At 74.4% G+C, this 56,435-nt stretch carries 49 protein-coding genes, 3 tRNA genes and 1 pseudogene (1 of these 53 running past the window's edge); 26 read left to right on the forward strand and 27 right to left on the reverse strand.

Going from position 1 to position 56,435, the window contains the following annotated elements; translation table 11 throughout:
• Positions 1-786: 786 nt before the first annotated feature.
• Positions 787-1,473 (reverse strand): response regulator transcription factor, encoded by a 687-nt coding sequence (locus tag D7294_RS25590; RefSeq protein ID WP_120683817.1) that lies wholly within the window; start codon positions 1,471-1,473, stop codon positions 787-789.
• A gap of 418 nt (positions 1,474-1,891) precedes the next feature.
• On the opposite strand from D7294_RS25590, the gene D7294_RS32075 reads away from it, so the two are divergent.
• The 3 genes from D7294_RS32075 to D7294_RS25600 all read left to right on the forward strand — a co-directional run bounded on the left by D7294_RS32075 (position 1,892) and on the right by D7294_RS25600 (position 4,178).
• The gene (locus D7294_RS32075) at positions 1,892-2,062 is read left to right on the forward strand and encodes a hypothetical protein (protein ID WP_158674693.1); all 171 of its coding nucleotides are present in this window, start codon (positions 1,892-1,894) and stop codon (positions 2,060-2,062) included.
• A 210-nt stretch (positions 2,063-2,272) separates the two neighbouring features.
• Entirely contained in the window at positions 2,273-3,055 is a 783-nt protein-coding gene (locus D7294_RS25595; RefSeq protein WP_422070741.1) for an RNA polymerase sigma factor SigF, read from the forward strand.
• 250 nt (positions 3,056-3,305) lie between these two features.
• The gene (locus D7294_RS25600) at positions 3,306-4,178 is read left to right on the forward strand and encodes an RNA polymerase sigma factor SigF (RefSeq protein ID WP_120683819.1); all 873 of its coding nucleotides are present in this window, start codon (positions 3,306-3,308) and stop codon (positions 4,176-4,178) included.
• A 195-nt stretch (positions 4,179-4,373) separates the two neighbouring features.
• Here D7294_RS25600 and D7294_RS25605 read toward each other — a convergent pair whose 3' ends face one another.
• Positions 4,374-4,580 (reverse strand): hypothetical protein, encoded by a 207-nt coding sequence (locus tag D7294_RS25605; RefSeq protein WP_120683821.1) that lies wholly within the window; start codon positions 4,578-4,580, stop codon positions 4,374-4,376.
• Positions 4,581-4,729: 149 nt separating this feature from the next.
• On the opposite strand from D7294_RS25605, the gene D7294_RS25610 reads away from it, so the two are divergent.
• Positions 4,730-6,031, forward strand: a complete 1,302-nt coding sequence (locus tag D7294_RS25610; protein ID WP_174248443.1) for a glycoside hydrolase family 16 protein — start codon at positions 4,730-4,732, stop codon at positions 6,029-6,031.
• 61 nt (positions 6,032-6,092) lie between these two features.
• On the opposite strand, the gene D7294_RS25615 is transcribed toward D7294_RS25610, so the two are convergent.
• The 3 genes from D7294_RS25615 to D7294_RS25625 are packed head-to-tail and all read right to left on the reverse strand — an operon-like array spanning position 6,093 to position 7,719.
• Complete coding sequence (locus tag D7294_RS25615; RefSeq protein ID WP_120683823.1) at positions 6,093-6,818, reverse strand: zf-HC2 domain-containing protein; 726 nt, start codon at positions 6,816-6,818, stop codon at positions 6,093-6,095.
• Positions 6,815-7,327, reverse strand: coding sequence for a sigma-70 family RNA polymerase sigma factor (locus D7294_RS25620; protein WP_120683825.1), 513 nt, complete (start codon positions 7,325-7,327; stop codon positions 6,815-6,817). Before D7294_RS25620 ends, D7294_RS25615 begins: the two co-directional genes overlap by 4 nt.
• Complete coding sequence (locus tag D7294_RS25625; protein ID WP_206619568.1) at positions 7,324-7,719, reverse strand: hypothetical protein; 396 nt, start codon at positions 7,717-7,719, stop codon at positions 7,324-7,326. Before D7294_RS25625 ends, D7294_RS25620 begins: the two co-directional genes overlap by 4 nt.
• Before the next feature lie 105 nt (positions 7,720-7,824).
• Here D7294_RS25625 and D7294_RS25630 point away from each other — a divergent pair, with 105 nt between their 5' ends.
• The 6 genes from D7294_RS25630 (at position 7,825) to D7294_RS25655 (ending at position 12,671) form a co-directional block, all read left to right on the forward strand.
• The gene (locus tag D7294_RS25630; RefSeq protein ID WP_120683827.1) at positions 7,825-8,262 is read left to right on the forward strand and encodes a QcrA and Rieske domain-containing protein; all 438 of its coding nucleotides are present in this window, start codon (positions 7,825-7,827) and stop codon (positions 8,260-8,262) included.
• Between the two features lie 30 nt (positions 8,263-8,292).
• Positions 8,293-9,177, forward strand: coding sequence for an LLM class F420-dependent oxidoreductase (locus D7294_RS25635; protein ID WP_120683829.1), 885 nt, complete (start codon positions 8,293-8,295; stop codon positions 9,175-9,177).
• A 90-nt stretch (positions 9,178-9,267) separates the two neighbouring features.
• Positions 9,268-9,933 (forward strand): phosphotransferase, encoded by a 666-nt coding sequence (locus D7294_RS25640; protein WP_120683831.1) that lies wholly within the window; start codon positions 9,268-9,270, stop codon positions 9,931-9,933.
• A gap of 88 nt (positions 9,934-10,021) precedes the next feature.
• Entirely contained in the window at positions 10,022-10,276 is a 255-nt protein-coding gene (locus D7294_RS25645) for a hypothetical protein (protein ID WP_241562618.1), read from the forward strand.
• Positions 10,277-10,557: 281 nt separating this feature from the next.
• Positions 10,558-11,361: an alpha/beta fold hydrolase gene (locus D7294_RS25650; RefSeq protein WP_120683833.1), complete on the forward strand. Its 804-nt coding sequence runs from the start codon at positions 10,558-10,560 to the stop codon at positions 11,359-11,361.
• Positions 11,362-11,501: 140 nt separating this feature from the next.
• Positions 11,502-12,671 (forward strand): excalibur calcium-binding domain-containing protein, encoded by a 1,170-nt coding sequence (locus D7294_RS25655; protein WP_147450909.1) that lies wholly within the window; start codon positions 11,502-11,504, stop codon positions 12,669-12,671.
• Positions 12,672-12,788: 117 nt separating this feature from the next.
• Here the strand turns inward: D7294_RS25655 and D7294_RS25660 are convergent, their stop codons facing one another.
• Together D7294_RS25660 and D7294_RS25670 are read right to left on the reverse strand one after the other, a co-directional pair.
• The gene (locus D7294_RS25660; RefSeq protein WP_338325696.1) at positions 12,789-13,472 is read right to left on the reverse strand and encodes a GNAT family N-acetyltransferase; all 684 of its coding nucleotides are present in this window, start codon (positions 13,470-13,472) and stop codon (positions 12,789-12,791) included.
• Between the two features lie 411 nt (positions 13,473-13,883).
• The gene (locus D7294_RS25670) at positions 13,884-14,333 is read right to left on the reverse strand and encodes a MarR family winged helix-turn-helix transcriptional regulator (RefSeq protein WP_120683837.1); all 450 of its coding nucleotides are present in this window, start codon (positions 14,331-14,333) and stop codon (positions 13,884-13,886) included.
• Between the two features lie 63 nt (positions 14,334-14,396).
• On the opposite strand from D7294_RS25670, the gene D7294_RS25675 reads away from it, so the two are divergent.
• The gene (locus D7294_RS25675) at positions 14,397-15,872 is read left to right on the forward strand and encodes an FUSC family protein (RefSeq protein ID WP_147450910.1); all 1,476 of its coding nucleotides are present in this window, start codon (positions 14,397-14,399) and stop codon (positions 15,870-15,872) included.
• Between the two features lie 159 nt (positions 15,873-16,031).
• Here D7294_RS25675 and D7294_RS25680 read toward each other — a convergent pair whose 3' ends face one another.
• The 5 genes from D7294_RS25680 to D7294_RS25700 all read right to left on the reverse strand — a co-directional run bounded on the left by D7294_RS25680 (position 16,032) and on the right by D7294_RS25700 (position 20,044).
• Complete coding sequence (locus D7294_RS25680; protein ID WP_120683841.1) at positions 16,032-16,877, reverse strand: LURP-one-related family protein; 846 nt, start codon at positions 16,875-16,877, stop codon at positions 16,032-16,034.
• A gap of 134 nt (positions 16,878-17,011) precedes the next feature.
• A complete protein-coding gene (locus D7294_RS25685) occupies positions 17,012-17,953 on the reverse strand; it encodes an aminoglycoside phosphotransferase (RefSeq protein WP_120683843.1) in 942 nt (313 codons plus the stop codon).
• Positions 17,954-18,363: 410 nt separating this feature from the next.
• Complete coding sequence (locus tag D7294_RS25690) at positions 18,364-19,272, reverse strand: alpha/beta fold hydrolase (protein ID WP_120683845.1); 909 nt, start codon at positions 19,270-19,272, stop codon at positions 18,364-18,366.
• Between the two features lie 459 nt (positions 19,273-19,731).
• Positions 19,732-19,804 (reverse strand) — tRNA-Arg (locus tag D7294_RS25695).
• A gap of 150 nt (positions 19,805-19,954) precedes the next feature.
• A tRNA-Ser gene (locus D7294_RS25700) sits at positions 19,955-20,044 on the reverse strand.
• A 278-nt stretch (positions 20,045-20,322) separates the two neighbouring features.
• Between D7294_RS25700 and D7294_RS25705 the strand changes: the two genes are divergently transcribed.
• Positions 20,323-20,868, forward strand: a complete 546-nt coding sequence (locus D7294_RS25705) for an SSI family serine proteinase inhibitor (protein ID WP_120683847.1) — start codon at positions 20,323-20,325, stop codon at positions 20,866-20,868.
• Positions 20,869-20,982: 114 nt separating this feature from the next.
• Positions 20,983-24,540: a PAS domain-containing protein gene (locus D7294_RS25710; RefSeq protein WP_120683849.1), complete on the forward strand. Its 3,558-nt coding sequence runs from the start codon at positions 20,983-20,985 to the stop codon at positions 24,538-24,540.
• A 193-nt stretch (positions 24,541-24,733) separates the two neighbouring features.
• Here the strand turns inward: D7294_RS25710 and D7294_RS25715 are convergent, their stop codons facing one another.
• The 6 genes from D7294_RS25715 to D7294_RS25740 all read right to left on the reverse strand — a co-directional run bounded on the left by D7294_RS25715 (position 24,734) and on the right by D7294_RS25740 (position 31,418).
• On the reverse strand, positions 24,734-26,449 hold the full coding sequence (locus D7294_RS25715; protein ID WP_120683851.1) for a long-chain fatty acid--CoA ligase: 1,716 nt from the start codon (positions 26,447-26,449) through the stop codon (positions 24,734-24,736).
• Positions 26,450-26,869: 420 nt separating this feature from the next.
• Entirely contained in the window at positions 26,870-27,430 is a 561-nt protein-coding gene (locus D7294_RS25720) for a SigE family RNA polymerase sigma factor (RefSeq protein WP_120683853.1), read from the reverse strand.
• Between the two features lie 292 nt (positions 27,431-27,722).
• A complete protein-coding gene (locus D7294_RS25725) occupies positions 27,723-27,995 on the reverse strand; it encodes a hypothetical protein (protein WP_120683855.1) in 273 nt (90 codons plus the stop codon).
• Between the two features lie 425 nt (positions 27,996-28,420).
• Positions 28,421-29,449, reverse strand: coding sequence for a hypothetical protein (locus D7294_RS25730; RefSeq protein ID WP_120683857.1), 1,029 nt, complete (start codon positions 29,447-29,449; stop codon positions 28,421-28,423).
• Entirely contained in the window at positions 29,433-30,092 is a 660-nt protein-coding gene (locus D7294_RS25735) for a sigma-70 family RNA polymerase sigma factor (RefSeq protein WP_241562619.1), read from the reverse strand. Before D7294_RS25735 ends, D7294_RS25730 begins: the two co-directional genes overlap by 17 nt.
• 534 nt (positions 30,093-30,626) lie before the next feature.
• The gene (locus D7294_RS25740) at positions 30,627-31,418 is read right to left on the reverse strand and encodes a GntR family transcriptional regulator (protein WP_120683859.1); all 792 of its coding nucleotides are present in this window, start codon (positions 31,416-31,418) and stop codon (positions 30,627-30,629) included.
• Positions 31,419-32,113: 695 nt separating this feature from the next.
• On the opposite strand from D7294_RS25740, the gene D7294_RS25745 reads away from it, so the two are divergent.
• On the forward strand, positions 32,114-33,037 hold the full coding sequence (locus D7294_RS25745; protein ID WP_147450911.1) for a hypothetical protein: 924 nt from the start codon (positions 32,114-32,116) through the stop codon (positions 33,035-33,037).
• 316 nt (positions 33,038-33,353) lie between these two features.
• On the opposite strand, the gene D7294_RS25750 is transcribed toward D7294_RS25745, so the two are convergent.
• Together D7294_RS25750 and D7294_RS25755 are read right to left on the reverse strand one after the other, a co-directional pair.
• A tRNA-Ser gene (locus D7294_RS25750) sits at positions 33,354-33,440 on the reverse strand.
• A gap of 32 nt (positions 33,441-33,472) precedes the next feature.
• Positions 33,473-35,020, reverse strand: a complete 1,548-nt coding sequence (locus D7294_RS25755; RefSeq protein ID WP_120683863.1) for a S1C family serine protease — start codon at positions 35,018-35,020, stop codon at positions 33,473-33,475.
• Positions 35,021-35,162: 142 nt separating this feature from the next.
• Here D7294_RS25755 and D7294_RS25760 point away from each other — a divergent pair, with 142 nt between their 5' ends.
• The 3 genes and pseudogenes from D7294_RS25760 to D7294_RS25770 all read left to right on the forward strand — a co-directional run bounded on the left by D7294_RS25760 (position 35,163) and on the right by D7294_RS25770 (position 37,618).
• Positions 35,163-35,948: a glycerophosphodiester phosphodiesterase gene (locus tag D7294_RS25760; RefSeq protein WP_241562620.1), complete on the forward strand. Its 786-nt coding sequence runs from the start codon at positions 35,163-35,165 to the stop codon at positions 35,946-35,948.
• Positions 35,949-36,013: 65 nt separating this feature from the next.
• Positions 36,014-36,508, forward strand: a pseudogene (locus D7294_RS25765) (ATP-binding protein); the annotation flags it as partial.
• A gap of 150 nt (positions 36,509-36,658) precedes the next feature.
• Entirely contained in the window at positions 36,659-37,618 is a 960-nt protein-coding gene (locus tag D7294_RS25770) for a DUF5926 family protein (protein ID WP_120683869.1), read from the forward strand.
• Between the two features lie 282 nt (positions 37,619-37,900).
• Here D7294_RS25770 and D7294_RS25775 read toward each other — a convergent pair whose 3' ends face one another.
• Positions 37,901-38,593, reverse strand: a complete 693-nt coding sequence (locus D7294_RS25775; protein ID WP_120683871.1) for a bifunctional DNA primase/polymerase — start codon at positions 38,591-38,593, stop codon at positions 37,901-37,903.
• 374 nt (positions 38,594-38,967) lie between these two features.
• On the opposite strand from D7294_RS25775, the gene D7294_RS25780 reads away from it, so the two are divergent.
• The 4 genes from D7294_RS25780 to D7294_RS25795 all read left to right on the forward strand — a co-directional run bounded on the left by D7294_RS25780 (position 38,968) and on the right by D7294_RS25795 (position 45,320).
• Complete coding sequence (locus D7294_RS25780) at positions 38,968-41,028, forward strand: PP2C family protein-serine/threonine phosphatase (RefSeq protein WP_194117769.1); 2,061 nt, start codon at positions 38,968-38,970, stop codon at positions 41,026-41,028.
• Between the two features lie 324 nt (positions 41,029-41,352).
• A complete protein-coding gene (locus D7294_RS25785; RefSeq protein ID WP_241562628.1) occupies positions 41,353-42,744 on the forward strand; it encodes an aminopeptidase P family protein in 1,392 nt (463 codons plus the stop codon).
• Between the two features lie 219 nt (positions 42,745-42,963).
• Entirely contained in the window at positions 42,964-44,304 is a 1,341-nt protein-coding gene (locus D7294_RS25790) for a hemolysin family protein (protein ID WP_120683875.1), read from the forward strand.
• Complete coding sequence (locus tag D7294_RS25795) at positions 44,301-45,320, forward strand: CNNM domain-containing protein (RefSeq protein ID WP_120683877.1); 1,020 nt, start codon at positions 44,301-44,303, stop codon at positions 45,318-45,320. The genes D7294_RS25790 and D7294_RS25795 overlap by 4 nt, the downstream gene beginning before the upstream one ends.
• A gap of 242 nt (positions 45,321-45,562) precedes the next feature.
• Here D7294_RS25795 and D7294_RS25800 read toward each other — a convergent pair whose 3' ends face one another.
• From D7294_RS25800 to D7294_RS32080, 4 genes are all read right to left on the reverse strand, one after another.
• Positions 45,563-46,048 carry a peptidylprolyl isomerase gene (locus tag D7294_RS25800; protein ID WP_241562629.1) on the reverse strand — a complete coding sequence of 162 codons (486 nt, stop codon included), beginning with the start codon at positions 46,046-46,048 and terminating at the stop codon, positions 45,563-45,565.
• 375 nt (positions 46,049-46,423) lie between these two features.
• Complete coding sequence (locus D7294_RS25805) at positions 46,424-47,683, reverse strand: hypothetical protein (protein ID WP_120683881.1); 1,260 nt, start codon at positions 47,681-47,683, stop codon at positions 46,424-46,426.
• Between the two features lie 19 nt (positions 47,684-47,702).
• Positions 47,703-48,215 carry a SigE family RNA polymerase sigma factor gene (locus D7294_RS25810; protein ID WP_120683883.1) on the reverse strand — a complete coding sequence of 171 codons (513 nt, stop codon included), beginning with the start codon at positions 48,213-48,215 and terminating at the stop codon, positions 47,703-47,705.
• A 141-nt stretch (positions 48,216-48,356) separates the two neighbouring features.
• Entirely contained in the window at positions 48,357-49,622 is a 1,266-nt protein-coding gene (locus D7294_RS32080) for a hypothetical protein (protein WP_158674694.1), read from the reverse strand.
• A 424-nt stretch (positions 49,623-50,046) separates the two neighbouring features.
• Between D7294_RS32080 and D7294_RS25820 the strand changes: the two genes are divergently transcribed.
• Positions 50,047-50,739 carry a DedA family protein gene (locus D7294_RS25820; protein ID WP_120683885.1) on the forward strand — a complete coding sequence of 231 codons (693 nt, stop codon included), beginning with the start codon at positions 50,047-50,049 and terminating at the stop codon, positions 50,737-50,739.
• A gap of 56 nt (positions 50,740-50,795) precedes the next feature.
• Here D7294_RS25820 and tatA read toward each other — a convergent pair whose 3' ends face one another.
• Positions 50,796-51,074 (reverse strand): Sec-independent protein translocase subunit TatA, encoded by a 279-nt coding sequence (gene tatA / locus D7294_RS25825; protein ID WP_120683887.1) that lies wholly within the window; start codon positions 51,072-51,074, stop codon positions 50,796-50,798.
• A 492-nt stretch (positions 51,075-51,566) separates the two neighbouring features.
• On the opposite strand from tatA, the gene D7294_RS25830 reads away from it, so the two are divergent.
• The 3 genes from D7294_RS25830 (at position 51,567) to D7294_RS25840 (ending at position 55,339) form a co-directional block, all read left to right on the forward strand.
• Positions 51,567-52,808: a nucleotide sugar dehydrogenase gene (locus D7294_RS25830; RefSeq protein ID WP_241562621.1), complete on the forward strand. Its 1,242-nt coding sequence runs from the start codon at positions 51,567-51,569 to the stop codon at positions 52,806-52,808.
• Positions 52,805-54,271: a glycosyltransferase family 2 protein gene (locus D7294_RS25835; RefSeq protein ID WP_120683891.1), complete on the forward strand. Its 1,467-nt coding sequence runs from the start codon at positions 52,805-52,807 to the stop codon at positions 54,269-54,271. The genes D7294_RS25830 and D7294_RS25835 overlap by 4 nt, the downstream gene beginning before the upstream one ends.
• Before the next feature lie 273 nt (positions 54,272-54,544).
• A complete protein-coding gene (locus D7294_RS25840; RefSeq protein ID WP_120683893.1) occupies positions 54,545-55,339 on the forward strand; it encodes a polysaccharide deacetylase family protein in 795 nt (264 codons plus the stop codon).
• A gap of 155 nt (positions 55,340-55,494) precedes the next feature.
• Here D7294_RS25840 and D7294_RS25845 read toward each other — a convergent pair whose 3' ends face one another.
• Complete coding sequence (locus tag D7294_RS25845) at positions 55,495-55,938, reverse strand: ATP-binding protein (protein WP_120683894.1); 444 nt, start codon at positions 55,936-55,938, stop codon at positions 55,495-55,497.
• Positions 55,939-56,213: 275 nt separating this feature from the next.
• On the opposite strand from D7294_RS25845, the gene D7294_RS25850 reads away from it, so the two are divergent.
• A protein-coding gene (locus D7294_RS25850; protein ID WP_120683896.1) for a hypothetical protein crosses the window boundary here: on the forward strand, positions 56,214-56,435 show its 5' portion. The gene runs 555 nt beyond the window's last position; only the first 222 of its 777 coding nucleotides appear in the window; the start codon lies at positions 56,214-56,216; the stop codon falls past the right edge of the window.

Below are 56,435 nucleotides of genomic sequence, written 5' to 3' on the forward strand. Positions count from 1 at the left end.
TGTCCAAGCCGTGCTCGCGCTCGCCCGCCGACGGGTCAACGTCCTGTGGGCCCTCCTGCGTGACGGACGGTGCTACGAGCCCATACCGCCCGTCACGGCCGCCGCTTGACATCTCCATTAGGAATCGCTCTGAGGCGCGCCTGCCACTCGACATCCTCGGGCGTACCGGCGGGGGGATGCACGTGCACATCACCGTTCACGTACGTGTCGCCGAATCGGACATCTCCGTGGACAGCGCCGAACTGGCCGACCGGCCCGACGACGCTCCCACTCAACTCGTTCCGAACGGCCTGTTCGCTGCTTCCCTCGCGGTCAACCCCCACACGGCTCAAGGTAGCGCCCACCCCCTGCCCCTGGCACCCCCTCCTCACATACAGCGCCTCAGCAACGATGGCGTCCGTCTCGGTTTCCGTCTCATTCGCTCGTGTACGCGCACGTTCATTGGCGGTTGGGAGGCTCAGTGACCAGGGTTTTGGCCATCGACGAACCCCCTCGAACGGCTCGCCGGAGGGTCGAAAAGACCTCGAAAGCGAGTGTGGGGGCAACTCCACCGAGGGTTCACATCCCTCCGCTACCGCGTGAGCAGGACAGGCAAGAGGGCGGGTCCCACGGGACCCGCCCTCTTGCCGTGTGGGCGCTGCGGCCGCCGCGGGCGGGCCCGTTCGCGCCGGACGTGGGCCGCCACGGCAACGGGGCGTGGGCCGCCACGGCCCCGGGCGCGGGGCGGCGCGGGCGCGGGGCGGCGCGGGCGCGGGGCGGCGCGGGCGCGGGGCGGCGCGGGCGCGTTCAGGGCTCGAACTTGTAGCCGAGGCCGCGGAGGGTCACCAGGTAGCGGGGGGAGCTGGGGTCGGGCTCGATCTTCTCGCGCAGGCGCTTCACGTGGACGTCGAGGGTCTTGGTGTCCCCCACGTAGTCGGCGCCCCAGACGCGGTCGATCAGCTGGTCGCGGGTGAGCACGCGGCCCGCGTTGCGCATCAGGAGGGCGAGGAGGTCGAACTCGCGCAGGGGCAGCTCCACTCTGCGGCCCTGGACGGCGACCACGTGGCGCTCGATGTCCACGCGGACCGGGCCCGCCTCCAGGGTGGCCGCGTCCTCCTCCGCGCCCGCCCACTCGGCGCGGCGGCGCAGGACCGCCCTGATGCGCGCGATCAGCTCACGCGAGAAGAAGGGCTTGGTGACGTAGTCGTCGGCCCCGACCTCCAGGCCGACCACCTTGTCCACCTCGGTGTCCTTGGCGCTGACCACGATGATCGCCACGGGGGAGGAGGCGCGCAGCCTGCGGCAGACCTCGATCCCGGTGAGGTCGGGCAGCATGAGGTCGAGCAGGACCAGGTCCGCGCCGTTGCGCTCGAACTCGCGCAGGCCGTCCAGGCCCGTGGCCGCCGTGGCGACCTCGAAGCCCTCCTTGCGGAGCAGGTAGGCCAGCGCGTCGCTGAAGTGCTCCTCGTCGTCCACGACGAGGAGCCGGCTCACGAGCGGACTCCCTGATCTCCGCGCGGCTCTCCTCGCACTGCCCGACACTCCTTCGCCTCGGCGGTCACCGGCACCCTGCACAGTTCTTAGATGTCCGGTGGGGAGGCAGGTGTTGCAGCTGAGGCGGCAGGCTCCCCCAACCGGGTGAAAGGCGCTGCCACGGTCGTGGGTGCGGCCGTGCACCGGGCTGACGCCGGGCGGGGCCGCGTGGGGGACCTCGCCCGGCCGGGGTGCCGGGGCCCGCTCGTGGGTGGGCCGGGGGGACGCCGGGGCGGCGTGCCGTGGCGGCGCCCGCCTCGGCTTCGGCGTGGGCCGGGGTGGCGCCTGCGGGGGCGCTCGCGGGGGCGTGCGTGGTTCAATGACGGCGCGCGGAACCCCTGGCAGGGGAAAGAGCGCGCGGAGCGCGAGGAGGCGGAGCATGACGGTGGCGCGGGCGAGGAGGCTGGCCCTGTACGTGCTCGCGGTGTGCGTGCTCTACTCGATCATCACCTTTCCCGAGCGCTCGGGGGAGTTCGCCCAGGTGTGCTTCCGCGGCGTCTCGGAGGCGGCCGAGGGCGTGGGCGACCTGATCGCCGAGCCCCTCGGCTGAGGCCTTCCGGCCGAGCTCCCCGGCCGCGGTGCCCGGCCGAGCCGGGCAGCGGCAAGTCGGCGGCGGCAGCGTCGGCCGTCGGCGCCCTCGTTAACACGGAGTTGACCGGTACTTGCGCACCACGGATATGTCTTGTGATGCTATGACAGATTTTGGCTAGCTTTGGCGCTTAGCCGCGTTTCTTCCAGTGTCGGAGGGGTTGGTCGGCAGGTGGCGGTGAGGCAGTCCCGGGGCAGCAGGGCCCGCGCGCTGACGCACGCCATGTTCGAGGAACTCGGCCGGCTCACGCCGGGCACCCCGGAGCACGCCAGGCTCAGGGGGTCGCTGATCGAGGCCAACCTCCCGCTGGTGCACTACGCCGCCGTCCGCTTCCGCAGCCGCAACGAGCCGATGGAGGACATCGTCCAGGTCGGCACCATCGGCCTCATCCACGCCATCGACCGCTTCGACATGGACCGCGGCGTGCAGTTCACCACGTTCGCGCTGCCCACGATCGTGGGCGAGATCCGGCGGTACTTCCGCGACAGCGTGCGCACCGTGCACGTGCCGCGGCGGCTGCACGAGCTGTGGGCGCAGGTGTGCGCGGCGGCCGAGGACCTGACGGTGGCGCTGGAGCGGACGCCCACGGCGGCGGAGATCGCCGAGCGGCTGCGGGTCCCCGAGGAGGAGGTCCTCGCCAGCGTGGACGCCGGCCGGGCCTACCGGGTGTCCTCGCTGGACGCCGCCAGGGAACACGAGCAGGGCGCCCCGGGTCCGATCGACCGGCTCGGCTACGAGGACCCCGGGCTGGCCGGGGTGGAGCACCGGGCGCTCGTGCAGCACCTGCTGGTGCAGCTGCCCGAGCGCGAGCAGCGCATCCTGCTGATGCGCTACTACCGCAACCTGACGCAGTCCCAGATCAGCGCGGAGCTCGGGGTGTCCCAGATGCACGTCTCGCGGCTGCTGTCGCGGAGCTTCACCCGGCTGCGCTCCGCAAATCCGATCGAGAAGTAACCCCAAAGAGGGGCCCTCCCCGGGAACTTCCACATCAGCTCTGCCGTTTTATCGACATGAAGCTACATCGGGTTGATGACACGTGACATTCTGTTGGAACCGCGTTTGCCGGGGCCGCAGGTCCGGTATCCACGAGACGGCGCACTTGTGTCTCCGGGAACCCTCGGAGTCACGGGGCTTCGCCTGAGCCTCGCGGAGTCTCACCCGGAAGCGCGCCGCCGCGACCCGTCCACGACCTCAAGGGGGTGGCATGTCCGTAGAACTGGGCAGCTCCAAGGTGCTCACCACGACCGGCACGCCGCAGGAACCCGCGCAGCACGTACCCTCGTTGCCGCACAATCCGCCCGCGGAGACCGACAACCTCGACACCCGCACCCTGTCGCGTTCCCTCTTCCAGCGTCTGGCCACCCTCGAAGCGGACAGCCCGGAGCGGGGCTACGTGCGCGACACGCTGATCGAGCTCAACCTCCCGCTGGTCCGTTACGCCGCCGCCCGGTTCCGCAGCCGGAACGAGCCGATGGAGGACATCGTTCAGGTCGGCACCATCGGCCTGATCAAGGCCATCGACCGCTTCGACTGCGAACGCGGCGTGGAGTTCCCCACGTTCGCCATGCCGACGGTCGTGGGCGAGATCAAGCGCTTCTTCCGGGACACCTCCTGGTCGGTCCGGGTCCCGCGCCGGCTTCAGGAGCTCAGGCTGGCGCTGACCAAGGCCAGCGACGAGCTGTCCCAGCGCCTCGACCGCTCCCCGACCGTCACCGAACTCGCCGCGAATCTCGGGGTGTCGGAGGAGGAGGTCGTCGACGGCCTCGCCGTGGGCAACGCCTACACGGCGAGTTCGCTGGACTCGCCCTCGCCCGAGGAGGATGGCGGCGAGGGCTCGCTCGCCGACCGCCTGGGGTACGAGGACAGCGCCCTGGAGGGCGTGGAGTACCGCGAGTCCCTCAAGCCGCTGCTCGCGCGGCTGCCCGCGCGGGAGCGGCGCATCATCATGCTGCGCTTCTTCGGCAACATGACCCAGTCGCAGATCGGCGAGGAGGTCGGCATCTCGCAGATGCACGTCTCCCGGCTCCTGACGCGCACGCTCGCGCAGTTGCGCGAGGGCCTGACGGCGGAGGAGTGAGGAGGTCCGGACCGGCGGGGCAACGTCCGCCGGTCCGGGACGAGTTCGGTGCGGCCGTGGCGCCGCGCTCGGGCGTGCCTTCGGGAAGGCCGGGGCATCGGACCTGCCCGGCCGGCCCCGAGCGCGCCCTCCGGCGATCGCCCCGGGCTTCCGGGCGAACACGCCGGGCCACCGCGCGGGTTGCGGGCGGCCCGATCAGCTGAACGCCAGCCACGCCACCACGACGAGCACGGTGATCACCGCCGCGATGCCCAGGATCACGCCGATCCTCGGCCCGGTCGACGGCGCTGCGGCGGGCTGCCTCGCGGCCGTGTCCTCGTTGACGAAGGCGCGGAACATCTGGGTGCTTCCGGCCGGGTCGGGTTCCTGGGGACCCTGCGGGCCATGCGCATTGTGAGCCATGCCTGCCGACCCTAGCGAATGCCCCCGGCGCGCGGACAGTCCGGCCGTCACTCGGTCGCGTGGCCTTTGCCGGGCGGTTGCCGGTTCCGGAACCGCGGAGGGCCGTGACCGCCCTTGCCGCCGTCCCACTCCGGCGATATGTCGTGCCCATGACCATCCTGTCCCGTCTTCCGGCGCGGCGCCTGTGCGCCGCCGCGGCCGTACTCGCCTTCGCCGGGACGCTGTTGTCCTCCGGCGCCACGGCCGCCCCCGCCCCCACCCCGCGTTCCGCCGAGGCCGCCGCCACCCGCGGCGCGGCCGAACAGGCCGCCGCGGCCGTCCCCTTGGCCGTCACCTTCGAGGACACCTTCGACGGCCCTGCGGGCTCGGCGGTGAACTCCTCCCGCTGGCAACAAGAGACCGGCGACAACGTCAACAACCACGAGCGCCAGTACTACACGCCGGGCAACGCCAACGCGGCCCTCGACGGCCAGGGCCACCTGGTGATCACCGCACGCCGCGAGAACCCGGGCAACTACGCCTGCTGGTACGGCACCTGCCAGTACACCTCGGCCCGGATGAACACCGCGGGGCGCTTCACCGCCCAGTACGGGCACGTCGAGGCCAGGATGCGGGTGCCGCGGGGCCAGGGCATGTGGCCGGCCTTCTGGATGCTGGGCAACGACCTCGGCAGCGTGGGCTGGCCCGCCAGCGGCGAGATCGACGTCATGGAGAACATCGGCTCCGAGCCGGGCACCGTCCACGGCACGCTGCACGGCCCCGGCTACTCGGGCGGCGAGTCCATCGGAGCCGGTTACACCCTGCCGAACGGGCAGGCGTTCGCCGACGCGTTCCACACCTTCGCCGTGGACTGGGCGCCCGACTCGATCAGCTGGTCGGTGGACGGGCAGGTCTACGAGACCCGCACCCCCGCCGATCTGGGCGGCGACCCCTGGGTGTTCAACAAGCCCTTCTTCCTCATCCTGAACCTCGCGGTCGGCGGCTACTGGCCGGGCGACCCCGACGGCGGCACCGCCTTCCCGCAGCAACTCGTCGTCGACCACGTCCGCGTCAGCACGGCGGGCGGCACCCGCACCGGACCCATCACCGGCCTCGGCGGCAAGTGCGTGGACGTGGCGGGCGCGAACTCCGCGAACGGCACGCCCGTGCAGCTCTACGACTGCAACGGCACGGCCGCCCAGCAGTGGACCGTCGGCGCGGACGGCACGCTGCGCGCGCTCGGCAAGTGCCTCGACGTCGTCGACGGGGGCACGGCCGACGGCACCAGGGTCCAGCTGTGGGACTGCACCGGCGGCCCCAACCAGCAGTGGGCCCTCCCCGCGGCGCGGGACATCGTGAACCCACAGGCGAACAAGTGCCTCGACGTGACGGACAACAGCACGGCCAACGGCACCCCGCTGCAGCTGTGGACCTGCGCGGGCACCGCCAACCAGAAGTGGACCACGCCCTGAGACTCCCCCGGCCCCCGGCGCGCGGCCACGACCGCGCGCCGGGCTTGCGCCCGGCGCCGGCTCAGTAGACCGGCGCCTGGGCGCCCGCCGCGGAGGCGGCGTCCCCGCCCGGCGTCACCTGGAGCCGCAGCACCTGCACCCCGTCCAGGGTCCGCACCTCCAGCGTCCTGATGTCCGCCCGCCGCAGCGTCGTGCCGAACCGCAGCGTGGCGGTGTCGTCGGGCACCGCGTACCAGCTGGCGAGTTGCCGGGACTCGCCCTCCTCGTCGAGGGCGACCAGCACGTAGTCGCCGCCGCCGTCCCCCAGGTAGGCGCACTCCATCTGCACCTGGGTTCCCCAGTCGGTGTCGGTCAGGATGACGTTCGCCCGCGCGGGCGCCCCGCCCACCGGGCTCATCGCCGCGGCCACCGGCGGCTGTCCCTGTTGCCCCCCCGTGCCGCCCAGCAGGCTGGTCAGCACCAGCGCCAGGCAGGCGGCGAGCGCCACGGCGGTCGCGCAGACGGTGGCGAGCATCCGGCGGCGCCTGGCCCGGCCCACCCGGTCGAGCAGCCCGGCCAGCAGCTCGGGCGGCGGCTGTTCCGGCTCCACCGAGGCCAGCGCCTCGGGCGAGGCCTGGCTCAGCAGCCCCGGCAGCCCGGCCAGCTCCCCCACGGCCCGCGCGCAGTCCTCGCAGGAGCGCAGGTGCTCCTCGAAGGCCGCCCGGTCCTGCGGCGACAGTGCGCCGAGCACGTACGCGCCGTCCCACGTCGCAAACGGGTCCGCCCCCGCGTCCATAGGCCCGTTCATCGGGTCACGCCTTTCTCTTCAAGCACCAGGCGCAGCGCACGGAGTGCGTAGTGCGTCCTGGACTTGACCGTTCCCTCCGCCACCCCCAGGCGGCCGGCGGCCTCGGCCACCGAGAGTCCCTGGAAGTAGCAGAGCATGAGCACCTCACGGTGCCGGGCCGAAAGCTCGGCGAGCGCCTCGGCCACCAGCCAGCCCTGCACGGCCCGGTCGGTCTCGTCCGGCACCGGCAGGTCCGGCAGCTCGTCGGTGGTGATCTCGGCGCGCGAGGCGGCCGAACGCCAGCCGTCGATCACGATGCGCCTGGCCACGGTGAAGAGCCAGGCGCGCGCCGAGCGCGCGGACTGGTCGAGCACCGCCGGATTGCGCCAGGCGCGCAGCAGCGTCTCCTGGGCGACGTCCTCCGCCCTGGCCCGGTCGCCGTTCGTGAGATGCAGCGCGAAAGACCACAGCGCGGCCGCATGCTCGTCGTGCAGGGCACGCATGAGCTGGTCTTCCGCCGCCTCGCTCATACCCGCACGACCTCCCGCCGCTCCGCCCGGTACCGCAGCAGCAGCAGAACGGCCCCGAACGCCACGCAGGCGGCCTCCGTGACCACTCCCCACGTCTCCTCGTCGGTCCTGAACTGCTCCTTGACGTCGAAGAAGCCCACCGTGAGCGACATCACGTACGCGCCCAGGGTCGCCAGGCCGAAGCCGATCGAGGCGACCTCGGGCAGCCAGTGCCGCCGCCAGGCCAGCACGCCGAGCGCGATCACCGGCCCGGCCACCACGTTGACCAGGAACAGGGGGCCCACGACGTCCGTGTACCTGGCCCAGTCGCGCCACACCACCAGATGGACCCACGCGGACCCGAGCAGGCCGAACGCCACGAGCGCCCGCGCCGCCCAGCCGATCACGGCCATAGCGCACTCCTCCCACAACGGCCTTACGCCCAAGTCACGGGGCGCGGTGCCGTCCGGTTCAATCCGCCCGTGAACCGAAACCGCGGCAACCTCGTTTGCAGGGGTATGACAGCGAACTCACACACCCGACGCACCGTACTCGCCGCCTCCGCCGCCTCCGTCGGCGCACTGGCCCTGGCGGCCTGCGGCGAGGACTCGGGTGGCACCGACGGGAACGGGGGCGGCGAGCAGCCCGCCGCCGAGGACCCGGGCGGCGTCGTCGCCGCGCTGAGCGACGTGCCCGTGGGCGAGGCGACCGCCGCCACGACGCCCGGCGGGCAGGACGCGATGGTCTTCCGCCCCGACGAGACGACCGTCGTCGCCTTCAGCGCGATCTGCACCCACGCGGGCTGCACCGTGCAGCCCGACGGCGAGGAGCTGCACTGCCCCTGCCACAACTCGGTCTTCGACGCCGCCACCGGCGAGGTGCTCGACGGCCCGGCCCCCACGGCCCTGCCCGCCATCCCGGTGAAGATCGACGCGGATCGGATCGTCACGGAATAGCACGGCCGCGGGCCGCCGTTGCGGCAAGCCATGGGAAACTCACTGGCCGAGGAGATCGGCCGCATCGGCATCTGGAGCATTGCCCTCGCCTCCGGCGACCCCGGCCGCAGGCCCGAGATCGCCGAGGCCGCGGCGGAACTCGAAGCCCTCGGGTACGGCGCGGTGTGGCTGGGCGGCAGCCCGCCGGTGGACCGGGCCCTCCCGCTGCTCGAGGCCACCCGCAGGCTGCGGGTGGCCACCGGCATCCTCAACGTCTGGTCGCACGAGCCGGCGGAGGTCGCCGAAGGCTTCGCGGAGGCGAACGCGGCGCACGGCGACCGCTTCCTGCTCGGCCTCGGCGTGAGCCACAGCGCGAACGTGCCCCGGTACCGGCGTCCCCTGGAGGCGATGCGGGACTTCCTGACCGGCCTGGACGGCGCGGCGCGGCCGGTGCCGCCGGGGCGGCGGGTGCTTGCGGCGCTCGGCCCGAAGATGCTGCGGCTGTCCGCGGAACGGGCGGCCGGGGCGCACCCGTACCTGGTCACCGCGGAGCACGTTGCGGGGGCGCGCGTCGAGCTCGGGCGCGACGCGCTGCTCGCGCCGGAGCTCAAGGTGGTGCTCGACCCGGATCTCACGCGGGCGCGCGCCACCGCCAGGTCCTACCTGTCGTACTACCTGGAGCTGGAGAACTACACGCGCAACTTCCTGCGCCTCGGTTTCACCGAGGACGACTTCGCCGACGGCGGCAGCGACCGCCTGCTGAGCGAGGTCTTCGCCCTGGGGGACGTCCCCACGGTCAGGGCGAAGGTGGACGAGTTCCTCACCGCGGGCGCCGACCACGTGGCCCTCCAGGTGGTCACCGAGGACACCCGCAACGCCATCCCGCTCGACGCCTACCGCCGGCTCGCCGAGGCCCTCTCCCTCACGGCGGCCTGACCGGTCTCGCGGCGGCCCGCCCTGGCTCCGCGGCGGCCCGGCCCGTGCGCGGCCGGCGCCGCCCCGGGGCGGGCGGCGTAGGGTGACCGGATGCGCTGTGGGGAACTGCTCGGCTCCGGGCGCACCGCCGACGTCTACGCCCTCGGCCGCGGCCGGGTGCTGCGCCGGTACCGGAACGGGGCGGACGCCAGGCCGGAGGCGGAGCTGATGGCCCGCCTGGCGGCGCTTGGCTATCCGGTGCCTGCGGTGCACCCGGCCACGGCGGAAGGCATGACGTCCGCCGACCTCGTGCTGGAGCGGCTGACGGGCCCGACCATGCTGGAGGCGCTGCTCGCGGGCGAGGAGAGCCCCGAGCGGGCGGGGGCCGTGCTTGGCCGGCTGCTGAACCGCCTGCACGCGCTCCCCGGCCGGCACCTGCACCTCGATCTGCATCCGGGCAACGTGCTCCTCACCCCGCGCGGGCCCGTGGTGATCGACTGGGCCAACGCCGAGGTGGGCCCGGGCGGTCTGGACGACGCCATGTCCGCCGTGATACTCGCCGAGGTGGGCGTCGGCGAGGGGCCGTTCGCAGGCCCGGTTCGTGCGATTTTGTCCGCTTTGCTGGCCGCCGTGGCGGCCGTTCCCACGCGCGAGGAGCTCGACGAGGCGGTTGCACGGCGCGCCGCAAACCCCACGTTGAGTGAAGCAGAAGTGAACAATCTGGCGGCAGCCCTCGCTTTGGTACGTCGCAACCTCAAATTTCGCTCTGAGACGTGAGGTCAGACACTTCGTTCGGGGCGTCCTCGGGCATGGTGTTCCTGTGAAGCCGACCACGCGGCACCGAATCAACGTTCGGAGTCTGGCCATGACAGGCAACCCTCCTGCCCGCCACCGCGGAACGGCCCCGGTGCCCGAGATAGGCACCATGGCCCGCGACACCAGGACCGACAAGATCGGCCGGGTCATGGCCCACCTCTCCGGGCACATCTGGCTGCGCCCGCCGGGCGGCGGCCGCGAGTGGACCGCCCACCCCGACGACGTCACCCCGGTCACGGCGAGCGAGTCCCTGCGCCAGCGCGTGGCGGAGGCCAACGCCCGCGCACGCCACGGCTTCAACTAGCCACCCCTGGGCCTCGCCCGCCCCCGGTCTCGCCCGCCGCGCCGTCGGGGCAGCCGCCGGACCGGCCTCCGCGCCGCTGTCCCCCTGCCCTCCCCTCTCTCGACGTCCCTCCCCTTCCGTCGTCTCCGTTTCCGTCGTCTCCGTCGCGCTGCCGTCGTCCTCCCTCCCCGCTTCCCCTGTTCTCGCCCTCCGTCGCCTCCCACCCGGCGCGCGGTGCGCGAACGCCCGGGGGCCGGGCCGCGGGCGGGGGAATTGTCAGACCCCCCGCTTACGGTGGGCACATGAACGACTCCTCACCGAGGCACGCCGCTCCCCTGCTCGAAGTCGACCACCAGATCACCGGCGCCGGGCCGATCGCGGTCTACGGCCACGGCCTCTTCTCCAGCCGCGCGGTCGAACGGCGCCAGGGAGTCTTCGACTGGTCGCCGATCGTCTCGGCGGGCTTCAGCCTCGTCCGGTACGACGCCCGGGGACACGGCCGTTCGCCCGGCAGCCGGGACCCGGCGGACCACACCTTCGCGGCGCGCGGGGGGCACCTGCTGCGGCTGCTCGACCACCTCGGCGCCACGCGGCCGGTCCACGCGCTCGGCAGTTCGATGGGCTCGGCGGCGGTGCTCTGGGCGGCGGTGACCGCGCCCGAGCGCTTCGGCCGGCTGGTGCTCGTCATCCCGCCCACCGCCTGGGAGGCGCGGGCCGAAAGCGCCGCCACCTACCGGCAGTGGGCCGAGGAGACGGCCCGCGGGGGCGCGGGGGCCTGGGCCGCCGAGCAGGCCGCCGCGGACCCGCCCCCGGTGCTGGCCGAGGTCCCCGGCTACGCCCACCGGCCGGACGTCGCGGAGGACCTGCTGCCCGCGGTGCTGCGCGGCGCCGCGGCCTCCGACCTGCCGGCCCCCGAGGCGCTGCGCGCGCTGACCCACCCCACCCTGGTCCTGTGCTGGGAGAAGGACCCGGGCCACCCGGTCGCCACCGGCCACCGCCTGGCCGGCCTCCTGCCGAACGCCCGGCTGGAAGTGGCCGGCACCCTGCGGGAGATACGCACCTGGGGCGCGGCAGCCGCCGCCTTCCTGCGCGAGGAAGCCGCCTGAGCGAGGAGGTCCCCGACCGCGCCGGCGCCCCCGCCGCGGCGGATATCGGAACGGCCAACTCCCCCGCACCTCCACACGCCGTCAGCTAATGTGCACGGTCCGGCGCCGCCTGCCACCCGCCTCCAGAAGGACCGACCACCGTGCCACCCGCGTACTCCACGCCCGACCCCGGCCGCTTACGTCTCCGGTGGCGACGGGCAGGGGCGACCGTCGCCCTGCTGGCGCTGCTTCCGCCCCTGGGGCTCGTGCTGCTCTGGCGCGGCGGCTGGCCCCGCCGCGGGAAGGCGGCGGCCACCGCGCTCTCGATGCTGTGGGTGCTCGCCGCGTTCGCCGCGCTCCCCCTCGGCGGAGGCGGTGCCGCCTCCGCCGGCGATCCGGCGGCCGGGCCGGAGGGCGACGGGGGGCGCGCGGCGGCGGATCTCGCGGTGCCCGACCTCACCGGCCGGAGCCTGGCGGGGGCGCGGGACGCCGCCGTGGCCGCGCACTACGCCGCGACCTCGCACGACGCGAGCGACGGCAACGCGGGCCAGGGCATGGAGGGAGACTGGACGGTCTGCTTCCAGACTCCCGCCGCCGGCACGCGGGCCCCGGCCGGCACCGCGATCGACCTGGCCGTGGTGCGCGAGGGGCTGCCCTGCCCCGCGGCGGACGGCGCGGCGATCCCCTACCTGGAGGTGCCCGAGGTCCTCGGCCGGACCTTCGCCCGGGCGGCCGAGGCGCTGGAGGGCGTGGGCCTTGACCGGGTGGTCGCCGCGGGCGCCTACGCCGACGTCCCGCTGCCGGCCGCGTACGGGGACTGGATCGTGTGCTTCCAGGACCCCGAGCCGGGCACCGAGGTGCGCGATCCGCGGACCACGGCGCGTCTCTCCCTGGTCGGGCCAGGACTCGCCTGCCCCGCCGAGGAGTTCACCATGCTGCGCCCGGCCCCCGAGGACGAGGGGGCGCAGGAAGGCGCGCCCGGCGCCGGGGGCGGCTCGGGCGGGGACGAGGAGACCGCCGGAGGCTCCTCGGGAACGTGGGGCGCCTCCGGCGGGTCGCGCACCGGCTCGGGAGGTTCGGGCGGCGATTGGGCTTCCGGCGGCTCCTGGGGATCGGTGGACTCCGGCGGCCCCGGCGAGGGCGGCTCCTGGGGCTGGGACGGGTCCGGGGGCTCCTGGGGCGGGGAGGACGGCGGGGGCGAGGAGGGCGAGGTCTACTACCGGGACTGCGACGCCGTCCGCGCGGCCGGGCAGGCGCCGCTGCACTGGGGCGACCCCGGCTACCGCAGGGGCCTGGACCGCGACGGGGACGGCACCGCCTGCGAGTTCTGAGCCGCGCCGACGGCCTTCGTTCGCCCTCGCTTCGCCCCCACCCGCCTCGCTCACGGGTGCGCCCTGGGCGCGTCCGCTTCCCGGCACCCGCCTGCGCGCGCCCGCCGCCCGGCCGGCTCAGCTCCCGGACGCCTCCGCCGCGGTGAGCCGGAACCTCTCCCGCGCCACCTCCGCGTGCACCCGGGGCAGCCCCGCCTTGCGCAGGACCCGCGCTGAGGCGGGGTTGGCGGGGTCCACCTCGGCGTAAACGGCGCGCACGCCCGGCGCGTTCAGGGCGAAGGCAACCAGCGCGCGCACGGCCTCGGTGGCGTAGCCGCGTCCGCGCCGCGAGGGCACGACGCCGTACCCGAACTCGACCTCGCCCGCACGCGGCGGCCAGAACAGCCCGATCGAGCCGACCACGAGGCCGCTCGCCCGCTCCACGATCTGGCGGTGCCCGAACTCCCCCAGCCACTCGGAGTGTTCGGTGAGCAGGAGGGCGATCACCCGGTCGCCCTCGGCGGGGAAGTCCTCTGCCCAGTGCGGCAGCCTGCCCTCGCCGACGACGGCCGAGACCTCGGCCGCCGACCAGGGCCGGAGCAGCAGGCGTGCGGTGGGCAGTTCCCCGGCGCCCGGCGGGTCGGCGTGGAGGGGCCCGGCCGCGGCGGCGGCGCCGACGTCACGAGCCGGGCCCGAGGAGCCCGGGGAATCGAAGGACCCCGGGGAACGCGAGGGCCCGAAGGCTCCGGAGGAATCGGAGGAGCCGGAGGAAGCAGATGCATCGGAGGAATCGGAGCGATCGGAGAAAGACGAGTGGGACACACGGGACTCCTGGTCGTGGGGTGACGACCGGGCCGCCTGGCTCAGCTCACGCGACCCGGCCACGGGACATGGCGTTCGGGGCCGGGGCAGCCATATTCCTCACGTTCCTCTCGGTTCGTCCCGAATCTCCGCCGGACGCGCCCGTTGTTCCGGACGCCGGCGCCCCTGGCCTGGGGCAGCCCTCGCCTTGAGGCTCGGGGCGCAGGCCACGAGGGGTGCGCGCGGGCGCGCGCTCTCGCCGGACCCTACCCGAGGCCGCCGCGGACGGCCGAAGGGATTTCTGCCGCGCCTCCCCGCCGCCGGACCCCCGCCGCCGGACCCCGGCCGCGTTCGCCCCGCCGCCAAGCCCGGCCGCGTTCGCCCCGCCGCCGGCCCGCCGCGTCCTCGCCCGCGGCCGGTGCCCGTGGGGCCTCACCCTTCGGCGAGCCGGTCCATCAGCCGGGCCGCCAGCCGCAGGACCTCCCGTTCCGTCTCGTTCAGCACGGCCAGGGCCGAGGCCAGCCAGGCGTCGCGTTGCGCCATGTCGGCGGCGAACGCCTCGCGGCCCGCCGCCGTCAGGGCGAGCACGGACTGCCGCCGGTCGCCGGGGTCGGGCGCCCGGGTGATCAGCCCGTCCCGCTCCAGCTGGGCGAACACCCGGGTCAGGGACTGCGGCCGCTGGCGATCCGCCGCGGCCAGGTCTCCGGGCGTGCTGGGCCCGCGGGCATACAGGAGGCCGAGAATGCTGATCTTGTTCGTGCTCAGCGCCTCGGGCCTGCGCTCGGCGCGCAGCCGCCTGCCGAGCCGGCTGACCCCGCGCCGCAGCTCGGCCGCCGCGGCGGCGATCGACGGGGCGGGTTCCGGCGTCTCTCCACTGGCCATATCGTTACGCTATCGCTTACCGTTCTCTGGTGATCAAGGGCTGAAATCGGGGAAACAAGCAAGATGATGCGTAGGATATCGGGCCGGGCGGGCCGAGCCGCCAGGAACGGCCTGGCTCCGGTCGTGGCCGCGCTTCCCGCCGCCGGGACGACCGCCGTCGCGGTGCTGCTCGGCTTCTTCTCCGCCGTTCTCCTCGCCCGCGCCGCCGACCTCACCGACGGCGTGATCGTGCTGACCGTGGCCCTGGTCGTCTCCCTGGCACGGACGCAGCAGGGCGCCTCGCCGCGGCGGCGCCTGGCGGGCCTGGCGCTGCTGCCCGTGGTCTCCGTCGCCGCCTCGGGCCTGGGCCGGCTGCTCGCCGAACGCCCGGCCGCAGGCGGGGCCCTGTTCACCTGCTGCCTGGCCGCGGCCGTCTGGGCCCGCCGGTTCGGGCCCGCCGCGACCGCCGCGGGCACGCTCGCCACCCTGCCGTTGATCGCGCTGCTGATCACCCCGGTTCCCCTGGCGCCGCGGGGCGCGGGAACGCCGTGGGCCGCCGTCGCCGGGCTGCTCGCCTGCCTGTGCGTCACGCTCGTGCACCTTCCCGCCGAGGCAATCGGGCTGATCCCCCGGAGGCCCGCCGGGGCCGCGCACGCCCGGCGCGCGTCACCGCCCGCGCGCCGGAGCGGGCCACACGGCTCGCGCCGGATCGCGCCGAGCACCCGCATGGCCTGCCAGCTGGCGGTCGCCCTCGGGGCGGCCTTCCCCGTCGGGCGCCTCGCCTTCCCCGGCCACTGGACGTGGACCGTGCTGACCGCCTACCTCGTCTGCGGCGCCAACCGGGGCCGCGGCGACGCCCTGCACCGGGGCGCGCTGCGGGTGGCGGGAGCGGCGGCGGGCACGGCCGGCGCGACGCTGCTCACCGGCGCGTTCGCCCCGGGCGACGGCCGTTGCGTGGCGGTGATCCTCGCGGTGCTCGTCCTCGGGGCGTGGCTGCGGACGCTCAGCTACGCCTGCTGGGCGGCCTGCGTGACCGCGGTGCTCGCCCTGCTGTACGGCTACTACGGCGAGCCGGGCGCCGAACTGCTGGGAGAACGGCTGGCCGCGACGGGTGCCGGGGCGGTGCTCGCGGTCTCGGCCTGCTGGTTCGTGCTGCCGGTCAGGTCCGCGGACGTGGCGCGCCGCAGGTCGGCCGACGCCCTGCTCGCGCTGCGCGAACTCCTCGCCGCCGCCGGCGAGAACCCGGGCCGGCTGGCCGCGCCCGGCGCGCGCTGGGAGGAGGCGCTGGGGCGTTGCGCGGAACTCGCCACCCCGCTGCGCCTGCACCGGCGCCTGCGCCCCCACAGCGGCGCGGCGGCGGCGCACCCGGCCGATGTCCTGGACGCCCTCGCGGCCTGCGCCACCCCCGTGCGCGCCCTGCTGCGCCACTCCGCGACCCATCCCGCTCCGGCGGACGCCCCCGAGTTCCCCGGCCTGCTCGCCGCGCTCAGGACCGCGGCCGCATCCGCCCGCCGGGCCTACGCCTCCGTCCGGCAGGCCGCGGAGGGCTCCCCGGCGTAGCCACGGGCGCGCCCGCCCGGGCCGAGGCGCTCCGGGAAACCGAGGCGCTCCGGGAAACGACGGGGTTCCCGGCCCGGCCGGGGCCACGAGCCGGGCGGCGCCCCGGGGCGTGCGGCGGCGCGCTCGCGCGCGAGCGGCGCGCGCCGGCGCGGTCCCCCCTCACCCGAAGCCGCGGGCGTCCTGCTTCAGCGCGGTGTCCACCGTCAGCGCGGTGGCGACCACGAGGCTGAGCAGCGGGTCGGCGAGCCGCTGGTGGATCTGGAGGACGTAGTTGTCCGCCGTGGTGAACATGGTCTTCGCCAGGCCCTCCCAGGTCTTGGTGATCCTGGCGATCTCGTTGTTGGTGTGGTCGACGATCGCGAAGTTCCAGGCCCGCCAGTTCTCCGCCTTGATCGCGCCCACCTGCTGTCCGTTGACGGTGATCGCGAAGTCGATCTTGCCGATGACGTTCTGCTGGACGATCTCGCCCACCTGCTGTCCGTCCGGGCGGGCCACGATGACCCGGGACTTCATCAGCTTCGCCGGGCGGGTGAGGACCAGCTGCGGCTGCCCGTGGGCGTCGCGTATCTCCAGCTTGTGGGTCATGAACTGGTCGAGGCTGGTCAGGAAGCGCGCGGCCTTCTTGACCGCGCTCTGGCCGACCTGCACCACGGAGCCGAGGCTGTTCCCGTTCTGGTCGAAAACGCCGTACTCATTGGTGAGTTCGATCAGCTTCGCCTTCTGGTTCACCACCAGGATCGGCTCGGTGAAGAGCGTGCCGCCGCCCCCCGCGACCGGTGCCACGCCCGCCTGCTGGGCGACCTGCCGCTGGAGCCTGCCCTGCTGCCGCGGGTCGGGCTGGCCGGCCGCGGCCGGGTACTGCGGCTGCTGCGGCTGCTGCGGCGGGGCGGGCTGCCCCTGCTGGGTGTGCTGCGTCCATTGCGTTCCGTCCCACCAGCGCAACGTGTTCGGCGTGCCCTGGGGGTCCGCGTACCAGCCGGGGGCCGGCGTCGATTGTCCTGTCATGCCAGGAAGGCTAGCGGTCGCGCGTTCGAAGGTTGAGTGCCGACGTCCCAGGCGGCGTCTCCGCCCGACGCCCCGCGCGCCGACGCTCCTGCCCGACGCGCCGTGCGCCGGCGTACCCACCCGCGCGCCGAGGGTCAGCCGCGCCGGAGGCGCCGGATCGGTGCCGGGCGCGGCCGGGCCCGCTCCGGCGCATGCGAACCGCCACGCGCCGCCCACGCGGCCGGCTGCCCCTCCGCCGCCGCGCCGGGCTCCCCGCGCCGGTGGGCGGCCCAGGCGGCGGCCGCGTCGGCCAGCCCCCGCGCCCTGGTCTCGGGGCGTTCGAGTGCGGCGGCCCACCAGTAGCGGGCCTGGGCGGCGGCGAAGGCGTCGAGCGCCCGCCGCGGGGCCTTTGCCCAGGCGGGCACCCGCGCCGCCCAGCGCTCCGCGGCGGCGGGCCCGTGCCCGGCGAGCACCAGCCGCAGGACCCAGCACGCCGGGTCGATCCAGGCGGCGCCGCGGGTCGCCATGCCCCAGCCGACGAGGCGCGGGCCGTCCTCGCCGATCAGCACCTGCCCGGGGTGCCAGCCGGTGTGCAGCAACGCCTCGCCGTCCAGCAGCGCGGCATCCGCGCGGTCGTCCAGGTACGCGCCCCACCGGAGCCCGGCCACCGCCACCTCCGCGCCGGCGCACGCCAGCCGGCCCGCGCCGGTCAGCGCCTCGACGACCCGCGGCAGGTCGGGCGAGCCGGGCGCGTAATCGGCCGCGCGCCCCTCGACGTGCTCCCACCCGACCAGATCCCAGCCCTCCGCGGTCACCCGCCACCGCACCTCGGGCCCCAGCGCGCCGAGAAGGGGCCCGACCCCCGCCTCCCGCTCCAGCAGCCACGCGCTCTCGTGCTCCACGCGCGCCCCTTTGACGAAGACGCGCCCCCGCTCGGCGTCGAGCGCGGCACGAAACCACCCGTCGCCGCGGCCCGGCTTCATCCGCACCGCCCTGACCTGGCCCGTTCGCTCCCGCACGGCGTCCAGCACCGCATCGGGCAACGCCTCCCACCCCGGCCGCCCCGTGCCCCCCACGACCACCAGTCGCTTCCGCATGGCTCCTCTTCCCCCGTCTCCCGCACCGCTCCCGCCGACCCCTCAGCCCTATCGCACCCCACCCCACCACACCGCCCCGGGGCCCGCACCGCCAAACCGCCGAACGCCCGCCGCCGAGCCGCCCTCCGCCGCCCAGCCGCCCGGCCGCCCGACCCCCACCGCCGCCGAGCCGCCCGGCCGCCCCGTCCACCGGCCCGCCCCTCCACCGGCCCGGCGCCCACCGCCGGCCCGCGTCCCGTGCCGCACCGGCCCCCGTCCCCGCCCGCCCGGCCCGCCGTGCCTGCACATGCCGCGGCCCGGCAGTCTCGGTGACTGCCGGGCCGCGGCGACCTCGCGCCGATTGCCGGAAACCCCCGCCCGAAGGCGCCGGCCGGGAACCCGGTGCCGGGAAGCGCCGGTTGCCGGGGAACTCAGCCCGCGGCCTCCTCGGCCACCCGCTCGATGGCCTGGACGGCGAGGTCGGGCCGGTCGACGTAGATGTAGTGGCCGCTGTTCTCCGCGGTGCTCAGCTCGCTGTTCCCGGACACGGCCAGCCACTCCTGCTGGCCCTTGGTCCAGTCCTCCTCAAGGCCGGGCCCGTACTCGGGGACCTCGGCGAGGTACTGCTGCCCGTGCTGGACGACCTGCACCGGGATGTCGCCGGCGGACCGCACCTCGCCGTCGTTGAACACCAGCCGCTCCGGGTTCTCCCCCTGGTAGACCGCGAGGGTCTGGGCGCGCAGCTCGCCGGCAGGCCCGGTGACGGACTCGGGAATCCGCACCGTGAGGTCGGCGACGGCGCTGGGGGAGGTGGCGTCCATCAACACCAGGCCGCGGACCCGGTCCTGGTGGTCGGGCGCGTACCTGGCCGCTATCAGCCCGCCCATGGAGTGCCCGGCCAGCACGACCGGCTGGTCCCCGGCGACCTGGTCGAGCACCCCGGTGAGGGTCTCGCCGATGTCCTCGAGGTCCTGGAGACCCTCCGGCTGGTCGCTGGCCCCCGCGCCGAGCCGGTCGTAGGAGCAGACCCGGCCGTTCTCACTCAGCGTCTCCTGAAGCGCGGCCATCGTGGTCAGGTCGTCGCCCCCGCCGTGCAGCAGGACGACGACCGGCCGGTTCCCGGCCTGGGTGCCGGAGCAGGAGACGTTCACCGTGTGGTCCCCGACGGTGATCTGCCGGGTCCCGGTGAGCAGGTCCTCCCCGGACTCCGGCGCGGAGGAATCGGCCGAAGGCTCCGCATCCGAGTTCGCCTTCGAGTCCTCGCAGCCGACCAGACCCAGACCGGCCACGGCACAGCACAGCGCGACGGCGGCGGACGTCCCGATCTTCTTGCGGGTCATGACTTCCTCCAAAGAGACACGGTAAGGCGTGAAAGGGAATGCAACGTCGCGACCGAAACCGGCACCTCATCCCGATGGAAGGGGCAGTGGCCGGGTCAACCGCCGTGCTGGCCGCCGCGTTTGACGACGTGAAAGACACTAGAAGCGGCCCGGGCGGCGATCGATGGCCTCCGGTCCCCTCTTCTCAGGGGGGCTGGCTACACCCTCCACCCGCGCGCTTCAGGCACCCCGCCCGCGCGCGCCACACCCCGGAGACGCGACGCCCCGGCCCGCCGCCGGCACGTCCCGCTCCCGCAGGAGGCCGCCCTCCACGTCGTCCGCCTGCCGGCCTCGAAACCGGTGCGCGACAACCGCCGCCTCCACCACGCGCGAGGCGGGGACGGCGGGAGCGCCGCGGTACTCCGCTGCTGTACGACGCCAAAAAGCCCCGTTCCGATCTTGGAACGGGGCTCTGAGCTGCGCGCTCGGCAGGATTCGAACCTGCAACCTTCTGATCCGTAGTCAGATGCTCTATCCGTTAAGCTACGAGCGCCTGGCCCCGCCGAGGGGGCCGCTTTGCTGTGGAACACAGTACATGACCTCGGGCCGGGGGTGAAATCAGTTCCCCGCTGGGCGGCTGACCTGCGGAAATACGGAAAAGCCCCGGCGGGGGAGCCGGGGCCTTCTGGGTGATCTCGTCGAGCGGAGGCTCCGGGATTTGAACCCGGGATGGGGGGTAACCCCAAACCGCATTAGCAGTGCGGCGCCATAGACCAGACTAGGCGAAGCCTCCTTGCACGGCGGCGCGAGCACGTGAGAGTGAGCGCGACGTGCCAGCAAATCATGCCACAGCCCGAACGGCCGCAGCCAATCGGATTCCACCCTACGGGGGGCAGGTCGCCGCGTCGAGTTGCGCAACGGACCGGGCCGAGGAGCGTTAGCAGGGAGAGCACCCGCCTCACCTGTCCCCTTCGACTCCCGGCCCGTCCCCCACCCGTCCCGGGTTCGCGGGGGCTTCGTGCCCGCGGGCCCGTCCTTCCGACCCGACCGAACCCCATCATGGAGCACCGCATGCTGCGCAAGAGCCTCGTCGCCGCCTTCGTCCTCGCCGCCGCGTCCGCCGTCTCGGCCGCCCTGCCGCCCGCGGCCGCCGGCGCCCCGGCGGAGCGCGCCCCGGCGGAGCGCGCCCCGGCGGAGCGCGCCCCGGTGGGCGGTTCCCCGGCGGAGCGCGCCCCGGCCAACGACGCCAGGGACGGCGGGAGCGACGCCCGGGACGGCGACCCCGCCGAGGCCGGCACCCATCGCCTGACGATCACCGTCACCGGCGCGGGGGACGCGGACGGCACCTTCGTGCTGACCTGTTCCCCGGCCGGCGGCGACCACCCGCAGTCGCAGGCCGCCTGCGACACGCTGCGCGAGGCCGCCGAGCCGTTCGCGGCGCAGGACGAGGACGCGCTGTGCACCTATATGTACGGCGGCCCGGCCGAGGCGACGATCCGCGGCCTCTGGGCCGGCGAGCAGGTCGACGCGCACTACTCGCGCGCGAACGGCTGCGAGATCGCGCGCTGGGACGCACTGGTGCCGGCCCTCCCCGAGTTGGGCGGCCAGACGGCCTGAGCAGCGTCTTTGGCACGGACCGCCGCGCCCGTTGCGGCTGGCCGTAGACTCCCCCTGAAGACACGCACGGCGAACGTGCACCTGGGAACGTGGGTAGAGGGAGGAACCGACGTCGTGAGCAGCAGGCCAGCGAGAGGCGCTGCTCGCCTCGCCGCCATACTCGACGCACTGCCGGACGCGCTGCTGCTCGTCAACGGCAACGGCACCGTCGTCAACGCCAACTCCATCGCCGTGGAGACCCTGGAGGCTCCCGGCGCGCCTCTCATCGGGCGTGGACTCCTCGATATCGTGCCGGACTTCGACCCACGCAGGATTCCCGGGTCCATGCGCCGCCCGGAGGAGGACCCGAGCGCCAGGACCAAGCCCACCAGGATGGTGGCCCGGCGCACGGACGGCCGCGAGCTCCAGGTGGAGGTGACGAGCGCCGGGCTGAACGCGGGGCACGCGCCGTACGCCTCCGCCGTGGAGGCGGCGTTCGCCGACGACTACTCGGGCGAGGAGTTGCTCGTCCTCATCATCAGGGACCTGTCGGGCACCCTCGACACCGAGGCCGAACTGGTGCGCCAGCAGCGGCAGACGGAAATGATTCTGCGCGCCGCCTCCGAGGGCGTCGTGGGCGTGGACACGGCCGGCCGGATCGTGCTGGTGAACCCGGCCGCCGCCCAGATCCTCGGCCACCGGGCCAGCCAGCTCGGCGGCCAGGAACTCCACCCCCTGGTGCAGCACTCGCGCGCCGACGGCACCCCGCTGGCATACGAGGAGACCCCGCTGTGCGACACGCTCTCCTCCGGGCGCAAGCACCGGGTGCGCGGGCAGGTGCTGTGGACGAAGGACGGGCGCGCCGTGCCCGTCGACCTGACCACGGCCCCGGTTCGGGACGGTGACCAACTCGTCGGCGCGGTACTCGCGTTCACCGACCGCAGGGCCTTCGACTCCCTTGCCGCGCGGCACGCCCAGCTGCTCGCCGTGCTCCGCGAGGGACTGCGCGGCCCCCTCGAGCAGCTGCGCGCCGAGCTGTCCGCGCTGGCCGCCGACCCGGCCGGGCAGCTGTGGCCCGAGGCGAACCAGGTGCTGCACCACCTCGCCGCCGGCTACGCCCGGATGACCACCCTGGTCGACAACGTCCTCAGCTACCAGCGCCTCGACGAGGGCCACGAGAAGCTGTCGATGAAACGGGTCTCGCTCGACACGGTGGTCTCCGCCGGAGTCGAGGGGGCCACCGAGCTGATCGGGCCAGGGCGCGCGCAGTTCGCCGTGCACGCCCCGCCCATCGAGGCCGAGGTCGACCCCGACCGGCTCGCGCTGGCGCTGGCGCACCTCATCGCCGACGTCGCGGGGGTGGACGCCACCGGCCAGGCCGGCGGCGCGCCCGCGGGGGACTCGACGATCGTGGTGGCGGCGGCGCAGCGCGGCGACGTGGTGCGCGTCGAGGTGCACGGGCCCTACCCGGGCGGCGACCCGGTGCACGAGCCGATCGTGCGCGGGATCGTCAGGCAGCACAAGGGCGTGCTCCAGACGCACGAGGTCGGCGGGGTCTCCGCGTACGTGCTCGAAGTGCCGGTCTCCGCGGGCGGGGTGGCGCCCCCCGCCGCGCCGGCCAAGGACGCGAGCGGCGACACGACGGTGATGCCGGTGCCTGCCCAGCCCGCCCGCGGCACGGCCGCCGGGGCCGCCCCGCGGAGGGCGGCGGCGGCGATCGAGGCGGCGCCGCAGTCGACGCCGACCGGGCGCAGGCGGCGGCAGGCCGCCGGGGAAGGGCCGGCCGTCGAACAGCCGCAGGTGGTGCCCGTCGAGGACACGGGCGGCGGCGGGCGCAGGCGCAGGGCGGCGGCGCCGGTCGAGCGGCCGGAGGCGCAGGCGGCGGAGGCGCCCGCGCAGCCCACGGGCCGCCGCAGGCGGGCGAAGCCGCAGGCGGCCGAGCCGAGTCCGGAGGGCGACCCCGCGGCCTCGCCCCAGGCCGCCGGGCCCCAGCCGCAGGCCGCCGGCCCGCAGCCGCAGGTGATCGGCCCGCAGCCACAGGCCGCCGGGCCCCAGCCGCAGGTGATCGGCCCGCAGCCACAGGCCGCCGGGCCCCAGCCACAGGTCATCGGGCCGCAACCGCAGGTCGCCGGGCCGCAGCCGCAGGGGCAGAACGGGCCCGCTGCCGCGCTCGGGCCCGTGCCGCCCACCGGAACGCAGGGGACGACTCCCGGGCAGGTGCCGCAAGGGCCGCAGGCGCCGCAGGGTCCGCCCGGGCTTCAGCCGGCCCTCGGGCAGCCCGGCGTGCCGGCGCCAGGACAGCCGGGCCTCGCCGTGCCGGGGCACCCAGGGATGCCGGGACAACCCGGGGTACCGGGACAAGCCGGGGTTCCCGGGGCGCCGGGGCAGCCCGGCCTGCCCGGCCCGGGGCAGCCCGGCGCGCCGGGGCCGCAGCAGCCGCAGGCCCAGGCCCAGGAGGGGGCCGGGGACGAGCCGCAGGCGGTGGAGCACTCGGTCGTCGCGGCCAGCCCGATCCTGGACGGCAGCGTGCCGCCGCCGACTTCCGCCGCCCGCCCGCACGCGCGGGCGCTGCCCATGCCGGGCAGCGAGCGGGCCAGGTCGGAGCGTTCCCTGCCGGGGGTGAGCGTGCAGACCCTGGGCCAGGGCGTGCCGGTCGCCCAGCTACCGGAACGGCGCGCGGTCGCGGGGGCGTTGCCCGCGGCGCCCGCGCCGGTGCCCGCGCCCTCGCCCACGCGCCGGCGCAAGCTGGCCACCCCGCCCGCCGAGGACCCGCGCCCCGCGCCGCAACAGGCGCCCCAGCAGGCCCCCGCGCCGCACAACTCCCAGGGCCGCGGGAGGCAGTTCGCCATCAGCGCCCCCGCGGCGGGCGCCGCCGAGGGGCCGGAGCCGCTCGACGGGCCGGGCGGTGCCGTCGAGGTCACCGAGAGGGCCGGGCCGCAGCAGAGCCCGGCGCCCGCGGACGACGAGCTGCCCCCGGAGCCGCTGGACAACCCGCGCCGCCTGCTGGTGTGGCCCGAGCCCGACGTCTCGACGCAGCAGGCGCTGACCGACCGCGGCTACCGGCCGGTGATCGTGCACTCGCGCGAGGAGGTGGACGCGCAGATCGCGGCGTACCCGGCGGCGCTGTTCGTCGACCCGCTGACCGGACCCATCACCAGGACTGCGCTCCAGTCGCTGCGCAAGGCGGCGGTGGCGGCCGAGGTGCCGGTGCTGGTGACGGCCGGTCTCGGGCAGGCCAGCCGGGAGGCGGCCTACGGGGCCGACCCGGCGGTGCTGCTGAAGGCCCTCGCCCCGCGCGACAGCGAGCAGCACCCGCCGCGGGTGCTGCTGGTGGAGGAGCAGCGGGCCATCGCGGACGCGCTGCGCACCTCGCTGGAGCGGCGCGGGATGCAGGCGGCGCACGCCGCCTCGGACGCCGAGGCGATGGAGGTCGCCGCCCAGCTGCGGCCGAACCTGGTCGTCATGGACCTGAACCAGGTCAAGCGCCGCCGGGCGGGCATCATCGACTGGCTGCGGGTCAACGGCCTGCTCAACCGCACCCCCTTCGTCGTCTACACCGCCGCCGAACTCGACCCGGCCCAGCTGCCGTTGCTCGCCTCGGGGGAGACGGTGCTCTTCCTCGCGGAGCGCTCCACGAACCCCGAGGTGCAGGCGCGGATCGTGGACCTCCTGACCCGGATCGGGGCCAGGTAGCCGCGGGCCGCCGACGAGCCACGGGCGAGTGTGCGGGAGCGCGTGCGGGAGGTGCGGGTCGTGCCGGGGTGCGCGGAGACGGCGCCGTGCGCGGGCGTGCGGGGACGGGCCTGCGCGGGCGTGCGCGGACGGGCCCGCGCGGGCGTGCGGGCCCGGCGCGTGGGCGGTCCTGGCCCAGGAGAGCGCTCCGCGCTCAGCCCTCCGCGGCGCCCGCGCGGGCCGCGGGCGGGAGCGTGACGACGGACAGCTCGCCCTTGGCGTGCCGGGCGCGCAGCAGCTTCTTGTCGAACTTGCCGACGCTGGTCTTGGGCACCTCGTCGATCGCCGACCAGTGCTCGGGCAGTTGCCAGCGCGGGACGCGCGCGGACAGGAAGCCCCGCAGCTCCTCGTACGCCGCCGCCGGATCGGCCGGCGCCGCGGCGAACACCACGGTGGCCAGCGGGCGTTCCCCCCACTTCTCGTCGGGGACGGCCACCACGGCCGCCTCGGCGACCAGCGGGTGGGCCATCAGGTGGTTCTCCAGCGCCACCGAGGAGATCCACTCGCCGCCCGACTTGATGACGTCCTTGGCGCGGTCGGTCAGCGTGAGGTAGCCGTCCGGGGAGATGACGCCGACATCGCCGGTGCGCAGCCAGCCGTCGGGGCTGAACCGGTCCGCGGGCCGCTGCGGCTCGCCGTCCGCGCCCCCGTAGTAGGCCGCCGCGATCCACGGGCCGCGCACCTCGAGTTCGCCCGCGGACTCGCCGTCCCAGGGCAGGATCGTGCCGTCGGGCCCGGAAAGCCTGGCCTCCACGCCGGCCGGGAAACGGCCCTGGCTGACGCGGTAGGGCCAGGTCTCCGCGGCCGCGAGCCCGGCCGGGGGCTTGGAGGTGGTGCCGATGGGAGAGGTCTCGGTCATGCCCCAGGCGTGCTCGACGCGGACGCCGTGCCGCTCCTCGAAGGCCCGCATCAGGGCGGCGGGGCAGGCGGAGCCGCCGATGGTGACCCGGGTCAGCGAGGAGATGTCGCGGGGGCGGGCCTCCAACTCGGCGAGCAGGCCCTGCCAGATGGTGGGCACGGCCGCGGCGTGCGTGGGGCGTTCCTCGGCGATCATCCGGGCCACGGCCTCCGGCTGGAGGAAGCGGTCGGGCAGCAGGAGGTTCGCGCCCGACATGAGGGCGGCGTGCGGCAGGCCCCAGGCGTTGACGTGGAACATGGGCACCAGGGGAAGGCTGGTGTCGCCCGCGGTGACGGCCATCGACTCGGCCATGCCGACTTCCATCGAGTGCAGGTAGACGGAGCGGTGGGAGTAGAGGGTGCCCTTCGGGTCGCCCGTGGTGCCCGAGGTGTAGCAGAGGGCGGCGGCGGTGCGCTCGTCGAACTCCGGCCAGTCGTAGCCGGTGGGACGCCCGGCGATGAGCGCCTCGTAGTCGTGGACGGCGGCGCGGGTGCCGGAGGCGGCGAGGGCCTCCAGGGCGGCCGGGTCGGCGGGGGCGCCCGGGCCGACGACGACGAGGTGCTCGACGCGGTCCAGGGCGGGCAGCAGGGGGGCCAGGAGCGGGACGGCCGTGTCGTTCACGAGGATGACGCGGTCGGCGGCGTGGTCGATGATCCAGCCGAGTTGGCGCGCGGGGAGGCGCAGGTTGAGGGTGTGCAGCACGGCGCCCATGGCCGGGATCGCGAAGTACGCCTCGACGTGCTCGGCCGTGTTCCACATCAGAGTCGCGCAACGGTCGCCCGGCTGCACGCGGAACTCCTCGCGCAGCGCGTGGGCGAGGCGGGCGGCGCGGGCGCCGAGGTCCGCGAAGCTCAGGCGGCGCGGCGGGGCCTCGCCCGCCCAGGTGGTGACCTGGGACCTGGCGTGCACCGTGCTGCCGTGCCGCAGGATGCGGCTGATCAGAAGGGGCGTGTCCTGCATCGTGCCGAGCACCTGGGGCCTCCCACCGAGTGTGCGCCTGCCGTGACGCGAGGTCGGGTCTCCCGTGATTCTGCTGGGAGCGGCGGGGCTTTGACACCCCCCGGCGCAGGCCCGCGGTGCGGGAAATCACCAGGGTTCGGCGCCGCGGCCGGTCCGCGAGCTGCGGCCTCCGGCCCCGGCCTGGGCCTGGGCCTGGGCCTGCCCAGGCTCCGGCTTTGGCTCCGGCGGGCGCGGCGTGGTGGGGGCGCGTGGCCCGGCGGGCACGCCCGGCGCACGGGCCGCGGGGCGTGGGGCGCGGGGGCGGGCGCGTCGAAGGCCCGGCGGGCGCGTCGAAGGCCCGGCAGGGGCGCCGAAGGCCCGGCAGGGGCGCGGCGCCTCGGGCCGGAGCGCGGGCGCGGCGTCAGGGCCGGGCAGGGGGCGCGACGCGCGGGTTCACGCGGCCATCGCCTGGCTGTCCCGCCGGGCGCGCGCGCCGATGTCGGCCAGTTCGACGTCCTCCCTGAGCTTGGCCAGGGCACGGGACACCGCGCTCTTGACGGTGCCCACGGACACGCCGAGGAGCTCCGCGGTGGACGTCTCGCTCAGGTCCTCGTAGTACCTGAGGACGACCATCGCCCGCTGCCGGGCGGGCAGCTTCAGCACCGCGCGCCACATCGCGTCGCGCACCGCCTGCTGCTCGGCCGGGTCGGGCTGCGGCAGCGCCCTCGGCTCGGGCAGTTCGTCCACGGCGTACTCGTCGACGCGGCGCTTGCGCCACTGCGAGGTGCGGGTGTTGACCAGGGCGCGGCGGACGTAGCCGTCGAGCGCGCGGTGGTCCTCTATCCGCTCCCAGGCCAGGTAGGTCTTGGTGAGCGCCGTCTGGAGCAGGTCCTCCGCGTCGCTGGCGTTCGACGTGAGCGACCGGGCCGTACGCAGCAGCATCTGGCCGCGTGCCCGCACATACGTGGTGAAGGTCAGCGGTGCCGCCGTCTGGACTTTCCGGTGCGTGGTCATGCTCTACAAACTAGGAGACATCACCCCCGCGACGGATCGGCCACAGGTCGGGATGAGGCATCCGCCCCAGGGTGTAGAAGGGGGGCTGGCCCCACCTCCCCAAGGTGTAGGGGTGCTCCTCGCCGCTCTCAGGGGGTCTCAGGGATTCACCTGATGATCAACGCGCCGGCTGCCGGGAACGTGCCGCACAAAGGACCGCGCGGCCCCGCCCCGGAAGGCGTGACCGCGCGGCCTGACCCTGCCGTGGTGGGGGCCGGTGGCGCACCCCGGACGTCACCGGCCCCCGGCCGGATCACCGGCCGAAGACGAAGGTGAAGCTCGGCTGCGACTGGTCGATGACGTTGCCGAAGCCGATCGCGTTCGCGGTCTGGCTCAGGTTGGTGGCGCCGGGGCCCTGCGCGTTCTGCTGGGTGATCGAGGAATTGCCCAGGTTGTCGTTGTCCGCCCCGATGTAGCTGTTGCCGCCGACGGCGGCGTCGGCGTGCGCCACGCCGCTGAGCGCGGCGAAGGCGAGCGGAACGGCGGCCAGGGTGGCGAGGGCGCGGGCGGTGCGAATGCTAGCCATTTCAATTCCTCCGATGGAATGCAATGGAACGCAATTGTCTGGTGTGGCAAGGCAGTTCGGCCGAACCGCCTTCAACGGAGCACGACGTCGCGACACCAGGGTTGCCCAGTGGGCACGCCCGCCACCACCCGCTTCGATCCGATTCGCTCGCACGAATGACAAGGCCGAAACGAAACCCGCCTTCGCTGACGGCACGACCCGGTCACGCGTTCGCCCCAGGTCGCCACCCCTCAGTCGGCCCGCGATCACGAGCCGTTCGACTCCGGGTCGGACATTGTCCGGTGCGAAGGCAAAACCCTCCCCTTCCGCCGCCGGGCCCCGCCCGATTTCCGCGGCGGGCAAGGCCCGGCGCGGCGGCGGACATCGCCCCGATTCGGGGACGCCCCCGATTCCACGGCGAACACGCGAGCATCGGCGCCCGGGAATCAGGCGGTCAGCTCGGCGATACGTTCGGCGAAGTCGTCGGCGGGCAACGGGAGTTCGACCTCGTCGACGAACTGCACCGCCTCGGGCACATAGGTCAGGATCGCGGCGGCCACCCCGCTCGGCGGCGGGTACCCCTCGCCCTGCAAGAGGGCGAGCACGCGCAGCACCAGCGCCGGATCGCTCCCGTCGGCGTCCTCGGGGCCGGCGTCGTCCGGCGGGTCGTCGAAGGCCGCCGTGCCGGCCGCGGGAAGCCACACCGCCCGGCCCGGCCCGCCGGGCGCGTCCCCCTCACCGGCCGCCCGGCGCCACGGGGCCTCCTCGGGGGCGGCGCGACGCCGGTGCGAACCGTCCTCTTCCCGGCCGAGGCCCCGGCCCTCGCCACCGTGGCCGAGGGCGCAGTGGCCGTAGCCGCAGTCGCCGTCCCCGTGGCCGTGAACGTGGTCCTGCGCGAGGCGGATGTCGCCGTGATCCTGCGCGAGGCGGACGGTCCCGCGGTCCTGCGGGTGGCCGACGTCCTCGCGCTCTCGTGCGGCAAGGCCGTGTCCGTCCCCGTGGTCGTGCCCGTGGCCGTGCCGCGGGTGCCGGGCGGGCCCGGCCTGCCGGTGCCACAGCTCCGCCTCGTGCGCCTCGCCGAGGGTCATGTGGTGCAGGTACAGGCAGTACGCGGACGCCCCGTCCCCGGCTCCCGCGGCGAACTGCCACCAGAAGCGCGCGCCGTCCCCGCGGCCCGCCAGCTGCAGCACGCAGCCGAGGACGCGGGCCCCGTCCGGCTCCGGTATCCGCCCGCCGAGCAGCGCCGACATGTGCACCAGCGCGCCCCGCTGACCGACGACGGTCCAGCACAGCGTCGTCAAGTACCTGGACACCTGGGCGAACGCCTCGGGGGCGCGCGGCCCGCGCCCCGCGCGTCCGACGGCTATTCGCGCCGCTATTCGCGCCTCGGCGGCCTCGAGTTCCGCCCTGGTGTAACGGCGCGGACCCCGGCTCAGGAGCGCCCTGGCCAGCGCCTCGTCAAGGCTGTACGGCATCGTCGCCGTCCCTCCGCCCCACGCCGCCGCGGGCGCCTCCGGCGGCCCCGCCGCCGTCTCCGCCGTCCAGGGCCTCCTCGTCGTCCTCCGCCCCCTCGCACAGGGTGAGGCCGAGCGCCTCCTTGAGCCGGTGCCTCGCGTAGCGGGCCGTGGACCGCACGCCGGGCACGCTGATGCCGAGGATGTCCGCGGTCTCCGCGGTGCTGTAACCGATGCAGTACCGCAGGACGATCACGTCGTGCTGCCGCTCCGGCAGCTCACGGATCGCCTGGTGGATGCGCAGGCTCTCCTCCAACTCGCCGACCGGATCCGCGGCGCCGTGCAGCGCCTGCGTCTCGAAGGCCGCGTTGTCCATGACGACCGGCCGCAGCCCGCGGGCGCGCGTGGCCTCGAGGGTGCGGTGCTTGAGCGTCGCCCAGGCGTGGCCGGCGGGGCTGTCCAGGCTCAGCACCTCCTGCCACTCGGCCGCCAGTTGCTCGAAGGTGTGGTCGACGACCTCCTCGGCCTCCGGGCGGCCGCCGAGGTACAACTCGGCCCACCGGACGTACGCGGGCCGGTAGAGCTGGTGAAACGCCCGGAAGTCCGCGGGCAGCGGCGGCAGATTGGCAACGCCGGTGTGCCGTAAGGGAGATGACTCGGTCATCGGTCCCCCTTCTGACGGGCCAGCGCCCGTATGGCGCCGGATACGGCGGCCACCGGACGCCCGGCGGGATGTTGGTTCACGGACTTCCCGGTCCTTTCTCGGCATGCCCCCGTGGCGAGGACGCGTCACCGCGTCCTCCTGCTCCCCCTGGCGACCGGGAGGCACCGATCGCGCATCAATGAGACCGCAAATCTTACGGAGCGAAGTGCCCCCGCTACCCAAACGATCAAGCTACGCCCAAGCAACGGGCCCGCTGTCCCAAGCCTCCCACCCTCCGCGTGCGCTCCGCGTAAAGGACCGCCCACCGTCCGTTTCCACCGCCCGGGCCACCGCCCGTCCCCTTCGTGTCCCACGCTCCGGGCGCCCCCATGGGACGGCCACGAGACGGCACCGGACGCACCACGGCGAGCTTGCCCGGGAAGGCCACCCCCGCGACCTCACACCTGCGGCGCTGCGGCGGCCTGCGGACCGGACCGGGACATGCGCCGCAGGGGCGATGGTGGCCAGGTGGGGGCGGCACCGTGCGGGATGCGGTCACCACCGGGCCAGCCGCGTGACGAACGTGAGCTCGGTGCGGTCGCCGGGGAGCGCCACATCCGCCACTTCGACGACGCGGCCATCCGTCGCGTAGAGCGTCTCGCGCATCACGATCAGGGCCATCCCGGGCGACATGCCGAGTTGCTTCGCCTCGTCCTGCCGGGGCGGGCGCGCGCCGAGGATGCGTTCCACCACCCGGTCCACCTCGATGCCCACCGTCCTCAGCTGGTGGTGCGTGCCGCCGGGCCAGGGCTCGTTCTTCTCGTCGAGCAACTCGGGGTTGGCCTCGACGTGTTCACGCACCAGGCAGGAGTGGGAAACACTGAACGGCGCCGGCTCCCTGCGGTACCTCGTCCGGTAGATGCGCTCAAGCAACGGTGTCCCGGTCGGCACGCCGAACGCCCCGGCCAGGTCCTCGTTCGCCGTCGCCTCGCGGTACTCCGCGCTGAACACCAGGTCGTCCACGGTCAGACCCGTGTCGCGTTCGGTCGCCCCCGTCCTCCGCCGCACGTCCTGCGTCTCCCGGGCGCGGTCCTTCTCCCACTGGTGACGCTCGTTGCTGCGCCGCACCGTGGTGCGCGGCACACGCACGAACGTGCCGCGCCCGTGCCGCTTGTCGATCAGCCCCTCCAGCAGCAGCACGTCAAGCGCCTGCCGCACGGTCGGCCCGCCCTTGCGGTATTGCTGCTTCAGCTCCTCCTCCGAGGGCAAACGATGCCCAGGCTCCCACGCGCCGGACGTGATCCGCCCACGCAGTTCCTCAGCGATCTCCTCATACGCCTTGGGCACGTAACGCCTTCCTTCTCCCGACCCGACGGGGACATCACAGAAGTACTCAAGATGCCTTGAGGCGACGCGGGTACCACACCACGGCTGGACCGTGACCTGACGGCCGGTTCCTTGGCCTGCCACGAACAGGCGCACGCGCCGTCGGCCTGATTCATCCGGCCGCTGTCACCGCTACGGACTCCGAGGCGCCATGGAGGCCATGCCCCCACCACTGCCGGGACGGACGTCATCAACGAACACGGCCACCGCGGCTTCCGGACCTCCACCGATGACAAACCGGCCACACCGCCCTCATCGATGATCCGCCCTTCAGCAAGCTCCGCATGGTCCCGGCTGCGCCGAGACACAGCCACCGAGACCGAATTCCCGCCAGCGCCACCTCGAACGTCGACAACGGCGCCCGGCCCGTGAGTAACAACCTTCTCTACGACATTGAAGAGCCCGGCCCGGCCGAGGCCGGGACCGGACTCGCGTGCCCACATGTCAGCGTGAGATGTAACCGCTCCCTTGACACATTTCGCACATATCGCATGTGATCGGGTGCCGACCGCTCCCTGCGCAGTCGGGGCAAATCTTCACATCAGAGGCGTTTTTCGTCATGCAGCCAGATTCACGGGCATTCGCTTCGCATCCTGGCCGACATAATCGGTGCTGTTTTCCTGAGCAACGCGTCCGGCCGGAGCGATACTTGTCTGGTGATGCCGCAAACGATCCGAAACGTCGAGGTGGAACTCACCGGGGAAGGCGTTGTTCTACGGAACATCTGGGGTTGGCCCGGGTGGGTAGTCAAGGTCGATATCGACTGGCGGACCTGGAGTTCCGGGGCTGTTACGTGCACCAAGCCAGGAGCTCGAGCAAACGCGCGACGTCCTTGCGATGACCCTGAACTGGTCCGCCGGATCAAGAAGGCGGCCGAGGCGGCTCGTGAGGCGCCTCGAGGCTCGATCTGGCTCCTCTCGCTCGCGTTTCCCACGCCCCACAAGAAGAAACCGAACGGTGTGCAGTTGCGCGCCGAGACCATCGCGGCCATGTACCGATACGCGCTGAACCTTGGGCTGTCCCCCAAGCGCGCCATCTCCGCCGTCTACGGCCTCAGGGTAGTGGAAGCCCCTGGTGAGCGCGCACAGTACACCCGCAAACTGGAGCGGTGGATCAAGCAGGCCCGAGACACCAAAAACCCGCTCACACGACGCTCGTACCTGCCTGAGCACGTCCGCGAGCGGGACGCCCCGCGCCAGTGGCCGATCGACCGAGACCACTACATGAGACCTCGGCGCGCCGAGCCTGCGATAGTGAGGCCGAATCGGGAAGGTCAGTACGCCGGCCACACGCTGCTTCTGCGAGTGACGCGGACACTGGCCCCGGAGCGCGCGGTGCGAGAGGCACAAGAGCGCGGGGAACGACTCATCGGACCAGACCTGATCGTCAAGGGCGCTTGGTCGAAGAGTGCCAGAAGTCTGGAGGTACCGTCCCTGCCGATACTGCGGGCAGTCAGCCCCCTGGAAACCGTTCGCTTGGTGCAGGCCCTAGTCAAAGACCTGGAGCTGCGTTATCCGGGAATCGAGGTCCGGGCGATCGTCACTGCACAAGCCATGGGGCGGCCTGACGACAGCCCATAGCGAATTGTTTTCCTGCCATCCACACGTGACATCAACCGAGGCCGGCAGGAACAGGAACCAGCACCTACATGCAGTCATATGGCGCCGACCAGCGGTCCAAGACCGTCGACCGGTCGAATTTCTCAAGGGCCATAGCCGCCAGACGTGGTGCCGAGCCAAGTAACAGCAACGCCGGCAACCGACAGCTCTCGACACTGGGTCGGGGCCCGGTAGCCGACGGCTGGGCGCGCTTCCGTGCGGCGCCGTCCGTCTCCGCACCGCGGCGGTCACAGCGAAGGCCCCTGACCATTCGTGCTGGTCAGGGGCCATTTACCCGCGGAGGCGGTGAGATTCGAACTCACGGTGACGTTGCCGCCACGACGGTTTTCAAGACCGTTCCCTTCGGCCGCTCGGGCACGCCTCCCGGCACACCCGGACAGCCTAGCGGCTTCCCCGCTACTGCTGTTCGCCCACGCGCTGGCCCAGGGTGATCGTGGTGGTGTGCTCCTGGCCGTCGCGGAGGTAGGTGACGTCGACCGTGTCGCCGGGCTCGTAGGTCCAGATCTGGCTGATCAGGGTGGGGCCGCTGTCGATCAGGCGGTCGCCGAACTTGGTGATGACGTCGCCCGGTTCGAGGCCCGCCTCGTCCGCGGGGCCGCCGGGGGTGATCGCCTCGCCGCCGCCGGTGGCCGCGTCGACGATCTGGGCGCCCTGGGTCTGGCCGTCGCCCTGGCCGACCGTGGCACCGATGATCGGGTACACGGCCTCGCCGCTGTCGATCAGGTCGCCGGCGACGCGCTTGGCCTGGTTGATCGGGATGGCGAAGCCGAGGCCGATGCTGCCCGCCTCGCCGTCGAGGCCGCTGGAGGTCGACCTGATGGCGGAGTTGACGCCGATGACCTCGCCGTCGGCGTTGAGCAGGGGCCCGCCGGAGTTGCCCGGGTTGATCGAGGCGTCGGTCTGCAGGGCGTTCATGTAGGAGGCGCTGCCGCCCTCCGGGTCGCTGGAGGCGACCGGGCGGTCCTTGGCGCTGATGATGCCCGTGGTGACCGTGCCGGAGAGGCCGAACGGCGCGCCGATCGCGACGGTGGCGTCGCCGACGGCGACCTGGTCGGAGTCGCCGATGGGCAGCGGGGTCAGCTCCCGGCCGCCGAGGTCGGTGAGGCGGATGACGGCCACGTCGTAGCCCTCCGCACGCCCGACCACCTCGGCGTCGTAGCTCTGGCCGTCGGAGAAGGTGACGGTGAGCTGGGCGCCCTGGTCGGCGCTCGCGACGACGTGGTTGTTCGTGAGGATGTGGCCCTGCTCGTCGAAGACGAAGCCGGTGCCCGTGGTGCCTCCCTGGGCGCCGGTGGCGTCGATGGTGACCACGCTGGGCAGCGCCGCCTGCGCTATCCCGGCCACGGAGTCCGGGGGCCTGGCGGGGGTGTCGTCGTGCTGGGAGCTGCTCGTCTGCGTGGTGCCGTCGCTGTCGTCGTCGGCGACCAGGTAGCCCACGCCGCCGCCGACGCCGCCCGCGATGAGCGTGGCGACGATGACGCCGATCAGCAGGCCGCGGCGCCGCTTCGGCGGGGGAGGCGGGGGGAACGCCCCCCAGGTCGCGTCCGGGGGCGGCGGGGACTGGTGCTCCGCGCCCGGGGGCGGGGGCGGGCCGAAGGGCGGGGGTGCGACGGGGCCGGCCGGCCCGCCCGGCGCCGTGGGGTCGTGGGGCCTGGCCGGGTGCGGTCCGTAGGGCGCGCCGACCGCGGAGAGCGCGGTCGTCGGCACGTCTCCGTGGGCGCCCGCCGGAGCGGCCGGGGGCCGCTGCGGGGTGAACGCCTGGGTGGCGTGGGGCGGCGGGGCCGGATGCCCGGAGGCCGAAGGCGCTGCGGGCCGCGGGGCCGTGGGCCGCGCGGCGGGTGGGGACGTGGGCGGCGCCGCGGGGGCGGGCGGCCTCCCCTCGGCGTCCCGCGCACCGGCCGTCGGCTCGTCCGGCTGGGCGGCCGGCTCGTTCTCGGTGCTCACTGCTTACTCCTCAGGTGCACGACAGGGTGTGCAGGCAGTCTTCCCCATGGTCTGTCAGACGGGCATAAACCCGCCGCCGGTCTCGCCCGTCCCTCACCCCCGGGCAGCATGCCCCGGCATCGCGCCGTGGCACCATGACACGGTGAGCGAGGTGAGCCGCCGCATCGAGGTCGTCGCCCACCGGGGCTCCTCGGAGGACGCCCCGGAGCACAGCCTGGCCGCCTACCGCAAGGCCATCGCGGACGGGGCGGACGCGCTGGAGTGCGACGTGCGGCTGACGGCCGACGGGCACCTGGTCTGCGTCCACGACCGGCGGGTCAACCGTACCTCCAACGGCCGCGGAGCGGTCTCCGCGCTGGAGCTCGCGCAGCTGGCCGAGCTGGACTTCGGGTCCTGGAAGGGGCCGGTCGGCGCGGAGGTGCCGGACGCGGCGGACCCGGAGCGTTCCACGGTGCTGACGCTGGAGCGGCTGCTCGGCCTGGTGGCCGAGGCGGACCGGCCGGTGGGCCTGGCGATCGAGACGAAGCACCCGACGCGCTGGGCGGGGCAGGTGGAGGAGCGGCTGCTGGCGCTGCTGGCGCGGCACCCCGTGCCGGGGCCGGTGCGGGTGATGAGTTTCTCGGCGCGCTCGCTGAGCCGGGTCAGGCGGGCGGCGCCGCAGCTGGAGACGGTGTATCTCATGCAGTTCCTGCTGCCGAGGCACCGCGGCGGCCGGCTGCCCGCGGGCAACGCGGTCGCCGGGCCGAGCATCCGGATCATCCGCCGCGACCCGGACTATGTGGCGCGGGCCCACCGGGCCGGGCATCGGGTGCACGTGTGGACCGTGGACGATCCGGCGGACGTGGCGCTGTGCGCGAAACTCGGCGTGGACGCGGTGATCACCAACCGGCCGGGCACGGTCCGTGACCAGCTCGCAGGACTGGGCTGACCACGCGAAACGGTTGATCCACCCGGCGTGCCCCGGCGCATTCGCTTCGTATCCGATCATTACGAGTGCGTCAACAGATGTCGTGGGGCCGGTTTCCGTTCTGTTCCCCGAGGGCACCAATCCCATGGCGTGGGGCAAAGGAGGTCTCGGGGGTGGCGTTGGTGGTCACACAGCAGGTACCGACGTCGTCGACCATGTCGGTGCCCCACGGCGCATCGGGCGTGGCGACGGCTCGGCGGCGATTGCGTTCCGAATTGCGGGAAGGTGGCGCTCCTGAATCCGTAATTGAGGACGCGGTGTTGATCCTTTCGGAACTGCTCAGCAATTCCTATCGGCACGCGCGTCCTTTGGACGGGAGCCAGCAGGTGCGGGCGGCCTGGCGACAGGACGTCGACGGCGCGGTGACGATTTCGGTAACGGACGGTGGCGGCCCGACGCGGCCGCGGCCCGCCTCCCCCTCGCTCACGGCGCGGGGCGGGCGTGGCCTCACGATCATCACCTCTCTCTCGCGGGCCTGGGGCGTGCGGGAGACGGACGGCACGGGCGCCGTCACCGTGTGGGCGGAGCTGGCCCCGGCCGCCTAGCCGGGGACCGCGGCCGCCCGCGCGGCACCGAGTGCCGCGGCGAGGTGACCGAAAACGGGCACGGCGCTAGGCTCGCGGGCGTTACGTCCTTGCCCGCCCGTTACCCGTCCGCAGGAGCCTTCCGTCATGGCCAAGAAGCGCCGCGCCCCCCTCAAGCCGCAGCCCGTCGACGGGGAAGTCCCGGTGGTGGGCGCGCGCGAGCCCTGCCCCTGCGGTTCCGGCCGCCGCTACAAGGCCTGTCACGGGCGGGCCGCGGCGCAGGCCGCGACCGAGCTGGTCAGGCGCCCCTTCGAGGGGCTGACCGGCGAGTGCGACTGGGTGGCGCTGCGCGAGCTGGTGCCCGCCGCCACCGTCCCGCTCTCCCTGCGTGACGGGCTGCCGGAGGGCGTTCCCTCGCTGACGCTGGGCACCGTGCTGCCGATGGCCTGGCCGGCGCTGCGCCGCGACGACGGCGCGGTGCTGCTCGGCGTGCAGAACGACACGGCCACCGGCGACCTCAGCCGCGACCTGGCGGACGTGCTGACCAGGGCGCTGACCACCGAGCCCGGCAACCCGGTCGCGGCCGGCCGCACCGCCCCGGACGGGCCCAGGCTGCAGGACCTGATCGACCCCGAGGCCCCGTTCGTGCCCGAGGTGCACGACGGGTTCGAGTTCTGGCTCGACGACGCGGCGCAGGCGACGCCCGAGGTGACGGCCTCGCTGGAGCGCGCCAACGCGGCGGCGACGCCGACGGCGCGGCTGGCCGGGGTGACGGCGGCCTACTGGTGCGAGACGCCGGAGAAGAACCACCTGCGCTGGGTCATGCCGCACGGGGAGGAGGAGCTGCTCGACGCGCTGGCCAGGCTGCACGCCGCCGGCGCCTCGGGGCTCGGCGAGGGCACCCGTCTCGTGGGCTCCTTCCGGGCGCACGGGCTGACCGTGCCGGTGTGGGACCTGCCGCGGGCCATGGGCGCCGAGGAGTGCGAGAAGCCGGCCTCCGCGTTCGAGGAGCGGCTGGCCGAGGCGCTGACCGCGAAGACGCCGCTGACCGGGGACGAGCTGCGGGCCCGCAGCGGGCTCACCAACCGTCAGATCACGCTCAGCTGAAGGGAACTGACGGGCCCGAACCCGTGACCGGGCGCCGCGGCGCGCCGTGCGGCCGTGATTCCAGTCACAAAGGGGCCGGTCTGCCCCCGGTTCGGCCCATGGGCGGCCTTGCGGGATTTGCGAATCCCCGCTGAGTTGTTACCTTCTGAGTGGGCCCGGTCGCTGGTGCATCCCCCGTCGCCAGCGACCGGGTCCTCTCGCGTCGTGCGCCCCCCCGCGCCCTGCCACATGCCGGGGCCCTGTGCCGCGGGAATATGCCAGGGCAGCCGCGGGCAGTGGCGCCTAGTACGCCAGCCGGCTGCCGGGGTCGGGAACGCTGCGGCCCGCCTCGATCAGGGCGTCGAGCAGCAGCTCCGTCCTCGGCAGGGCCACCCCCTCCCCCCGCGGCTCGGGCTCGCGCACCCACCCGACCTCGCCGGCCCCCGTCCGGGAGGGCGGCAGCGGGATGTATCCGCCGAGGCCGTGGAAGCGCAGCGAACTCGGCACGAGGTCGCGCGCGGCCAGCAGCTCGCCGAGTTCGGGCAGCTCATAGGGCTCCACGAGCAGCAGCCAGCGCGTCGGGGCGGCCACCACGGGACCGGTGGGCAGGCCCTGCCGGTCGAGCCAGGCCAGCGCCCGTGCGCCGGCGAGCGCGGGCAGGCTCAGCGCGCAGGGCGCGCGGCCGCCGGTGGCCAGAATGATGGGCGCGCGCGGGCGCATCGTCCACCACCAGCTCACCATGCGCGGGTCCCAGGTCGCGGCGAGCAGCTCGGGGTCGGCCGGGTGCGCGCCCGGCGTCACGCAGTCCGCCCGCGGGCAACCGCACTCCCCTTCCGGCCCGGCCTCGACGCCGGGAACCACCGGCCAGCGCAAGCGCCACGCGTAGCGCAGGGCGGCGCGGCGCAACGCCCCACTCCGGCCTCGTTCGTCTTCGCCTCTGGTGCCGTTGCCACCGTTCGTGCCGTTCGTGCGTCGCTCTCCGAGGATCTCGCGCATCAGCGCTCGTCCCTTCCTTCGCGGGTCACTTACACCACGTGGAACTCAGATCACCGTATGTAGCGGGTCACGCCAGTGCGGGCAGGCGGGCGTCGGAGGGGCTGACCGCCTTGTTCGGTAGGACGCCAGAACTCGACGATCCGTTCCGATATGTACCCAGCCCGCCCGGCTCGATCCGCTGCCGGGCCTCCCCAGTCGACCGCGCACCCTCCGGGGCGGAGTCCTTTTCAAGCCATTCCTGCCAAAGTTCCGCCAAACTCGTTCCGGCCCGGCCTGTCGGCGCCGGAACCCGCCCGCTACCTGGGCATCATCCACCACGGCAGGACACTACTCGACCGCATCAGGTCCGCGCGCCCCGACGAAAGCCCTCGCACATGAGTACCACTCCCCCGCCGAAAGTGGCCGGAATCCACTCGCCACTCGCCTCCCCTCCTTCGACGGCCCCGGCGTCCCCCGCGTCTCCGGCCTCCCCAACGGCCCAGGCAGCGGCGGCGGATGCCTCCGCGGCCGGCCCCGCGCGGTCCGGCGCGGCGGGCACTCCGGCCCCCGCCGGACCCGGCGGGCCGCGTCCCGCGGCCGACCCCGCGCTGCCCGGGCGCACGCAGGACCGCCTGGCCTCCCGGATCTCCGACCTCACCACCCTGCACGGGCTCACCGAACGCCTGGGCCGCGCCCGCACCCTCGGCGAGGCCCTCCACGAGACGCTGCGGGCCGGGGCCGGGCTCCTCGGGGCCCGCCGGGGCCTGTTCTCGCTGTGCCCCGCCGACGGCCTCGGCCCCGAGCGGCTCGCCGGCCTCGGCCTCGGCCGGGCCGACCTCGGCCACATCGAGACCGTGCCGCGCGGCTTCGGCGTGACGGCCCCGGGCCAGGCCGACGGCGAGGGGGAGGGGGAGGCCGGGGCCGGCGGGAGGAGCGGCGTCCGCGACGCCGCAGACCGGGGTGGCCGGGACGGCGAGGACGGCAGGGACGGCGGCGGGGACGGCAGGGCGGACGCCACGGAGGCGGGAGGCGTGGGGGCGCCGGCGGAGGCCGGGGAGAGCGGGACGGCCGACCCGGTCGGCGCGTTCGGCGAGGTGGTGCATCGGGACATCGCCAGGGAGGAGCGCCTCCACCCGCGGCACCGCGAGGTGGCCGCCCGGCTCGGCTGCGCGGCCAGCTACGCCGTGCCGCTGACCGCGGGGGCACCGGGCAGGCTCGGCGAGGCCGTCTGGCTCTACGACGAGCCCGGGCAGCCGGACGCCCGCCAGCGCGGCCTGCTCGCCCTCTACCTCAGGCAGGCCGCCCAGCACATCGCCAACCGACTGGAACTCTCCCGCGCCCACTCGGCGCTCGCCGCGGTGCGCGAGGGGCTGCTGCCGACCAGGCTGCCCCGGCTGCCCGGCATGGATCTCGCCGTCAGGCACCACGGCGGGCCGGGCGGGGGCGGCGACTTCTACGACGCGCTGGCGCTGCCCGACAGCGCGCTCGGCCTCGCGATCGGCGGCACGACCGGGACGGGGCCCGCCGCGCTCGCCGCCATGGGCAGGCTGCGCGCGGGCCTGCGCGCGTACGCGGTGATGGAGGGCGAGGACCCCGTGGCGGTGCTCTCCGACCTGGAACTCCTGCTGCGGATGACGGAGCCGGGCCGCCCGGCGACGGCGCTCTTCGCCTACCTGGAGCCCGCCACCCGCCGCGTCCTGCTCGCCTCGGCCGGGCACCCGCCGCCCCTGGTGATCGGGGCCTCGCGGACCGACTTCGCCGAGACCGGCCTCTCGGCGCCGCTGAACATGCTGTCCTGCTGGGAGGCGCCGAGCGTGCAGCTCGACTGCGAGGAGGGAGAAACGGTCCTGCTCTACAGCGACGGGCTGCTGCACCGCACCGGAGAACCACTCGACCGGGCATTCGCCAGGCTGCACGCCACCGCCCTGGCCGCGAGCCCGGCCGCCAGGGCCGACCCGGAACTCATGCTCGACCACATCCTCCGCAGCCTCCCGCCGCGCGCGGGGGAGCGGGCGGGGGAGCGCGCCGGGGAGGCCGCCGGGCGCGCGGGGGAGCGGCCACGGGACGCGGGGAACGGGCCCGGCGCAGCGGGACCCGACCGGCCAGGGCGCGAAGGACCGGAGCCGGACGGCGGGCGGGGCACGCCGGACGGGCGGGGCGGCCGGGACGCGCGCGCCGGAGCACAGGGCGCGTACGGCGGCGGGAACGTCCGCGGTGGCGCCGGGGGCGACCTCGGGAACGGCACCGGGGCCGGCGGGTGGAGCGGCGCCGGCGGGGGCGGCGCGCGGAGCGCGTACGGGCCGGGCGTGGCCGGGGAGGGCCGGGGAGGCAGGGAGCGCGGGGAAGGCGCGGAACGTGGGGAAGGCGGGGAACGTGGGGAAGACGGGGTGGGCCGGGTGGGCCGGGTGGGCGGGGAGGACGAGGAGGTCGTGCTGCTCGCGGCCAGGTTCCACTGAGCCGGGCGGCCGCGCCTCCGGGAAACCCCTCCCGCCGGGGCGCGCGGGGCCGCCGGGAGCCGGCCGGCACCCTCGCGCGCCCGCCGCACACCCCCCACCGGGTCACCGGGCCTGTCCCGCCGTCATTCCTCGCACATACGATGGAAGGCGGTCAGCCAGCATGCGAGGAGGCGCAACGTGGCCGAACGGCAGGCTCAGGACACCGCCCACACCACCCCTAAGGACGCCGACGGCGGCGAGGCCGCACCGGCCGCGGAGGCACCGGACGCCCAGGGCACCACCGAGGCGGCACCGGAGCGCCCCGTCGAGCAGCGGAAGAACGGGGTGACGCCCCAGGTCTCCGACGAGCTCGCGGAGAACATGAAGCACGGCTGGGCGGACACCGAGCGGCGCGACCTGACGCCCCTCCCCCAGGTGGAGCACACCGCCCGCCGCCGCGCGGCGCTCTCCGCGCGCTTCCCCGGGGAGCGCCTCGTCATCCCGGCCGGCCGCCTCAAGACCAGGTCGAACGACACCGACTACCCCTTCCGCGCCGGCGTCGAGTACGTGTACCTCACCGGCGACCAGACCGAGGACGGCGTGCTCGTCCTCGAACCCACCGGCGCCGAGGGCCACGAGGCCACGCTCTACCTGCTGCCCCGCTCCAACCGGGAGAACGGCGAGTTCTGGCTCAGCGGCCAGGGCGAGCTGTGGGTCGGCCGGCGCAACAGCCTCACCGAGGCCGCCCGGCTCTACGGCCTCGAGGTCAAGGACGTGCGGACCGTCGCCGACCTGCTGCGCGGGGCGAGCGGGCCGGTCCGGGTGGTCCGCGGCCACGACGCCACCATCGAGGCGGCCCTCACCGACAAGGTCACCGCGGAGCGCGACGAGGAGCTGCGCGTCTTCCTCTCCGAGATGCGGCTGGTCAAGGACGAGTTCGAGATCGAGCAGCTCAGCCGGGCCTGCGCCGCCACGGCGCGCGGCTTCGAGGACGTCGTCCGGGTCCTGGACAAGGCGGTCGCCACCTCGGAGCGGTACATCGAGGGCACCTTCTTCCTGCGCGCCCGCGTCGAGGGCAACGACGTCGGCTACGGCTCCATCTGCGCCGCGGGCCCGCACGCCACCACCCTGCACTGGGTGCGCAACGACGGGCCGGTGCGGCCCGGCGAACTGCTGCTGCTCGACGCCGGGGTGGAGACCACCGAGCTCTACACGGCCGACGTCACCCGCACGCTGCCGATCGACGGCCGGTTCACCGCATTGCAGCGGCGCATCTACGACGCGGTCTTCGAGGCCCAGGAGGCCGGGATCGCGGCCGTCAAGCCGGGCGCCAAGTACCGCGACTTCCACCAGGCCGCGCAACGGGTGCTCGCCGAGCGGCTGGTGGAGTGGGGGCTGCTCGAAGGGCCCGTGGAGCGTGCCCTGGAGCTGGGCCTCCAGCGCCGCTGGACGCTGCACGGCACCGGCCACATGCTCGGGCTCGACGTGCACGACTGCGCGGCGGCCAGGCGCGAGACGTACGTGGAGGGCACGCTGGAGCCGGGCATGTGCCTGACCGTCGAGCCGGGGCTGTACTTCCAGCCGGACGACCTGACGGTTCCGGAGGAGTACCGCGGGATCGGCGTGCGGATCGAGGACGACATCCTGGTCACCGAGGACGGCAACCGGAACCTGTCCGCCGCCCTTCCGCGCCGGTCGGACGAGGTCGAGGCCTGGATGGCGGCGCTGCGGGGGTGACCGGCCGGGCACGCCGCTGACGGCAGGTGTCAAGTGGGTGATTTCGGGTACAGCCTGGGGAACACGGGCGTGCTGATGCGCGTTGGACGAGTCGACATCTCTGGAAGGGGAGCTCGTGTCCGCCCAATCGACGGACCCACCCGGGCATAGTCCCGGACCACCTCGCCACTATCCGGGCCACTTCGTGGCCGCGAGCGGCACACGGCGGGGTGGTGTTGGATGAGTGCCGCGCTCGGGTTGCTCGCCGTGCTTGTGCTGACGGCGGGCACCGGATATTTCGTCGCCCAGGAGTTCGCGTTCGTCGCCGCCGACCGGCTCGCCCTCGGCCGCGAGGCCGCCGCGGGCGACCGGCGTGCCGCCCGTGCCATGAAGGTCCAGGAGCGGCTGTCGTTCATGCTCTCCGGCGCTCAGCTCGGCATCACGCTGACCGGGCTGATCGTCGGTTTCCTCGCCGAGCCCGCGCTCGCCGCCCTGCTCGACCCGGTCCTCGGGGCCGCCGGGGTGCCGGACGCGGCGGCCTCCGGCATCGCGCTCGCCTTCGCCTTCGCCCTCGCCACCGGCATCCAGATGGTGCTCGGCGAGCTCGGCCCGAAGAACCTGGCGCTCGCCGTGCCCGAGCGGCTGGCCAAGGCGCTGGCCGGCTCGACCCTCGGCTACCTGAAGGTCGCCGGGCCGGTGATCCGGGTCTTCGACGCCTCGGCCAACCGGCTGCTGCGCCGGTTCGGCATCGAGCCGGTGGAGGAGCTGCACCACGGGGCCACGCTGGAGGAGCTCGGCCACCTCATCGACGAGTCACACGAACACGGCAGGCTGCCGCACGCCACGGCCGCGCTCCTCGACCACGCGCTCGGCTTCTCCGACCGGACGCTGGGCGAGGTCATGGTGCCGCGCGTGGACGTCAACTCGGTCCGCGCGACGGCCCCGGCCGCCGACGTGGTCGAGCTGATCGGCACGCACGGCCACTCCCACTACCTGGTGGTCGGCGACCGGATCGACGACATCATCGGGGTCATCGGCGTACGGGAGCTGATGCGGGTCAGCCCGGAGCGGATCACCCGGCGCTCCGCCGGCGCGCTGGCCCGGCGGGCCCTGCTGCTGCCCGACACGCTGCCCCTGCCCGGCGCCGTCGAGCAAATGCAGGCGGCGGGCGAGGAGTTCGCGGTGGTCCTCGACGAGTACGGCGGGGTGGCCGGGATCGTCACCCTGGAGGACATCGCCGAGGAGCTGGTCGGCGAGATCGCCGACGAGAGCGACCAGGTCGTCGAGCTGGCGGTGCCCGACGGAGCGGGCTGGCTGGTGGATGCCGGGCGGCGGGTGGACGAGGTGGCCGAGGCCACCGGCGTCGGGCTGCCGGAGGAAGACGCCTTCGAAACCGTCGCGGGCCTGGTCATCGACCGGCTCGGCGGCTTCCCCGCGGTCGGCGACCGGATTCCCGTGGAGCTGACCGACGGCGGGCGGGCGGTCCTCGAGGTGCTCTCGCTTGACCGGCGGGTCCCGGCCAGGGTCCGGCTCGAACGGGCGCCGGTGGCCGTGCGGGAGCGAGAGGGGCAGCCCTCGTGAGCGCCCAGGCCGCCGTCCTCGTCACCGTGCTGCTGCTGGTGTGCAGCGGCTTCTTCGTGGCGGCCGAGTTCGCGCTGGTGGCCGCGAAGCGCCATCGGGTGGAGCAGGCGCTCGCCGAGGGGCAGCGCGGGGCGCGGGCCGCCCTGGCCGGGATGCGGGAACTCTCGCTGATGCTGGCCGGTTCGCAGCTCGGCATCACCGCCTGCACCCTCGGCCTGGGCAGCATCTCGGAACCGGCGATCGCGGACCGGGTCGACCCGCTGCTCGAGGAGCTGGGGCTGCCCTCGCAGCTCGCTTACGGCTTCGGGCTGATCCTGGCCATGGTCGTGGTCGTCTTCCTGCACATGGTGGTGGGGGAGATGGCGCCCAAGTCCTGGTCGATCTCGCACCCGGAGCGTTCGGCGATGCTGCTGGCGCCGCCGTTCCGCGCGCTGGTCCGGGCGGTCAGGCCGCTGATCTGGGCGCTGAACAAGATGAGCAACGGCGTGGTCCGGCTGTGCCGGGTCACCCCCCGCGAGGAGCTGGCCTCGGTGCACGACCGGGAGCAGTTGACGCACCTGGTCGCCGAGTCGCAGCGGCTCGGGCTGATCAGCGAGACCGACTCGCGGCTGATCACGCGCTCGCTGACCGAGCCGCAGTCGCCGGTGGGCCGCATCCAGGTCCCTGCCGACCGGATCGCGGAGGTGCCGGCCGAGGCGGGGACGGACGTGATCCTGGCCGCGGCGGCGGCCAGCGACCACACCCGGCTGCTGGTGCGGGAGGGAGACCGGGTCCTCGGCTCGGTGCACGCCAGGGACGCCGTGGTGGCGCGGGCCCACGGGCGCCTGGTGACCGCGCGGGAACTGGCCAGGCCGGTGCCCGAGCTGACCGCAGAGGACACCGTGGCCTACGCGGTGGAGCAGCTGCGGCAGAGCCGGGCCTCGCTGGCGGTGGTGCGCGGGGCAGAGGGGCAGGTGACGGGGCTGATCAGCCTGGACGACCTGCTCGTGCGGCTGATGGGCCCGCAACAGGTCTGAGCGGCGCGCCGGGCGGAAATCCGCGGCCCGGCGGACGACGCCCGCGGCCCGGCGGCGAACGGGCCCGGCGGCGAACCGAAGGAGCGGCGTGCCCCGGGACGGTCCCCGGGCACGCCGCTCCTTCGCGTCACCGCGTGCGGTCTGCGGCTCGTGCCGGCCGTACGCGCGGCCGGCTGCCGTGGGCCCGCCGCTCGGCCGCCCTCCGGCGGCCGCCGGCCTGCCGAACGACCGCTGCGGGGCCGCTACTCGACCGAGATCGACTCGATGACGATGTCCTCCAGCGGCCGGTCGGTGGCGGGGTCGGTCTCGGTGGCGGCGATGGCGTCGACGACGGCCTTGCTCTCCTCGTCGGCGACCTCGCCGAAGATGGTGTAACCGCCGTCGAGGTGCGGCTGGGGGGCGACGGTGATGAAGAACTGCGAACCGTTCGTGTCCGGGCCCGCGTTGGCCATCGCCAGCAGGTACGGCTCGTCGAAGGTCAGGTCGGGGTCGTTCTCGTTCTGGAACTGGTAGCCGGGGCCGCCGGTGCCGTCGCCGTTGGGGTCACCGCCCTGGATCATGAAGCCGTCTATCACGCGGTGGAAGATGGTGCCGTTGTACAGCGGCTCGCCGTCCTGCTGGCCGGCCCAGGGGAGGGAACCGTCCGCCAGGCCCACGAAGTTGGTCACGGTCAGCGGCGCCTGCTCGGGGAAGAGGGTGAGCGCGATGTCGCCTTCGCTGGTGTGGATGACCGCGCTGGTCGCGTCGGAGGGCTCGACGGAGGCCGGGCCGGCCGATGCCTCCGCGGTGGCGCCGTCCTCCGGCGAACCGGCCGTCTCCTGCGGGGAGTCGGACGCGGTGGCCTCCGACCCCGTGTCGGAGGAGCCGTCGGAGGAGTCGTCGGACTCCGAGCCGCAGGCGGTCAGCAGGCCGAGACAGAGCAGTGCGGTCGCCAGGTGGCGGGGGAAGCGGTTCATGGGGGACGCCTTCCGTATGCCCGAATGCGGAGGTGCACGCAGGCACATCATGCATCACAGGCTTCCCGCCCGCCTCCCCCCTGCCGGCCCGCCCGCCGGGGCCCCGGGGCCGAGCGACGGCTGCCGGACGATCGGCACGGGGGCGGCTCAGGAGACCGGGGGCCCGCCGATCAGGCCGCGCCACTGCTCGTCGGACACGAGCTGCAGCAACTGCTCCTCGCTCAGCGGGAAGTCGCCATCCGCCGCCGCGGTTTCCGTGACGTCCAGCGAGGAGCCGTCCGGGTAGTAGAGGTCGTAGTAGATCTCCTGCTCCGGAGACTCGTCCTCGTATGCGCAGCGGAAGACCTCGGAGCCGTCCGGGAGGGTGGCGGCGAGCCGGCAGTCGTCGTCCTGCTCGGGCCGGTCCTGCCGCGCGAACGTGGCGGGGGCATAGGAGTTGACCGTGACCTGGGCGGAGCCGGTGCCGTCGGCGCGGTGGATCTCGAACGTCGCGGCGCCGGGGCTCCGGCTGCCCAGGGCGCCGAGCCGCACCGTCTCGGGCAGCAGCGCGCCGAAGGTCTCCCGCAGGTCCTCGGCCGCCGTGTCGTCCATCCAACTCGGCTCCTCGGCGGCGCTGGGGAGTCCGTAACGCTCGTCGAGCTCCTCCGTGACCTGCTGCCACACCGGCGCCTCGACCACCTCGGCCATCCGGTCCAGGTCCAGGGGGGCCTCGGCGTCCGCGGCCAGCGCCGGCGTTGCGGTCACGCTCAGGGACCACCGCGCGATGCCCGGCGTGGCCGGCTCGCCCCCGGTGATCGGGCGCTCCAGCCATGCCTCCCAGGTGGCGCCGGAGGAGGGGGACTGGGCGGTGTCCGCGCGGGGGCCGCTGGTGATGAGGGTGAGCACGGAGCCGTCCCCGAGCTCGGCCTCCTCGCAGTGCCATCCCGGGTTGCTCGGGGTGGTGCAGCCCGCCTGGCCGCGCCAGTCCGGGGTGCGCTCCCTGGACATGGTGAACGCGACGTCGAGGGTGCGGTCCGTGCCGTCGTCGAGGGTGGCCAAGACGTAGGGCTCCGCGGTGGTCTCCGGGCCCTCGGCCGCGGGCGAGGTCAGCCGCACCCCCTCCGGCAGCAGGCCGGCGAGCGCGTCGAGCATCTCGCCGCCGGTCTCGGGTGCCGCCGCGGCGAGGCCGGAGCCGTCCTGGCCGCCGCCGGGCAGCTGGGAGAAGGCGACGGCGACGGCCGCCGCGGCGGCGGCGCCCGAGACGAGCGCGAACCGCTGCCTGAACTGCCTGGTCCGGCCGCGGCGCAGGCCCCCCTCGGCCAGCGACTGGGGGTCGGCCGTGAAGGAGTCGCCGGCCTGGCGCAGCAAGGCACCCAGCTCCTGCTCCAGGTCCACGGGGCCGGTTCTGTCGTGCATCCTGTCGGTCATGGGGGTCCTTCCAGCGGGCTCAGACGGCGTGGAGTTCGACGAAACCGGAATCGCCCAGCTGGGCGCGGAGCTTGGCCAGCGCGCGGCTGGACCGGGACCGGACGGCGCTCGAACTGGTCCGCAGGGCCTCCGCCGTCTGCTCGACGCTGAGGTCCTCCCAATACCTCAGGACGAGGACGGCCCTGTCCTTGCGCGGCAGCTCCGCGAGCGCCTTCAGGAGGACGACCCGCAGCGGCGAATCCACCACCGAGGGGGCCGGCTGATCCGGGAGCGTCGTGACCGGCCGCTCGGTGCTGCTCCTTCGCCGGCGGTGCGCCAGGTAGACGCGGACGAGGACCGCCCGGGCGTACGCCTCGGGTTGGTCGATGCACTTCCTGCGGTGCCACACCGTGTACATCCGGCTGAGAGTCTCTTGCACGAGGTCCTCGGCGAGATGAGTGTCACCGCCGGTCAGCAGGCACGCCGACCGGTAGAGCGCGGCGCTTCTCGCGACTGCGAAGTCCCGATACGCGTCCAGATCCCTCCGCCTCATCGGCCCCCCTCGTCTCCCCGTCGACTGCTCTTCACCTCGTAGATGCGCGAGGAGTGCCGACCTGTTGCACCGGCGGCTGTCCCTCTTTCGGGTCAACCGCCGGTGCGAGGGGTTCGGCTCGTGTGCCGGCCGACTTCCGCGTCAGCCTTCGAGCACGAGCGTGCGCCAGGCCTCGTCGGTGGCGATGCGCTGGAGCTCCTCGGGGCCGAGCGGTGCGGCCGCCCGCGTGGGCTCGGTCTCCCAGTCGGGGGCATTCAGCGCAGAGATGCTGAGGATCGTGCCGTCGGGGTAGGTGACGTCGACCCAGGCCAGGTCGTAGGGGTCGTCCTCACCCGTGGGCGGCCAGTCGCAGGCGCTGACCTCCGTGCCGTCGGGCAGGACGCTGTCCTCGCACTGCGGTCCCTCGTCCTCGCCCTCCTCCTCGGCCGAGGCCACGTCCTCCTCGGCGAAGGAGACGACCTCGGAGGAGAGTTCGCCCTCGGCCGCCTCGTCCGCGCCGTCTCCCGGCTCCTCGCCCTCGGGCCCGTACACGGTGATGTCGACCAGGCCCGGGCCCTGCCCGTCGTCGACCTGCAGCGTGGCGTAACCGGGCTCTTCCTCCTCACCGTCGGTGATCTGCATCCCCTCGGGGGCGACCTGCCGGAAGGTGTCGCGCAGCGCGGCGGGCGGTATGTCCGCGGAGGGCGTATCCTCCCCGTCGGACGGGGCGCCGTACTCCGCGTCCACCGCGTCGAAGACCTGCTGCCACACGGGGGCCTGCACGGCGGCGGCGAGCTGCTCGAAGTCGAGCAGCGGCTGGTACGTGTCCGGGTCCTCCCCATCGGTCAGGTCGTGGGCCTCCGTCAGGACGACGGCGCGCCCGCCCGGCTGGTCGAGGGAGGAGCCGCCGGGTCCCTCGACCCAGGCCTCCCACTCCAGCGTCTCCCCTCCGTCTTCCGGCCCGCCGAAGTCCCAGGTGACGAAGGACAGGATGCTCCCGTCGGCAAGCTCGGTCTGCTCGCAGGTGAAGCCTTCTTCCGGCTCGCCGAAGCCCTGGCAGCCGGCGATGTCGTGCCAATCGTCCGTCGCCCAGCGATTCAGGCTGAGCTGGAGGCTGGTGCCGCCCGAGCCGTCCTCCGCGACGAGGTAGGCGGAGGGCCACTCGCTGGTGTCCACGCCCTCGGCCTCGGCCTCGCTGTACGTGAGGGAGGAGGGCAGCAGCGCGGTCAGCGCGTCCAGCGTCTCCTCCGCGGTGCGCGGCACCTCGGCGCTGCCGTCGCTCTCGGCGGCGGAGGTCGGTGCGGCGGCCGCCATGGACGCCATCGCGGCCGTGACGATCGCCGCGGACAGCAGCGTCCGGCGCGTCCGGCGAATGCGGCGAGCCCGGCCGGCGCCGCGCTCCTCGGCCGCTCCCCCGTTGTCCGTCATCAGACTCTTTCCTTCTTCCATGCGTCGGCTCTCACCCCGTTGGTTCGTCGGCGAGCGGCGGCGCCTCGGCGTCACTCACTCGCCCCGTCACTTCTCCGATGCGCCGGGCCGCGAGGCATGTTGCAGCCGTGCCGAGAATTTTTTTGCGCGCCACCCCCGCGCGCTCGCCGTGGGCGTCCCGCGCGCTTCCCCCGCCCTCGCCGTGCCCCGGCCCTCCGGCCGTCCTCCGCCCGCCCCCTGCTCTCCGCCCCGCCCGCCGCACGCCCAGCCCCCGGTGCGCCGGGCTCCCTCCCCGGCCCGCCCGTCCCCACGTCCCCACGTCCCGGTCCGAAACGAGCGGCCGGGGCCTGCCGCGGAGTTGGTAGCCTGGCAGGAACGCCCGGTGAGCAGCGACCCGGGCCGAGCCCCAGGGGTCCTACCGCAGATGGATACTCTCGCCCTCGGTCCCAGCTGGATGGACCCGGAGCAGCTCATCGAGAGCTTCGGCCTGCTCGGCATCCTGATCGTGGTCTTCGCCGAGTCGGGACTGCTCATCGGCTTCTTCCTGCCGGGCGACTCGGTGCTGTTCACGGCGGGACTCCTGGTGTCCACCGACCAGTACCTGCACTACCCGCTGTGGCTGGTGGCGGTGCTGATCGTGGTCGCGGCCGTGCTCGGCGACCAGGTCGGCTACCTCTTCGGCCGCAGGGTCGGCCCCGCGCTCTTCAACCGGCCGGACTCCAGGCTCTTCAAGCAGGAGAACGTGGAGAAGGCCAAGGAGTTCTTCGACAAGCACGGCGCGCAGTCGCTGGTGCTGGCGCGTTTCGTGCCGATCGTGCGCACGTTCACGCCGATCATCGCGGGCGTCTGCGGGATGCCCTATCGCGCCTTCGTCACGTACAACGTGCTGGGCGGCGTGCTGTGGGGTGCGGGCGTGACGCTGCTGGGCGCGGCGCTCGGCAAGGTGGACTTCGTCTACGAGCACATCGAGCTGATGCTGGTCGGCATCGTGCTGCTCTCGGTGATCCCGATCGGCATCGAGTACCTGCGGGCGCGCCGCAACAACCGGCGTGGGGGCGACGGGCAGGCCGCCGCCTCCCGGCCCGCCTCGGGCCAGGGGCGGCACGCCAGGCGCTGAGGCGCCGGGCCGGCCCCGCTCACGGCCGTGGCGGGCCGATCAGGGCTGCGGGCCGATCAGGGCTGCGGCGCGGTCCCGCCCGCCTCCTGCTGCTGCGCCTGCGCGGGCTTGGCCGCGGTCTCGGCCGGCGGCGCCTGGATCGTCCGCGGCGGCTCCGGCTCGTCCCCGCGCGGCGGGGCCGCGGCGCTCTCGGCCCTCATGGCGGCGGTCTCGCTCTTGAGGATGCGGGCGGACTTGCCAAGCGATCTGGCGATGTCCGGCAGTCGCCGCGCGCCGAACACGATCAAAACGATGATCGCGATGAGCACGAGTTCCCTGACGCCGATGCGGCCCATGACTTTCACCTCCGTGGAACGCCTCGACACGTTCCGCAACGGGCGCGGCGGAAGAGCGCCCGACACAAGAAGAATAGGCAAGAGACGGGCTGGTGCCCATGGGGAAGCAGGTCCGGCTCTGTGCCGATGATCGCAGGAATATCCCGGACGAACCGGGGAACAGCGCAAAAACGAAGCCGCAATAAAAGATGACAATTATGACGACATAGGTAACACTCCGGCAATACGACGCGTAAATCCCATAGGCGGATACTCTTCCGCCGTGTCCGAACTCACCCTCGCCTCGGCGCTCGGATCCCCCACCCCGCGCCGGCCACCGTGCAGCCCGACCAGTCCGCGCCGCCCCAGGAAGCCGCGCGCCCCGCGCCGGAGCCGCTCGCGCCCCCGCGCACGCGCCGTTCCCTCCCCCACCCGCCCCCTCACACGCCCGCCCCTCTCCCCGCCCCCGCTGCCACCCCCTCCCGCGCCCGGGTGCGGCCGCGGGGGGCCACGGTGGCCGTGGTCGGCCTCGGCTACGTCGGCCTCCCCACGGCCCTCGCGCTGCGCGCCGCCGACCACCGGGTCATCGGCCTCGACAACCGCCCCGAGCGCCTCGCCGAGATCGAGCAGGGCCGGGCCGACCTGATTCCCGCCGACCGGGAGCGGCTGCGCGCCCACCGGGGGCGGCCCGCGTTCGAGCTCACCACCGACCCCGCGCGCCTCGGCGCCGCCGACGCCGTCCTCGTCTGCGTCCCGACCCCGGTCGACGCCCGCCTGGTGCCCGACCTGGGGGCGTTGCGCGCCGCCTGTGCCACCGTCGTGGAGCGCGCCGTCCCCGGCCAGACGCTGATCCTCACCTCCACCAGCTACGTGGGCACCACGCGCGACCTGCTGGTGAAGCCGCTCGCGGCCCGGGGGCTCGTGCCCTCACGCGACCTGTTCGTCGCCTTCGCGCCGGAGCGCATCGACCCCGGTCGCCCGGCGCACATGCAGCAGAACACGCCCCGGGTGGTGGGGGGCGTCGGCCGCTCCTGCGGGGAACGCGCCGCCGAGGTCCTGCGGGAGACCGCAGGCGGCGTGCGGCTGGTGGGCTCCGCGGAGGCCGCCGAGATGTGCAAGCTGCTGGAGAACACCTTCCGGGCGGTCAACATCGCGTTCGCCAACGAGTTCGCCACGGCCTGCGGGGCGCTCGGCCTCGACCCCGCCGAGGTCCTGGACGCCGCGGCCACCAAGCCGTTCGGCTTCATGCCCTTCGCGCCCGGGCCCGGGGCCGGCGGCCACTGCATTCCCTGCGATCCGCACTACCTGCTGTGGCAGTTGCGCGGCGGCCCCGTCTCCTGCCGGATCACCGAGGCCGCCATGAACGCGCTGGCCGAGCGCCCGCACCGGGTGGCCGAGCGCGCCCTGGAGACGCTCGCCGAGCACGGCGTGGCCCGCAGGGGCGCCCGGGTGCTGCTGCTGGGCGTGGCCTACAAGTCCGGCGTGGCCGACGTCCGCGAGTCCCCCGCGCTGACGATCATCGGCGCACTCGCCCGGGCGGGCGCCGAGGTGGCCTACTGCGATCCCCTGGTCCCCGCGCTGACCGTGGACGGGCGCCCGGTGCCCAGGGTGACGGACCCCGTTGCCTCCGAGTGGGACCTGGTCCTCGCGCACACGCTCCACCCGGGGCAGGACCTGGGCTGGCTGGACGGCACGGCCCCCGTGCTCGACGCCACGTACCGGCTGGCCGACCTCGCGCGCCGGAGCGTCGTATGAGGACCGCGGCCTCCCGGCGCTCCGCGGCGGGCAGGCTCCCGGCCCAGGCCGAGCCGCGGCCTGCGGCCCGCGGGGCCGGGGACACGCCCCCCGCGGCGACGCCCCCGGCCCGACGCCGGGCCGCGCTCGCGCTGGCCGCCGCGCCGCTGCTGCTGCTGATCGCCGCGCTGCCCAGGCTGGCCGGGGGGCCGGCGCCGCTGCTGGCCTACGGCGCGCTGGTGCTGACCATGACCTCGGCGCTGCTCGCCGTGGCGTACGGCTGGTACGACGACCCGGCCGAGCGCGTGATGCGGCGCCGCCCGGCCGGGCTGCACGCCTTCCCGGCGCTGCCCGAGCACCCGAGGACGAGCTTCCTGCTCGCCGTGAAGGACGAGCGGGAGGGCATCGAGGACTGCGTGCGCTCGATGGTGGCGAGCGACTGCCCGAACCTGCAGATCATCGTCGTGGACGACGGCTCGACCGACGGCACCCGCGAGGTGCTGCGCCGCCTGGCCGCAGAACTGCCCGTCGAGGTGCTGTTCCTGCGGCGGAACGTCGGCAAGAAGCGGGCGCTGGTCCGGGCGGCGCGGCGGGCCGAAGGGCAGGTGCTCGCGTTCACCGACTCGGACTGCGTGCTCGCCCCCGACGCGCTGCGGCGCTGCGTCCTGGCCCTGGTCCGCCATCCGGAACTGGGCGCGGTCAGCGGCCACGCCCGCGCCCGCAACGCCGAGGCCACCCTGCTCACCCGGGTCCAGGACGCCTGGTACGAGGGCCAGTTCCGCATCGCCAAGGCCGCCGAGTCCGCGGTCGGCGCGGTCACCTGCATCTCCGGGCCGCTGGCCGTCTTCCGGGCCGATGCGGTGCTCGACTACCTGCCGGCCTGGGCGGGGGACCGGTTCCTCGGGGCCGAGTTCCGCTTCGCCACCGACCGGCAGCTCACCGGCTACGTCCTGGGGCAGCGCTGGCGCGGCGCCCGGCTGAAGCGGCGCCACCCGGGCGCCCGTCCGGCCGGCGACCCCGGCCGCCCCGAACTGCCGTGGCGCACCGCCTACGTGGCCTCGGCCCGGGTGTGGACGACGGTGCCGGAGCGCCTGCGGCCCTTCCTGCGCCAGCAGGTGCGCTGGAAGAAGAGCTTCCTGCGCAACCTGTGCTTCTCCGGCGGTTTCATGTGGCGCCGCGGCCCGGTCGCCGCGCTGTTCTTCTACGGGCACGTGCTGCTCGTCCTCGCCGCCCCCGCGCTCGCCTTCCGGCACCTGCTGTGCGGGCCGGCCGGCGGACTGTGGCTGCCCGCCGTGCTCTACCTGGCCGGAATCCTGCTGAAGGGCGTCTTCTGGGGGCTGGCCTTCCGCCTCGACCATCCCGGCTCCACGCGCTGGCGGTACCGGCCGCTGATGAGCCTGCTGTCGGTCACGGTGCTGTCCTGGCTGCTGCCGTACGCCCTGCTCACCCTCAGGCGCGGGGTGTGGTCGCGGGGCGCCTCGTGAACCGTGTCCGCCCCCGGCGCGTACTGCGGGCGCTCCCGGCCGCGGCCCTGATCGGCCTGCTCTACCTCCTCGTTCTCACCCGGGGGCAGCCGGGCTCTCTCTGGCCGTTCGGCTGACGCCTTCCTTCGGCTGCTTTCCTTCGGCTCTCCCAGGGCTGCCCTGCGGCTCTTCTGCGGCCTTCCTTGGTCGTTCCCCTCCCCTGCTCCCGTCTCCTTCGCTTTCCCCCGTTTTCGCCGGCCGGCTCGGCCGGCCCGACCCGCGAGGAGTCCGTACGTGCGCCATGCACCCCGACGCCTGCTGTTCCCGCTGCTGCTCCTGCTCGCCGCGGGCGGCGCGCTCGCCTTCGGCCCGGCCCGGCACCGGGACACGCACACCGTCGTCAGCCTCACCTTCGACGACGGCGCCGCCGACCAGTTCGCGAACGCCAGGCCCGCGCTGCGCGCGCACCGGCTGCCCGCCACCTTCTACGTCAACAGCGGCCGGATCGGCAGGGAGGGCCACCTGACGGCCGGGCAGGTGCGCCAACTCGCCACCGAGGGCCACGAGATCGGCGGCCACACCCTCACACACGCCCGGCTGACCGAGCTGAGCCCGGCCGGGCAGCGGCGCGAGATCTGCGAGGACAGGTCGGCGCTGCTCGACCTCGGCCTCTCCCCGACGACCTTCGCCTACCCCTACGGCGCCGACACCGCGGAGGGCGCGCGCCTGGCCGCCGCGTGCGGCTACCAGGCGGCGCGCGACATCGGCGGCATCCGTTCGCCCCGCTCCTGCGCCTCCTGCGCCGCCGTCGAGACCTTCCCGCCGCGCGCCGTCTACGCCGTGCGCACGCCGGACTCGGCCGATGCGGAGACGACCCTCGCCGACCTCAAGCGGTACGTGACCCAGGCCGAGGAGGCGGGCGGCGGCTGGGTGCCGCTGGTCTTCCACCACGTGTGCGACCCCTGCGCGGGCGGGGCGGGGCGGCTGGCGGTCAGCCCCGGCACCCTGGAGAAGTTCCTCGCCTGGCTGCGCCCCCGCGCGCGACTCGGCACCAGGGTGGAGACCGTGGCCGACGCGCTGGCCGGCTGAGTCCCGGGGACGGCGCTCCCGGGGCGGCGACCCCGGACGGCGCCCCCCGGACGGCGCTCCCGGGGCGACCGCGCCGGCGCGAACCGCGCGATCGCCCCGGCGCGAACCGCGCGATCGCCCCGTCTCCCCTGTGCGCCCGCGCCCCCGGGCCTGCCTCAGGAGGCGCGCAACAGGGCGGCGTCCTCCCGCCACTTGAGGATCTTGTCGAAGGTGACGACCGCGCCGCCGCTGCCCGGCTGGTTCCCGAAGCGCACGCGGTCGCACAGCGCCTCGATCAGGCTCAGGCCGCGCCCGCCGAGCAGCAGCTCGCGGGGGCGCTCGACGCGTGGGATGACGCCGCCCGCCGGGAAGCCGGGGCCGCAGTCGGTGACCTCGATCCGGCACATGTCCCCGTAGATCGACGCCGTCACCCGGTAGACCTGGGAGCGGTCGCCGCCGTGGCGCACCGCGTTCGAGCAGGCCTCGGAGAGGGCGACGCACAGCTCGTGCGAGATGTCCTCCTCCACCCCTGCCGTTTCCATGGCGCCCGACAGCAGCCGGCGAGCGAGCGGAACACTGGCCGCTTCCCGGCGCAGTTGGAGAGACCACCAGATGCTCATGCTCCAGCCTCCTCGCCACGGCTCGACATATCTGTAGGTATTGCCTACCGGCGCTCCTCGTAAGCGTGCGATTGACCCAACACCCCCCGTTCGGCGGATGTATCAGTATGAATCGGGCCTTTTCTCGCATTTCTCCGCGCCACGGGGGTCGACCACGCCGGAAAGCACCACCCGCCGTGACGGGGCGGTGCCCGACCGGAGCCCTGGCGAGTGTCGGCCAGATGTACGACCCGCCATCCCCTCGGTCGCCTACCCGGTGAGATGATGGCGCAGCCATGCGTGCCGGAGCCGATCTGCGAGTGCTGCGTGCCGCGGTGTTCGCCGCGGCCTGCGCCGCGCTGGCCGCGGGCGGCCACCTGCTGGCCGGCGGCCCCGGCATCGCGCCCTGGGCCCTGGCCACCGGCTGGGCCGCGGCCTTCGCCGTGGCCGCGCCGCTCGCCGGCCGCGAACGCCGCTCGGCCCTCGCCCTGGCCGCCGCGCTGGCCGCCGGGCAGCTC

The sequence above is a fragment of the Streptomyces hoynatensis genome, assembly GCF_003626535.1.
Taxonomy (GTDB): domain Bacteria; phylum Actinomycetota; class Actinomycetes; order Streptomycetales; family Streptomycetaceae; genus Streptomyces; species Streptomyces hoynatensis.

Bases quoted from the DNA above. Each gene is read 5' to 3' on its own strand.
- D7294_RS25645 (WP_241562618.1), top strand. From the start codon at position 10,022: ATGACAGGCAACCCTCCTGCCCGCCACCGCGGAACGGCCCCGGTGCCC.
- D7294_RS25620 (WP_120683825.1), bottom strand. From the start codon at position 7,327: ATGAGCGAGGCGGCGGAAGACCAGCTCATGCGTGCCCTGCACGACGAG.
- D7294_RS25635 (WP_120683829.1), top strand. From the start codon at position 8,293: ATGGGAAACTCACTGGCCGAGGAGATCGGCCGCATCGGCATCTGGAGC.
- D7294_RS32075 (WP_158674693.1), top strand. From the start codon at position 1,892: ATGACGGTGGCGCGGGCGAGGAGGCTGGCCCTGTACGTGCTCGCGGTG.
- D7294_RS25775 (WP_120683871.1), bottom strand. From the start codon at position 38,593: ATGCGCGAGATCCTCGGAGAGCGACGCACGAACGGCACGAACGGTGGC.
- D7294_RS25610 (WP_174248443.1), top strand. From the start codon at position 4,730: ATGACCATCCTGTCCCGTCTTCCGGCGCGGCGCCTGTGCGCCGCCGCG.
- D7294_RS25640 (WP_120683831.1), top strand. From the start codon at position 9,268: ATGCGCTGTGGGGAACTGCTCGGCTCCGGGCGCACCGCCGACGTCTAC.
- D7294_RS25845 (WP_120683894.1), bottom strand. From the start codon at position 55,938: ATGAGCATCTGGTGGTCTCTCCAACTGCGCCGGGAAGCGGCCAGTGTT.
- D7294_RS25605 (WP_120683821.1), bottom strand. From the start codon at position 4,580: ATGGCTCACAATGCGCATGGCCCGCAGGGTCCCCAGGAACCCGACCCG.
- D7294_RS25690 (WP_120683845.1), bottom strand. From the start codon at position 19,272: ATGACCCGCAAGAAGATCGGGACGTCCGCCGCCGTCGCGCTGTGCTGT.
- D7294_RS25735 (WP_241562619.1), bottom strand. From the start codon at position 30,092: ATGACCGAGTCATCTCCCTTACGGCACACCGGCGTTGCCAATCTGCCG.
- D7294_RS25630 (WP_120683827.1), top strand. From the start codon at position 7,825: ATGACAGCGAACTCACACACCCGACGCACCGTACTCGCCGCCTCCGCC.
- D7294_RS25650 (WP_120683833.1), top strand. From the start codon at position 10,558: ATGAACGACTCCTCACCGAGGCACGCCGCTCCCCTGCTCGAAGTCGAC.
- D7294_RS25810 (WP_120683883.1), bottom strand. From the start codon at position 48,215: ATGAGGCGGAGGGATCTGGACGCGTATCGGGACTTCGCAGTCGCGAGA.
- D7294_RS25615 (WP_120683823.1), bottom strand. From the start codon at position 6,818: ATGAACGGGCCTATGGACGCGGGGGCGGACCCGTTTGCGACGTGGGAC.
- D7294_RS25685 (WP_120683843.1), bottom strand. From the start codon at position 17,953: ATGCGGAAGCGACTGGTGGTCGTGGGGGGCACGGGGCGGCCGGGGTGG.
- D7294_RS25725 (WP_120683855.1), bottom strand. From the start codon at position 27,995: ATGGCTAGCATTCGCACCGCCCGCGCCCTCGCCACCCTGGCCGCCGTT.
- D7294_RS25705 (WP_120683847.1), top strand. From the start codon at position 20,323: ATGCTGCGCAAGAGCCTCGTCGCCGCCTTCGTCCTCGCCGCCGCGTCC.
- D7294_RS25720 (WP_120683853.1), bottom strand. From the start codon at position 27,430: ATGACCACGCACCGGAAAGTCCAGACGGCGGCACCGCTGACCTTCACC.
- D7294_RS25770 (WP_120683869.1), top strand. From the start codon at position 36,659: ATGGCCAAGAAGCGCCGCGCCCCCCTCAAGCCGCAGCCCGTCGACGGG.
- D7294_RS25835 (WP_120683891.1), top strand. From the start codon at position 52,805: ATGAGGACCGCGGCCTCCCGGCGCTCCGCGGCGGGCAGGCTCCCGGCC.
- D7294_RS25780 (WP_194117769.1), top strand. From the start codon at position 38,968: ATGAGTACCACTCCCCCGCCGAAAGTGGCCGGAATCCACTCGCCACTC.
- D7294_RS25790 (WP_120683875.1), top strand. From the start codon at position 42,964: ATGAGTGCCGCGCTCGGGTTGCTCGCCGTGCTTGTGCTGACGGCGGGC.
- D7294_RS25730 (WP_120683857.1), bottom strand. From the start codon at position 29,449: ATGCCGTACAGCCTTGACGAGGCGCTGGCCAGGGCGCTCCTGAGCCGG.
- D7294_RS25625 (WP_206619568.1), bottom strand. From the start codon at position 7,719: ATGGCCGTGATCGGCTGGGCGGCGCGGGCGCTCGTGGCGTTCGGCCTG.
- D7294_RS25600 (WP_120683819.1), top strand. From the start codon at position 3,306: ATGTCCGTAGAACTGGGCAGCTCCAAGGTGCTCACCACGACCGGCACG.
- D7294_RS25820 (WP_120683885.1), top strand. From the start codon at position 50,047: ATGGATACTCTCGCCCTCGGTCCCAGCTGGATGGACCCGGAGCAGCTC.
- D7294_RS25680 (WP_120683841.1), bottom strand. From the start codon at position 16,877: ATGACAGGACAATCGACGCCGGCCCCCGGCTGGTACGCGGACCCCCAG.
- D7294_RS25675 (WP_147450910.1), top strand. From the start codon at position 14,397: ATGATGCGTAGGATATCGGGCCGGGCGGGCCGAGCCGCCAGGAACGGC.
- D7294_RS25670 (WP_120683837.1), bottom strand. From the start codon at position 14,333: ATGGCCAGTGGAGAGACGCCGGAACCCGCCCCGTCGATCGCCGCCGCG.
- D7294_RS25805 (WP_120683881.1), bottom strand. From the start codon at position 47,683: ATGACCGACAGGATGCACGACAGAACCGGCCCCGTGGACCTGGAGCAG.
- tatA (WP_120683887.1), bottom strand. From the start codon at position 51,074: ATGGGCCGCATCGGCGTCAGGGAACTCGTGCTCATCGCGATCATCGTT.
- D7294_RS32080 (WP_158674694.1), bottom strand. From the start codon at position 49,622: ATGACGGACAACGGGGGAGCGGCCGAGGAGCGCGGCGCCGGCCGGGCT.